This window comes from Verrucomicrobiia bacterium, assembly GCA_035946615.1.
GTDB lineage: Bacteria > Verrucomicrobiota > Verrucomicrobiia > Limisphaerales > UBA8199 > DASYZB01.
The window spans coordinates 1-57,671 of record DASYZB010000154.1 but is presented as its reverse complement, the minus strand read 5'-3'; the positions used below and the strand labels follow the sequence as shown (position 1 = coordinate 57,671).

At 58.1% G+C, this 57,671-nt stretch carries 51 protein-coding genes (1 of these 51 running past the window's edge); 22 read left to right on the top strand and 29 right to left on the bottom strand.

What is annotated here, in order from left to right; genetic code table 11:
• Together VG146_22610 and VG146_22605 are read right to left on the bottom strand one after the other, a co-directional pair.
• Positions 1-430, bottom strand: partial view of a PD-(D/E)XK nuclease family protein gene (locus VG146_22610; GenBank protein HEV2395153.1) — the start only. Its footprint begins 3,035 nt before the window's first position; 430 of the gene's 3,465 nt are visible here — the first part of the coding sequence; its start codon is at positions 428-430; its stop codon lies off the left edge, out of view.
• A gap of 17 nt (positions 431-447) precedes the next feature.
• The gene (locus VG146_22605; GenBank protein ID HEV2395152.1) at positions 448-2,262 is read right to left on the bottom strand and encodes a glucoamylase family protein; all 1,815 of its coding nucleotides are present in this window, start codon (positions 2,260-2,262) and stop codon (positions 448-450) included.
• A 216-nt stretch (positions 2,263-2,478) separates the two neighbouring features.
• Here VG146_22605 and VG146_22600 point away from each other — a divergent pair, with 216 nt between their 5' ends.
• Complete coding sequence (locus tag VG146_22600) at positions 2,479-5,166, top strand: hypothetical protein (GenBank protein ID HEV2395151.1); 2,688 nt, start codon at positions 2,479-2,481, stop codon at positions 5,164-5,166.
• 22 nt (positions 5,167-5,188) lie between these two features.
• Here the strand turns inward: VG146_22600 and VG146_22595 are convergent, their stop codons facing one another.
• From VG146_22595 to VG146_22580, 4 genes are all read right to left on the bottom strand, one after another.
• Positions 5,189-7,534: a glycoside hydrolase family 95 protein gene (locus VG146_22595; protein ID HEV2395150.1), complete on the bottom strand. Its 2,346-nt coding sequence runs from the start codon at positions 7,532-7,534 to the stop codon at positions 5,189-5,191.
• Between the two features lie 36 nt (positions 7,535-7,570).
• Positions 7,571-8,902 carry an MFS transporter gene (locus tag VG146_22590; protein ID HEV2395149.1) on the bottom strand — a complete coding sequence of 444 codons (1,332 nt, stop codon included), beginning with the start codon at positions 8,900-8,902 and terminating at the stop codon, positions 7,571-7,573.
• A 20-nt stretch (positions 8,903-8,922) separates the two neighbouring features.
• Complete coding sequence (locus VG146_22585) at positions 8,923-11,565, bottom strand: DUF4965 domain-containing protein (protein HEV2395148.1); 2,643 nt, start codon at positions 11,563-11,565, stop codon at positions 8,923-8,925.
• Positions 11,566-11,633: 68 nt separating this feature from the next.
• The gene (locus tag VG146_22580; GenBank protein ID HEV2395147.1) at positions 11,634-14,579 is read right to left on the bottom strand and encodes a bifunctional fucokinase/fucose-1-phosphate guanylyltransferase; all 2,946 of its coding nucleotides are present in this window, start codon (positions 14,577-14,579) and stop codon (positions 11,634-11,636) included.
• A 418-nt stretch (positions 14,580-14,997) separates the two neighbouring features.
• Between VG146_22580 and rpmH the strand changes: the two genes are divergently transcribed.
• The 5 genes from rpmH to VG146_22555 are packed head-to-tail and all read left to right on the top strand — an operon-like array spanning position 14,998 to position 18,084.
• Complete coding sequence (gene rpmH / locus VG146_22575; GenBank protein ID HEV2395146.1) at positions 14,998-15,135, top strand: 50S ribosomal protein L34; 138 nt, start codon at positions 14,998-15,000, stop codon at positions 15,133-15,135.
• Positions 15,136-15,144: 9 nt separating this feature from the next.
• Positions 15,145-15,513, top strand: coding sequence for a ribonuclease P protein component (gene rnpA / locus VG146_22570; GenBank protein HEV2395145.1), 369 nt, complete (start codon positions 15,145-15,147; stop codon positions 15,511-15,513).
• An 11-nt stretch (positions 15,514-15,524) separates the two neighbouring features.
• Positions 15,525-15,788, top strand: coding sequence for a membrane protein insertion efficiency factor YidD (gene yidD, locus VG146_22565; GenBank protein ID HEV2395144.1), 264 nt, complete (start codon positions 15,525-15,527; stop codon positions 15,786-15,788).
• A gap of 6 nt (positions 15,789-15,794) precedes the next feature.
• The gene (gene yidC, locus VG146_22560; protein HEV2395143.1) at positions 15,795-17,570 is read left to right on the top strand and encodes a membrane protein insertase YidC; all 1,776 of its coding nucleotides are present in this window, start codon (positions 15,795-15,797) and stop codon (positions 17,568-17,570) included.
• 49 nt (positions 17,571-17,619) lie between these two features.
• Positions 17,620-18,084, top strand: coding sequence for a R3H domain-containing nucleic acid-binding protein (locus VG146_22555; protein ID HEV2395142.1), 465 nt, complete (start codon positions 17,620-17,622; stop codon positions 18,082-18,084).
• A 208-nt stretch (positions 18,085-18,292) separates the two neighbouring features.
• Here the strand turns inward: VG146_22555 and moeB are convergent, their stop codons facing one another.
• On the bottom strand, positions 18,293-19,435 hold the full coding sequence (gene moeB / locus VG146_22550) for a molybdopterin-synthase adenylyltransferase MoeB (protein ID HEV2395141.1): 1,143 nt from the start codon (positions 19,433-19,435) through the stop codon (positions 18,293-18,295).
• Positions 19,436-19,456: 21 nt separating this feature from the next.
• Here moeB and VG146_22545 point away from each other — a divergent pair, with 21 nt between their 5' ends.
• The 6 genes from VG146_22545 (at position 19,457) to VG146_22520 (ending at position 27,654) form a co-directional block, all read left to right on the top strand.
• Entirely contained in the window at positions 19,457-20,446 is a 990-nt protein-coding gene (locus tag VG146_22545; GenBank protein ID HEV2395140.1) for a purine-nucleoside phosphorylase, read from the top strand.
• A 27-nt stretch (positions 20,447-20,473) separates the two neighbouring features.
• Positions 20,474-21,967, top strand: a complete 1,494-nt coding sequence (locus VG146_22540) for an ATP-binding protein (protein ID HEV2395139.1) — start codon at positions 20,474-20,476, stop codon at positions 21,965-21,967.
• Positions 21,968-22,078: 111 nt separating this feature from the next.
• Positions 22,079-22,957 carry a LysR family transcriptional regulator gene (locus VG146_22535; GenBank protein ID HEV2395138.1) on the top strand — a complete coding sequence of 293 codons (879 nt, stop codon included), beginning with the start codon at positions 22,079-22,081 and terminating at the stop codon, positions 22,955-22,957.
• Between the two features lie 17 nt (positions 22,958-22,974).
• A complete protein-coding gene (locus tag VG146_22530) occupies positions 22,975-24,579 on the top strand; it encodes a hypothetical protein (GenBank protein HEV2395137.1) in 1,605 nt (534 codons plus the stop codon).
• 127 nt (positions 24,580-24,706) lie between these two features.
• The gene (locus tag VG146_22525) at positions 24,707-26,140 is read left to right on the top strand and encodes a sugar porter family MFS transporter (protein ID HEV2395136.1); all 1,434 of its coding nucleotides are present in this window, start codon (positions 24,707-24,709) and stop codon (positions 26,138-26,140) included.
• 35 nt (positions 26,141-26,175) lie between these two features.
• Complete coding sequence (locus VG146_22520) at positions 26,176-27,654, top strand: NADH:flavin oxidoreductase (protein ID HEV2395135.1); 1,479 nt, start codon at positions 26,176-26,178, stop codon at positions 27,652-27,654.
• 120 nt (positions 27,655-27,774) lie between these two features.
• Here the strand turns inward: VG146_22520 and VG146_22515 are convergent, their stop codons facing one another.
• On the bottom strand, positions 27,775-29,157 hold the full coding sequence (locus VG146_22515) for an MFS transporter (protein HEV2395134.1): 1,383 nt from the start codon (positions 29,155-29,157) through the stop codon (positions 27,775-27,777).
• A 237-nt stretch (positions 29,158-29,394) separates the two neighbouring features.
• Here VG146_22515 and VG146_22510 point away from each other — a divergent pair, with 237 nt between their 5' ends.
• From VG146_22510 to VG146_22495, 4 genes are all read left to right on the top strand, one after another.
• The gene (locus VG146_22510; protein HEV2395133.1) at positions 29,395-29,808 is read left to right on the top strand and encodes a YciI family protein; all 414 of its coding nucleotides are present in this window, start codon (positions 29,395-29,397) and stop codon (positions 29,806-29,808) included.
• A gap of 183 nt (positions 29,809-29,991) precedes the next feature.
• Positions 29,992-31,155: an exo-alpha-sialidase gene (locus tag VG146_22505; protein ID HEV2395132.1), complete on the top strand. Its 1,164-nt coding sequence runs from the start codon at positions 29,992-29,994 to the stop codon at positions 31,153-31,155.
• Positions 31,152-31,451 carry a MoaD/ThiS family protein gene (locus VG146_22500; protein HEV2395131.1) on the top strand — a complete coding sequence of 100 codons (300 nt, stop codon included), beginning with the start codon at positions 31,152-31,154 and terminating at the stop codon, positions 31,449-31,451. Before VG146_22505 ends, VG146_22500 begins: the two co-directional genes overlap by 4 nt.
• Positions 31,452-31,490: 39 nt before the next feature.
• Positions 31,491-32,855, top strand: a complete 1,365-nt coding sequence (locus tag VG146_22495) for a sigma-70 family RNA polymerase sigma factor (protein ID HEV2395130.1) — start codon at positions 31,491-31,493, stop codon at positions 32,853-32,855.
• Here VG146_22495 and VG146_22490 read toward each other — a convergent pair.
• Positions 32,809-33,504 (bottom strand): pirin family protein, encoded by a 696-nt coding sequence (locus tag VG146_22490; protein HEV2395129.1) that lies wholly within the window; start codon positions 33,502-33,504, stop codon positions 32,809-32,811. The genes VG146_22495 and VG146_22490 overlap by 47 nt on opposite strands.
• A gap of 85 nt (positions 33,505-33,589) precedes the next feature.
• Here VG146_22490 and VG146_22485 point away from each other — a divergent pair, with 85 nt between their 5' ends.
• Positions 33,590-34,516: a LysR substrate-binding domain-containing protein gene (locus VG146_22485; protein HEV2395128.1), complete on the top strand. Its 927-nt coding sequence runs from the start codon at positions 33,590-33,592 to the stop codon at positions 34,514-34,516.
• On the opposite strand, the gene VG146_22480 is transcribed toward VG146_22485, so the two are convergent.
• Complete coding sequence (locus tag VG146_22480; protein ID HEV2395127.1) at positions 34,494-35,603, bottom strand: aminopeptidase; 1,110 nt, start codon at positions 35,601-35,603, stop codon at positions 34,494-34,496. The genes VG146_22485 and VG146_22480 overlap by 23 nt on opposite strands.
• A 213-nt stretch (positions 35,604-35,816) precedes the next feature.
• On the opposite strand from VG146_22480, the gene VG146_22475 reads away from it, so the two are divergent.
• Positions 35,817-36,716: a hypothetical protein gene (locus VG146_22475; protein ID HEV2395126.1), complete on the top strand. Its 900-nt coding sequence runs from the start codon at positions 35,817-35,819 to the stop codon at positions 36,714-36,716.
• Between the two features lie 263 nt (positions 36,717-36,979).
• Positions 36,980-38,296, top strand: coding sequence for a glucose-1-phosphate adenylyltransferase (locus VG146_22470; GenBank protein HEV2395125.1), 1,317 nt, complete (start codon positions 36,980-36,982; stop codon positions 38,294-38,296).
• Here the strand turns inward: VG146_22470 and VG146_22465 are convergent.
• From VG146_22465 to VG146_22450, 4 genes are all read right to left on the bottom strand, one after another.
• Positions 38,293-39,321 (bottom strand): hypothetical protein, encoded by a 1,029-nt coding sequence (locus VG146_22465; GenBank protein HEV2395124.1) that lies wholly within the window; start codon positions 39,319-39,321, stop codon positions 38,293-38,295. The two genes, VG146_22470 and VG146_22465, sit on opposite strands and share 4 nt — an antisense overlap.
• Complete coding sequence (locus tag VG146_22460; GenBank protein ID HEV2395123.1) at positions 39,318-40,634, bottom strand: ATP-binding protein; 1,317 nt, start codon at positions 40,632-40,634, stop codon at positions 39,318-39,320. The genes VG146_22465 and VG146_22460 overlap by 4 nt, the downstream gene beginning before the upstream one ends.
• 42 nt (positions 40,635-40,676) lie before the next feature.
• Positions 40,677-41,360, bottom strand: coding sequence for a response regulator transcription factor (locus VG146_22455; GenBank protein ID HEV2395122.1), 684 nt, complete (start codon positions 41,358-41,360; stop codon positions 40,677-40,679).
• A gap of 90 nt (positions 41,361-41,450) precedes the next feature.
• Positions 41,451-42,794: a Gfo/Idh/MocA family oxidoreductase gene (locus tag VG146_22450; GenBank protein ID HEV2395121.1), complete on the bottom strand. Its 1,344-nt coding sequence runs from the start codon at positions 42,792-42,794 to the stop codon at positions 41,451-41,453.
• Positions 42,795-43,253: 459 nt separating this feature from the next.
• On the opposite strand from VG146_22450, the gene VG146_22445 reads away from it, so the two are divergent.
• On the top strand, positions 43,254-43,568 hold the full coding sequence (locus tag VG146_22445; GenBank protein HEV2395120.1) for a hypothetical protein: 315 nt from the start codon (positions 43,254-43,256) through the stop codon (positions 43,566-43,568).
• Positions 43,569-43,591: 23 nt separating this feature from the next.
• Here VG146_22445 and VG146_22440 read toward each other — a convergent pair whose 3' ends face one another.
• The 14 genes from VG146_22440 to VG146_22375 all read right to left on the bottom strand — a co-directional run bounded on the left by VG146_22440 (position 43,592) and on the right by VG146_22375 (position 54,079).
• Positions 43,592-44,866, bottom strand: a complete 1,275-nt coding sequence (locus tag VG146_22440) for an MFS transporter (protein HEV2395119.1) — start codon at positions 44,864-44,866, stop codon at positions 43,592-43,594.
• Positions 44,867-45,037: 171 nt separating this feature from the next.
• Entirely contained in the window at positions 45,038-45,256 is a 219-nt protein-coding gene (gene infA, locus VG146_22435) for a translation initiation factor IF-1 (GenBank protein ID HEV2395118.1), read from the bottom strand.
• A gap of 55 nt (positions 45,257-45,311) precedes the next feature.
• Complete coding sequence (locus tag VG146_22430; protein ID HEV2395117.1) at positions 45,312-46,610, bottom strand: hypothetical protein; 1,299 nt, start codon at positions 46,608-46,610, stop codon at positions 45,312-45,314.
• 19 nt (positions 46,611-46,629) lie between these two features.
• Positions 46,630-47,556 (bottom strand): lactate/malate dehydrogenase family protein, encoded by a 927-nt coding sequence (locus tag VG146_22425; protein ID HEV2395116.1) that lies wholly within the window; start codon positions 47,554-47,556, stop codon positions 46,630-46,632.
• 13 nt (positions 47,557-47,569) lie between these two features.
• Positions 47,570-48,640, bottom strand: a complete 1,071-nt coding sequence (locus tag VG146_22420; protein ID HEV2395115.1) for a class II aldolase/adducin family protein — start codon at positions 48,638-48,640, stop codon at positions 47,570-47,572.
• On the bottom strand, positions 48,637-48,942 hold the full coding sequence (locus VG146_22415; protein HEV2395114.1) for a EutN/CcmL family microcompartment protein: 306 nt from the start codon (positions 48,940-48,942) through the stop codon (positions 48,637-48,639). The genes VG146_22420 and VG146_22415 overlap by 4 nt, the downstream gene beginning before the upstream one ends.
• Before the next feature lie 6 nt (positions 48,943-48,948).
• Complete coding sequence (locus VG146_22410; protein HEV2395113.1) at positions 48,949-49,218, bottom strand: EutN/CcmL family microcompartment protein; 270 nt, start codon at positions 49,216-49,218, stop codon at positions 48,949-48,951.
• A gap of 2 nt (positions 49,219-49,220) precedes the next feature.
• Positions 49,221-50,717, bottom strand: a complete 1,497-nt coding sequence (locus tag VG146_22405) for an aldehyde dehydrogenase (protein HEV2395112.1) — start codon at positions 50,715-50,717, stop codon at positions 49,221-49,223.
• Entirely contained in the window at positions 50,714-51,025 is a 312-nt protein-coding gene (locus VG146_22400; protein HEV2395111.1) for a EutN/CcmL family microcompartment protein, read from the bottom strand. The genes VG146_22405 and VG146_22400 overlap by 4 nt, the downstream gene beginning before the upstream one ends.
• Before the next feature lie 16 nt (positions 51,026-51,041).
• Complete coding sequence (locus tag VG146_22395) at positions 51,042-51,338, bottom strand: BMC domain-containing protein (GenBank protein ID HEV2395110.1); 297 nt, start codon at positions 51,336-51,338, stop codon at positions 51,042-51,044.
• Between the two features lie 3 nt (positions 51,339-51,341).
• The gene (locus tag VG146_22390; GenBank protein ID HEV2395109.1) at positions 51,342-52,625 is read right to left on the bottom strand and encodes an acetate kinase; all 1,284 of its coding nucleotides are present in this window, start codon (positions 52,623-52,625) and stop codon (positions 51,342-51,344) included.
• Between the two features lie 96 nt (positions 52,626-52,721).
• The gene (locus VG146_22385) at positions 52,722-53,000 is read right to left on the bottom strand and encodes a BMC domain-containing protein (protein ID HEV2395108.1); all 279 of its coding nucleotides are present in this window, start codon (positions 52,998-53,000) and stop codon (positions 52,722-52,724) included.
• A gap of 43 nt (positions 53,001-53,043) precedes the next feature.
• Entirely contained in the window at positions 53,044-53,337 is a 294-nt protein-coding gene (locus tag VG146_22380) for a BMC domain-containing protein (GenBank protein HEV2395107.1), read from the bottom strand.
• A 58-nt stretch (positions 53,338-53,395) separates the two neighbouring features.
• Positions 53,396-54,079: a phosphate propanoyltransferase gene (locus VG146_22375; GenBank protein ID HEV2395106.1), complete on the bottom strand. Its 684-nt coding sequence runs from the start codon at positions 54,077-54,079 to the stop codon at positions 53,396-53,398.
• 82 nt (positions 54,080-54,161) lie between these two features.
• Between VG146_22375 and VG146_22370 the strand changes: the two genes are divergently transcribed.
• Both VG146_22370 and erpA read left to right on the top strand, forming a co-directional pair.
• Positions 54,162-54,959: a DeoR/GlpR family DNA-binding transcription regulator gene (locus tag VG146_22370; protein ID HEV2395105.1), complete on the top strand. Its 798-nt coding sequence runs from the start codon at positions 54,162-54,164 to the stop codon at positions 54,957-54,959.
• Between the two features lie 193 nt (positions 54,960-55,152).
• Positions 55,153-55,500, top strand: a complete 348-nt coding sequence (gene erpA / locus VG146_22365) for an iron-sulfur cluster insertion protein ErpA (GenBank protein HEV2395104.1) — start codon at positions 55,153-55,155, stop codon at positions 55,498-55,500.
• A 152-nt stretch (positions 55,501-55,652) separates the two neighbouring features.
• Here the strand turns inward: erpA and VG146_22360 are convergent, their stop codons facing one another.
• Positions 55,653-57,188 (bottom strand): tetratricopeptide repeat protein, encoded by a 1,536-nt coding sequence (locus VG146_22360; GenBank protein HEV2395103.1) that lies wholly within the window; start codon positions 57,186-57,188, stop codon positions 55,653-55,655.
• Positions 57,189-57,671: the final 483 nt, after the last annotated feature.

Sequence of the window (57,671 nt, the reverse complement as noted above, 5' to 3'; positions counted from 1 at the left end):
CCAACGCGCGCAGGGAATCGGGCGTGAGTTGGTTGCGTTGCAGGTCGCGCAGAACCAGGCTGAGCTGCTGCGCAAAGCCGGTCAGCCGCGCGCTGGCGCGAAACAGCTTTAAATCGTCGCGCTTTCGCGCGAGCAATCCGCGCAAGACCATGAGCCGGCCTTCCTCATCGAGCATGTTGGGCGAAGGCTGCTCGAGCCAATCGAAGGTGAACCAGGCGAGCCGCTCAAAGGAGAGAATTTGTAAACGGGTATAGCCTTCCAGCGTCGGCTCACTCAGGAGCCGGCGCTCCAGTTGGTAGGTGGTATGCTTTGGGGCCACCAGCAACAACGGCGCTCCGGCAGGCGCGCCCAATAGCGCCTCACGAATCTCCGCCAGGCATCGATAGGTCTTTCCACTCCCCGCCGGCCCCAATAAGAAACGGATGCGCACGCGTGATGTTCTTAAAGCTACGGTGTGCCGAACTGGACCACCCGATAGAACCTTTGGGTGGCGTTGGTCGGCGCCAGGGACGTGCCGGGCGGCCCGTTATCGGTCCAGGTTGCTGTTGTATTCGTCGCGAGCTGTTCGCCCAGGGGCGAGGTAAACCAGCCCTCCAGGTCGGGTGACCATTCCACCTGATACGCGCGTCCGGTCAAGGCGGCCCAACTCAGGTTCACTGCGTCCTGGCTCCAGATGGGCTGGAGTGTGGGATTCATGAACGAGAGCGGGACGAATCCAGCCCGTTGCATCCCGCGTTGGACTTCGGGATTGCGCATAATGAGCCGCCAGACATTTTGCGTGCGATAGTTCTCGATCATAATCACGATCGGCCCCTGGTCGATGCCCAGCTCATCCGACCCATACCATTGAGCGCCTAGATTGAAAGCGTCCCGGAATCCGTATGCAGTCCAAATCCGCGGGCGAAAATGGCTGTAGAAATACCGCAAAGTTGGCAGAGAAAGCTCCGGCGTGAAAGCCATCGAGCCTCCTGCCGCGGTGGGAGCGACGGTGCCGTCGTCAAGCCCTGCCGGGGCGCCGCGAGCGTTATACCCGCTGGGCCCGTCACAAGCCGTCAATCCCCACACGTTGCTGCTGTAGCCCACTTCCGCCTTCGGATTTGCAATGCAGTACTGCTGCTGGACCAGGCTGGCACGACGCGAGTTCTCGAAATAGGTGGTGTTGTGGCTGTTCATGAAGGCGTCGGCGACATGCCGGAAATCAATCCAGCAATGGGAATATTGGTGCACGAACAATGGCGGCAGGGGCACATAGGAATACCCGTAATAAGTGGCCCAGGTATAACCGCTGGTCCAACGGCTCCACGCCGAAGCCGGCAGGGGATTGGTCGCGGTCCCCAGGCCCAGGATATAGATGAGCATCGCCTCGTCATAACCCACCCAGTTGCCGTAACCTTGGAAACCGGAGCCGGGCGCCCAACCCATTGCCACCGCGTCGGTGCCTTGTGCCATCCAGGCCCAGTTGACTCGATTGAAAATTGCGTCAGCGGCGGTTCGAATGGCCGTTTCATCGGCGTTGGCGCCGTTGAAATACTGCTTGGAATAAAGAATGCCGGCCAGCAACAGAGCCGTGTCGATGGAAGACAACTCACTGGAGCCAGACCGCAGGGCGGTATTCATATCGAGGAAGTGATAAAACCAGCCGTTGTAACCGATGACTCCTGTGCTGCCGGCTCCCTGCGACCCTAGAAGAAAGGTGTTCAACGTGGTCAAAACGCGCGCCACGCCTTGAGTGCGTGAAATCCAACCGTGATCGATGCCGATGCCAATCGCCGTCAGCCCGAACCCCACGGCCGCGATGCTGCAGGCCGACCCCGCTGCGCTCCGGTCGGGCACCAGGCCATTATTCGGATTTGCCAGATACCAGAAATAATCGAAATTGGCCGCCTGCACGTAATCGAGGAAATCGTCATCGCTGGCGAAGGGATGGGGTGCTGCGGTAATTATTGCCGAGGGCGGGCTTTCCTGTGAAGAGGTATCCACCGCAGTAGCGTAATAAACGTTTGTCTGGCCATCGCTGACGCTTAAATCGCAATAACCAGGTGAGGTCAGCAAAGTCGAGGTGAGCAGTGTGAAACTTGCTCCGCTATTCTGTGAACGATAGACCCGATAGCCTGCAAGGGTGGGATCGATCACTTTGTCCCAGTGCAAGACCAGGCTCAGGTCGCCTGTGCGGACAATCAGGCCTGCAGGGGCTTGGATGGCAGAGGCGATGGGCGCAGCGGCGGCCAGGAAAAGAAAGCACAAAAACAGCGGTCGTTTCATTTGCATGCGGCCCGAATTGTATGCCAGCATATCACCCCCGGAGCGCCAACTTCAAATGAAAAGGGCATCGACCGCCAGGAGCAGACGTTTCTTTAATTCTTGAGATTTGAGGGTTCCCCGGGTCCGCCCATAAAGATTGACAGATGACGGTCTGCTTGGCATGGTACAGCCGCTCCTTCGCGTTAAGCGCGTGTTGGAAGCGAACCAATGCTGTGTATGAAAACAAAATCCCCATCCTGCAGCGATCGCCCCGCTCAGCAAAGGGGGGCCTTGAATTTGAAGCGGCCCATCTTTTTGGCTTTAATTGCGATGATGTTCCTGGCCCGCCATACGGAGGCGGCCAATCTGCTTATCAACCCGAGTTTTGAGCAAAATAGCGGCCATGTCCTGCCGATTGGGTGGACCCGTTTTGCGCCACCCAATGCCCAGACATTCGGCAACTATTGGGTCGAGCCGCCGGCTCAGAGTGGGCTGGTTGGGTGGAAGCAGTGGGGGGCTTCTTACCTGCCCGCTCCAACCAACAACGTGGCGGGCATTTACCAGGACTTCAGCAGCGCCCCAGGCTCCACCTACCAAGCCGGCGGTTGGTTTTATACCAAGAGCACAGATACATTGGGCCCTGATTGTTATGTTTGGATGGAAGTTTCCTTTCGCGATGCCGGCGGCAACCTTCTGGCGTTGTATAAATCAGATAGTTTCTCAGCGAGTGTTGGAACGGATGCTTGGTTCCAATATCAGGTCACGAATGCCTGCGACGTATCGTCGCCGGTGCCTACGGGCGATCCCTACTTCACCACCTACGCCGTGACTGGCACGGTGAGCCAATTGGTGGCGCCGATAGGCGCCAAAACAGTCCGCTACACCTACGCCTACCTCCAGGCCGGAAGCGAGAGCGGCTCTTGCTATTTTGACAGTGCCGTTCTGGACCAGGTTAGCGGCGCCGTTCCCCCCAGCATCGGCAGCCTCTTCCCGCAAAACATGATTTTTGTCAATCCCAGTGACGGCCTGACGTTCAACGTAAGTTCACCCAGCGGCTTTACGATCCCGAGCAGCGGGATCGATGTTACCCTCAATGGCATGGATATCTCTTCAAACCTGGTCATCAGCGGGTCCACCTCCAACAAAAACGTCGCCTACTACGGCCTGCAATCCAATTCCACCTACACCGCCTCCATTACGGCGACCGACAGTTTTGGTTTAACCGCCTCTGCCAATACTTATTTCGAGACCGCCTGGGTCGGCATCCCGCCCATTTTGTATTTGTGGGAAGCCGAAGATTTCGATTTCACCAACGGGATGTACATCGATTTCCCACAACTCTGCGACGCGCCTGGCAATCCGAACTGTTACTTTGGGACGGTCGGGGTCGAAGGTGTGGACGAGCATAACCTGCACATCGGTCCGACGCACCTCTACCGGCCTGATGACCCGATGGGCACCGTGATTTCCGGCGATTACTTGCGCAAAGACCACGTCCTTGCCGGGGTCCAGGATTACAGGCTCGACCCGTTCAACAGCGGCGAGTGGGTCAATTATACGCGGGACTGGTCCAACGCCACCTATTGGGTCATTGGCCGCCTTTCAACCGACGTGAGTTTGTCTGGTTCGCTTACGTTGAGCACTGTCAATCCCGATTCCTCGACGACAGACCTCGGCACGTTTACCATTGCCAATGGCAAAGGTTGGACGAGCTTCGAGAACATCTTTCTCAGGGACACCAACGGCAACATCGCCAATGTGACGCTGAATGGCAAAACCACCCTGCGCGTCACCAGCGGGGGCAATCTCCTGCCCAATTTCTTCGCGCTTGTGGCAGGCGAGATCGATCTGCCCATCCTCAACAACCTCTATCCGACCGGCGCGCATCCTTTCGAATACACCAATGCGCTGAGTTTCAATGTGACAACAATCGGGGCCACTTTCCCGGCCGGGTCGATCAAAGTTGTCGTGGATGGCAGCGACGTTTCCTCTGACCTGGTGATTGCCGGGTCCAGTTCAAGCAACAGCGTCGCCTTTCCGGGCCTCCTGCCGAACGCCGTACACACCGCCATTATCACTATCACCAACTCTCTCGGTCACGGCATCGCCGTCACCAATGCTTTCGACACTTTCAGCCAGGATAATTTCATGTTCGAAGCGGAGGATTTCGACTATGGCGCCGGCCAGTTTGTCACCAACTGGATACCCGATGCCTATGACGACAGCATCTATCCGAGAGCCCAGGCTGTAACCAATATCGATTTCCAACATTCCCCAATCAGCGGCGAGCAGTTCCAATACCGTTCCGACGGCATCCCGCAGGAGCAGGCGCAGGATTATCTCCGCGATGTCTTCGTCAATTTTGGCGCATTTGATTATCACCTGGCTTGGTTCGGCATCGGCGACTGGGCTAACTACACACGGGATTATCCGGCCGGCACTTTCTATATCTATGCGCGCTCAGCCGGTCTCGGGCCATACTCGATGGATTTGGCCCAGGTGCTCCGAGGAGCAGGGACGACCAACCAGGTCACCAGTCATTTAGGCCGTTGGGGCGCTGTCGGGCAGGGGAACCAGACGCATACGTGGGTGATGTTGACCGATGATGGCCTGGCGGCCCCGGCCCTCGTGAGCCTGAATGGCGCCACCACCCTGCGGCTCTCGACCTCGACCGGCCTTTGTTACCCGAATTATTTCATGCTCGTGCCGGCCTCCGGCGTCAGCCTGTCCGCCAAGGTTTCCGGCAGCAGCGTGCTGGTCTCGGTGCCGACCCTGGCCGGCGTGACGTACCGCGTTTTTTACCGCAACGACTTGTCGAGCGGCAACTGGACTCTTCTGACCACGCTGCTCGGCGATGGCACAGTTAAATCCATCACCGACTCATCCACTGCCGCGCAACGGTTCTATAAAGTGGTCACGCCGTAAGAGCCGATCGAAAAAGGCAGAATCAGAGTCTGCGTAATTCGCCGTCAAAGGAATACGACCTTCCACGGCGGGTTGATAACTCGACCATCTTTTCTCCGAGCCGCAGCCTGCAGGGATTGCCCAGCAGGGAACGGACGGTGGCGCGGGTCAGCTTCCCATCGCGCCAGGTTAAATCCATCTCGAACCCGCCGCGCGCTCTTAAGCCTTTGACCGACCCGCTCGGCCAGGCGCTAGGCAGGGCCGGTAGCAACTCGACATCCCGCTCTCCCTCTATTCTCGATGTGCCTCGGCTGCCGTCGTCTTGCGCAGTTTTGGACTGGACCTCATGACTCTGGAGAAGCATTTCGGCTATGCCGGCTGTGCCGCCGAAATTGCCGTCAATCTGGAAGGGCGGATGCGCGTCGAACAGATTGGGAAAAGTGTTCCCCGAAAGCGCCTCGGCCAGCATCTTGTGCGCGTGGTCCCCGTCTTGGAACCTGGCCCAGAAATTGATTTTCCAGGCCTTGCTCCAGCCGGTTCCGCCGTCGCCACGGAAAATGAGCGATTGCTTTGCCGCCGCGCACAGTTCGGGCGTTCCGCGCGGGGTGATCTCCCAGCCGGGATACACCGCCCATAAATGGGAGCAATGCCGGTGTTGGTTATTTGGATCATCCTTGTCTTCGAGCCATTCCTGGAGTTGGTGATATTTGCCGATTTGGTTCGGAGCGATTTGGCGGCGCATCGTGGTGAGCTTGGCGGCGAGGTCCGCGTCCACGCCCAGCAAGGTCGCTGCCTGGGCTGTGTTGGCGAACAGGTCGCGAATGATCTGATGGTCCATCGTCGGGCCCATAACCAAACCGCCTTCCTCAGGGGAGTTGGACGGCCCGCTTATGAGCCAGCCGGTTTTGGGGTCGCGCACGAGGAAATCGGTGAAAAACAGGGCAGCCTCTTTCATGATGGGATAGGCGCGGGTCTTCAGGAATTCGGTGTCGCCCGTGAACAGGTAGTGGTCCCAGAGATGATGGCAAAGCCAGGCCCCGCCGGTGACCCAGATGCCGTGATTTGAGGCGTTGATGGGCGCCGTGCCGCGCCAGATGTCCGTGTTGTGGTGCAGGACCCAGCCACGCGCATTATAATGAGCTTTAGCCGTCTTTTCACCCGTCACAGCGCAATCAGCAATCAAATCAAACAACGGCTCGGCGCATTCGGACAAATTGCAGACCTCCGCCGGCCAGTAGTTCATTTCGGTATTGATGTTGACGGTCCACTTACTGTCCCAGGGCGGTTCCAGTTTATCGTTCCAAAGGCCCTGGAGATTGGCCGGCTCTCCCCCGGGCCGGCTGCTGGCGATCAGCAGATAGCGGCCAAACTGAAAATAAAGGGTCGCAAGCTGCGGGTCAGATTCTGTAGCCGCCTGCTTGAGGCGCTGATTGGTCGGAAGCTGGCAGGCCTCGGAGGAACCGAGATCAAGCGCCACTCGACGGAATAGCTTCTGGTAATCGGCCTCGTGTCTCCTTAGCAGGGTGGCGAGGCTCTTTCCCGCAATCGCCTTCATAACGGCCTCGCACCGTTCCGCCGGGTCGGCGCTGATATCGTGGTAATTCCTGAAACTTGTGGCGGCTGAAAGCCAAATCAGGGCCGAGTCGGCCCCTTGAACGCTAATGACATCGTCGTTTACGGTTATCTTGCCGCCACGCGCGATAACCCGGACACGTGATTCGAAGCGGATGCCGCCCGATTGGACTTCGCCAACTAATGCAAGTTGATCGCCACCGCGCCTCAAAATCCGAGCCGCTGCATGCGGGCTGTCGAGCTTGGCGATGAAACCAACCTTGCCCCGCTTGTCTGCCTCGATCGAACAGACAATCACCCGGTCCGGATAACTCGCAAAAAAGCGCCGCTCAAATCGCACACCGCCGGCTTCATAGCTGACCTTGGCGACGGCGGTTTCCAGATTGAGCTCGCGCCGGTAATTAATGGCATTGGTGTGGCCGGGGAAGAATAGGCGCAGGTCGCCGAAAGGCTGGTAGGCTTTTTGGTGAAGCGGCACGCTCATGAACTGGTTCTCGGCGAGGTCCTCGGCTTCCTTCTGTTTGCCCTCAAACAGCAGTTGCCTGATCGTTGGCAGGTACTTGGCCGCACCCTCGTGCTGGTATTCATGCGGCTGCCCGGTCCAGAGAGTGTCCTCGTTAAGCTGGAGGCGCTCGGTTGTGACGCCACCAAAGACCATGGCCCCAAGCTGTCCATTGCCAATAGGAATGGCCTCGACCCACTTTTCGGCGGGTTTGGTGTACCAGAGAGTCAAGGAAGACGAGGCGGTGACCGAGCAAAGAGAGGATGCCAGCAAAAGCGCAGCGCGGAAAGAAGTGGCTCGAAATAAAAAGTTCATAATTGCGACTGCAGCGTGCGGGATAAGCGCCCTTTTTTACAACTCGATTGGTTCGTAACGCGGCGCCAGGAGGTGATTCAGGACGAAGGCCACCACGTACGCGCACGCGCAAATGCCGAACAGGATGGCATAGCCCGCCCGAATATTCTGGACTGCTTTGAAATGGTCCAGCATCCCCCCGGCAACGATTGGAAAGATAAAACCACCGACCGACCCAGCCATTCCGCCGATGCCAACCACGGAAGCGACAGCCTGGCTGGGAAACATATCCGATACCGTCGTAAAGAGGTTGGCAGACCAGGCCTGGTGCGCCGAGGCCGCCACGCCAATGAGCAACACCGCCGCCCAATCACCTACCCGGCTGACGGCCAGGACCGGCACCACGCAGAGGGCGAAGATGAGCATCCCGGTTTTGCGAGCGCGGGTGACGCTCCAGCCCTTTTGGGTGAGATAGCCGGTTATCCACCCGCCAAAAATACTCAGCACGGTGACGATCCCATAAATCGTCACGAGATGAATCCAGCTCTTGCGGATGTCCAGGCCGCGCGTCTGCCTGAAAAAATCCGGCAACCAAATCAGGAAAAACCACCAAACAGGGTCCGTGAGAAACTTGGCCAAAATGAACGACCAGGTTTGGCGGTATCTCAGCAGGCCCAGCCAAGAGACCTTTTGATGAACCTCTTGCCTGGCATCCGCTATCATATCGAGCTCCGCTTGAGTTACATACCGGCTTTTATCGGGCGCATCATAAAAGGGAATCCAAAGAAAGAGCCAAAGCAGCCCGGCTGCGCCGGCGGCCAGGAAGGTGGATTGCCAGCCCCACGCAAAAGCCATTGCCGGAATAAGCAGCGGCGCAATCAATGGTCCGACATTGGTGCCGGCGTTGAAGATGCTGGTTGCAAACGCCCGCTCGCGTTTGGGGAACCACAGCGCCACGGCCTTCACCGCAGAAGGGAAGTTACCCGACTCGCCCAAACCGAGGGCGGCGCGGGCGGCGAGGAACCCGCTGACACTGCCCACCAGGGCATGGGAAGCCGCCGCGACGCTCCAGGCGGCGATGGACACTGCGTAACCGAGCTTGGTGCCGAACCGGTCCACAAACCATCCGAAGCCCAGCAGGCCCAGGCCGTAGGAGAATTGGAAAGCCGAGTTTACAAACCCGAATTGCTCGTTCGTCCAGCCGATTTTTTGGTCGAGGATTTCTTTGAGCAGGGCGAGTATTTGCCGATCGATGTAATTGATAGTGGTGGCGAAAAATAACAGCGCGCAAATGACCCAGCGATAATTGGCAATGCCCCGCCTGGCGATTGAACCACCGGCGGCCCTGAGTCTTTGGCTGTCGGCGGTCCTGATCGCGGGGTCGTTCATGGTACGCCGGGTGTGGCGTCTCAGTTATTGCTCGATTGCACCTCGACCAGGCCGGCATCGATATACTGGCCGCCTGTCGTTTGATGGCAATGCACGGCCAGCACATTCTTGCCGGGTTTGAGGGCCCTCTGGGCCTTGGGCTTCATCGGGACGGTTTCATATTCTGTGATAAACCCTGGAAGCCTGGCGGCCTGCACGCCATTCAAATAAATCTCGGCGTCTTCATCGTGATGCACCCGCAACTCGATGTCAGTCCACTTGCCCGCTGGCAGCGTAAACTCGCGGCGCAGCCAGATGTCCGCCGTGTTCCACTCGGTGCGCACCACGGCGCCGGGAGTCCCCTCGGTGCCAAAACCCCCAGGGGCTTCTTTCCATGACGAGTCGTCAAAGTCGGGTTGGAACCAACCCACGGCCTGCGGTTGAGTCGTGTAGCGCCAGCCCATGGGCCGCTCTTCCGACGTGGGAATGACCACCACGATCTTGGGCGGCTTCGGAAACGGCGCCCAGTTTGCCGCTTTGGTCCTGTCGCGTTCGGCCCATTGTTTCCACCCAGCGGTATCATAGAGCATTTGAAGAAAAACTCCGCCCACGACCGAGCGTGCTTGAAAGCCGGTTTGCCGGGCGTTCTGTGTCCAAAACCAATCGGTCATTGGAACGCGGTTTGGGGTTTCATTTAAAAAACGCCAGATGGGCGCGACCAGGGCTTCAAAATCAGGGCGCTCCTGGGTCAGGGTCGCCGTCCAGAGTGTCCAGTCGAGCTTCGTATATTGTTTGCGATTATCGAGCGGCAGGCCGAACTCGTTTTGTTTGGTTTTGTAGAAGTCCATTTCTTTGCGGCGGACCGAATCGGCAAAGAGATTCAGGCCCAGGATGCGGTCCCAAACCAGATTATATTTCTGGCTCCAGGTGCCGGGCTTATCGAACGCGAGCCGGAAATGATCGCCATCATCGGCTTCCTTCACCCAACGCGCGGAAAAACTCTTGGCCAGGTTCATCAACTCGCCAGCCTCGCCTTGCTCGCCGCGCATGGCGCAAAGCTTCGCGAACGCCCCCAGGCCGCAGATGGCCTTGGCAGAGAGATTGACGTTGTGGGCCAAATGGCCGGCAAAGTCGTCGGTGCAAAGCTGGTTCTCCGGATCAAAACCTTTGGCTTTGAGGTAATCGGCCCATTTCTTGAGGACCGGCCAGTACTTCGAGCAGAAATCGGCGTTGCCTTCGACTTGGGCCAGGCCACCCAGCATCAACAGCATGTTACCAGTCTCCTCGACCGGCATCTGATCGCGCTCGGTGCGTTCGCCCCCGCCATAGACCTGTCCATTGGCCAACGGATAGGTGCCGAGATCATGCGGGGCAAAGGGCCAACGCCAGCGCGGCGAGGCAGCGTAGTCCAGGATGGGCGCCAGCATCGCCTTGGCCAATGACGGACTGAACAAAAGGAACTGCGGCGACATCGGATAAATGACATCGACTGTCCCGATGCAGCCGTTGCTGAAATTCTCCTTGGGAAACATGAGCGGCTGGCCATTGGCATCGGCCACGACTTTGTTTGCGGCGTAGCATTGGCGATAAGCCAGCGCGCAAAGCCGCGCGTATTTTTCACCACCGGCCTTTGTGAGCCCAGCCATGAAGTCCGCGTCAAACTTCTCGCATCGGCTTTTGAGTGATTCGTATTCTGCAGCGGCCTTCTTCAGGAGAGCGGCGGCGTCATCACCGTTGCGGCGCCAGTAAGGGCGGAGGTTGTGTTTAAAATACTGGATCGAATACTCGTCGTCGTAGGCAAGCATCAGCCAGCGGGAAACGGGGGCGGAGGTAATTTTGCCCAGGTTGAAATAAAATGCGAGGCGTTGAGGACCGTCGCCAGAGCCTGCCTGTTGACCGGCGGACGCCGGGAAAGGGAGTGCCCCTTGATTGGCCCAGGTTTCCGGCTGCGCCTCAGCCCAAATCCAGGCCCTCTGTCCCGAGCCACCCGATTCTGATTTGATTGGTGCGCCCTTCGCAGCCACATAAAAATGTCCCCAATCAATCCGCAAATTATCGCCCTTCTTCTCCAGCACCGGCTGGTCGAGGGAGCCGACACCCAGCACCTCCAGACCCTCGATCTGTGGCTTCACGGTTACGACCTGCTGCGATTTTGGATCGTTGACGGCGATCTCCGGGGCCGCATCGAAATAAACCTGGACCTGGTGCTCGTGCCCGTCAGTCGCCGAAGCCGCCCAGCTCAGATAAGCCAGTGGCCTCGAGTAAATCATGAGGTCATCGGGCAGTGCGGCGGTCATGAACGTGCAGGTCAACTGCACGCCTTGACCCTCAAAAGTGTAGATGGTGCGTGTGGGGAGCACCTGCAGTCCGGTTTGAGGCAGCGGGGGAACGGCGGCCGGTTCCTTGCCCAGGATGCGAAATCCCTTCCCATCAATCCGCACCAGGCTGGTGAGCCGATTCGGTTTGCCCGTCCAATGAACCGTATCGGCATCGGTCAATTTATCCGCCGGCGACCAGATGCTGAAATAAGGGTCGCAGGCGACAAGCGGCACCGAGGGGGGACGCAATGCGGAGTCGCTTTGAGCCGCAGGGGTTCGCGCTACGGCCAGCATCAGGCCTAAGGCCGCCGCCGTTGCATGGAGTATGAAGAGGGCCTTGGTTTTTGCCCGGAAGTCGAGTTTCATCCCGCACATCCTTTGCCATCAGCCCGGAAATTTCAAGTTTTACAATCTCAGTCACCAAGTCCCGGCCCTCAGCTTCGTGTCAGTTCGAGTCCGGTTTCCGAGACTGCAAAATCGACAAAGCGGGCGCGCGCATTTGGCGGGTGCCGGATCAGCTTCTGTTTGATCCGCGCAGCGGCGGTTTCGTCCTCGGCAAACAACAGCAGGTAGCCTCCCCCGCCCGCCCCCAACAATTTGGCTGCGGCGACCTCATCCTGGACCCTGCCCAGGATTTCCCGCACCGGCGGCGGGTTTGTGCCTGGGTCAAGCCGTTGATTGAGCGCCCAACTCCGGCGCACCGCATCCACGAGCATCGCGTAATTGCACTTTTGAATGGCGGCCCCGGCAAATTCCGCGTTCTGCCCAATTTCCTGGATGATCTCCAGGTGCGCCGGTGAATTTAGAAAAAGCCCACGAACAATTTCCCCCAGAACATTGCGGGCGAGGCGTGTCAGGCCAGTGTAATAGAGAAGGATGGAGCGGTTGGCGTACTCGTGGCCGAACAAGTGGTCCGGGAGCCAGCGCAAGGTCGGTTGCTGGGCCAGGCCCGGCGCGGTCTCAATCAACTTAATCCCGCGGAACAGCGCCCCGGCCTGGTCCTGCCAACCGCCACCGGTGGTGAGCATCTGTTCCAGCGCCAAGGTGCGCGTAAACAGGACGTGTCGGTCCCACCCCAACCCGCACAGATCGCTCAGGGCTGCGAGCACGGTTGCCGCCAGAACGCTGCTGGTGCCCAGCCCCGACCCTTTCGGAATCGCCGAGAGCAAGGACAACTCGATCCCCCCGCCAAAACCCTCAAGCTGCTTCTCCAGACTCGAGAAACGCGCTGAGGCGTTGAACCGAGGCAGAAATCCCGCCAGCGCCAGCGCTGCTTTGGGCAAAGCAAACGGGTTCTGCGGTGTGCCAAAAGTGTCCAGCTCCGCGTATGTCCGCACACGTTCTTCGGCGCCCAAATCAATGGAATGGAGGACGATCTCTTGCCGCTGGCAAACCCTGGCAAAGACCTGGACTGGCGGCTGCCCGTTTAGGTTCACGGCAAGGTTTAGCACCTTGCCGCCATACTCGATGCAGTAAGGCGGTGTGTCGGTCCAGCCTCCCGCCAGGTCGAAGCGGACAGGACTGCGAGCCCAGACAATCTGATCCTCTTTAATGGCGCAGCGCGGCGTCGTAGGCGAGAGTTGGGCCTCGTGGATGAGCAACTCCCGCAGTTTCGCAAAAGCCGACTGCTCGAACTCCTGCCAGGAGGGAGCCTGCCGATGCCTCAAAACAGCCGAGCGAAACATTCGGCCGTGGACCGGTTGCATCGGGTCGGCATGGCCGTCCAAGGATAAAGTGGGCACTTCGTTTCCCGTAGCCGCAAAGGCGCGAGCGGTGCCTTCAAGGTCCAGTCTAAAAAAAACGCTCGAACGGAAGTTCTTGAGCATCGGGAGCAGGCAGCCGTTGCGTAAGCGTCCTCGCTGGGCATAAAGCCGAGGCAGATTGACCCGTTGGCAAAGCTCTTGAGCTGAAAAACGTGGCAGGCTGCGCCACAGTGCGCTCAGTTTCTCATTGGGCGCCGGTTCCGAGGTGAAAAGCCATTCGATGAAGGAGCCTTGAAGTTGCTCCTTCGAGAGAACCGGAAAGAGTTGGCATGCCTGGATATCATCTCCCAAATCAATTCCGCAGTCCTCCGGTTTGAGGCCGCGCGCGGTGAGCCAGTGTTGTGGCCGCCGCCCGAGCCAGCGGGTTTCCTCTCCGCCAAATCTCCCGGCAAATCTGTCTTTGAAACTATAGGCCCGGACGCAAAAATCGTCCGTCCCTACCGGCACGAAATCCAGACACACCCCGGGCGGGAGCTCCAGGCTCCAATCGTTCTCCGGGACCCCGGTGATGACATGCTCGGATGCCAGCCGCCAGGAAGACGGCACGACACTGTTTTCAATCCAAAGGGTGTGATTGCCTTCGCGACGCAGCGGCACATCGACCTGCGAATTCTGGGTCACCTGGTCCGGATGCCGGCGCGCGCCTGCCATCCCCAATTTGGTCTGGTCCAGCACAAGGTTTTGCAAGCTCGATACCGATTCGATCATTTGCGCGCTTGTGCCAAAGTGAAAGAATTGGGCTTCGGGTAAAGGCACGACCGCGCAGGTGAGGGCATTGACGGCTGGGTCAGGCGCCACAGGGGACTTGCCCAATGCCAGCCCAAATTGCGCATAAAGTTCATAGGGCGCAGTGGCTGCGCCTGCGAACTCCTGGCGTCGCTCGTCCCATCCGCACCGCTCCATCAGCACACGAATTGCCCGCTCGCTCAAGAGCCACATCCCGGTGTCCACCAGTGTGAGGTACTCCTCGGCTAACTCCCGGATTCGTGCAGCCGATGGTTTTTGAAGGAAGAATTCCAATTGGCCGGGCTGGTTGCGCGTCGAGAAGAAGACGCCGAAATCCTGCGCCTTCTCGGGTTCCAGCCACATCCCCAACCCCAGCACATCGACTTTTGGGAAAGGCGGAAGCGTGGGAGCAAATCGAAGGAGCACATCGCCGCTGGTGATCAGCGCGGCGGCTTCCGGCGCGTGGGCCAGGACCCGCTCGTAATAGGGCAATTGCAGGTCCAGCAGCGTTTGGTCCAGCCGCTGGCCGCGCGCCCAGCGGAAAACGGGTACGGGCATGAGCAACTTGCCTGCGGGCGCGTAGGCCGGCAAGCGCCTGCTCTGGCCGCCGGCGTGAATGATCAGCTTCTGGCCGTGCAGCAGCCAGGAACCAAACGGTTTACCGGAGGCATTTCGCCGCCAGGCCTCAACCAACAGATGGGCCGTCCCGCCACCCGAACCGAGCGGGCGCCCAACAGGGTCACAAGCCGCTACCCATTGCGGCTGTGATTTGCCTTCTAACTCTCCAAACTGCTCGGCCATTTGCGGCGGCAGCGTCAGGAGGTATTCCATAGAGACCTGGCCAGCCGCCGTTGCCGCTTGCGGAGCGCGCGAAGAAGCTGCGGAAAACACGCGTCGCACGTTAGCGGGAGGTTTTTGGACGAGCAACAGAAAAGGATTGGCACGTGGTTCCGGCCGAGCGCGACTCTCGCCGATTGACCGAGCAATGGAGGCGGCGGGTCGTTAATGTCCGATTGAATCGAAAAGGGCAGTCGAAGCTCACGATTTCCCGCCTCATTCAGGCAGGCCGCAAGTGAGCCTCACTCTGGACGCCAGCGCGGCAGTCGCTTTGCATTTTGCTGTTCTGATTGAATCCTAAAAGCCAGCCGCATTTTTCGGCCTGCTTGACACGAAGTCCTTCGCTGCTATGCTCTCGCGTCCGTTTCCGGGGTATTTCCTGGCCAGAGGTCAATTGAAGCCGTCGCTCAGTCGAGTGGGAAGTGCACGGTCAGTTGCTGTTAATTTAGCCCCCAGGGGAATAGAGTGATTTATGAAGCGACAATACCAACCGTCAAAAATTAGACGCAAACGACAGCACGGTTTTCTGAACCGTAACTCGAGTAAGAGTGGGCGGGCCATCTTGCGTAATCGCCGGCGCACAGGCCGAAAGCGGTTGACGCCGGTCTAATGCTGGCTCATGGCCGTGCAGAAATCACAACCGCTGCGGTTAGGCCCCCAATCCCGTATCAAAGAAGGCAGGGATTTCATGCGCATCAAACAAAAAGGCGGCCGGCTGGCCGGCGGTTGTTTGATAGCCAACTGGCAACGGCTTGCCCCGGGCGGCCAGTCGCGTTTAGGGGTCATCACAGCCTCTAAAGTAGGGGGGGCGGTAACGCGGAACCGTGCCCGGCGCCTTTTGCGCGAGAGCTTCCGGTTGCACCAGCATGAACTGACTGCGCCGGTGGAGTTAGTGCTCGTGGCCCGGCCCTCCATCGTCTCGAAAGGCTTTAGCGGCGTTGAAAAGGATTTTTTGACAACCCTGCGGAAAGCAGGATTGTTGGGATGACCAACTGGGCCGTGAATCCTGCTCAATACATTTTGATCCTCGGGGTGAGAGTCTATCGCTGGGTGATTTCTCCGGCCAAGACCTTCCTTTTCGGGCCTTTGGGTCAATGCCGGTTTCACCCGAGCTGCTCCGCCTTTGCCGCCGAGGCCATCGCCCGGCACGGAGCCCTCGCTGGAAGCTGGCTGGCGCTCAAGCGCATCGCCCGTTGTCATCCCTGGGGCGGATGCGGAGAAGACCCAGTCCCAGCCTCAAAACCTGCGACCGCTCCGAACTAAGACTTCATGGACCGTACTTCAATCATCGTCGTCGTTATTTGTGTCCTCCTGCTGTTCGCCTGGAAACCAATCCTGGATAAATTCTTTCCTCCACGCCTCCTTCCAGCGGGCGTTACCAACGCCCTCAACGCCTCGTTGAACGCCTCGAACCAGGCCCCGTCCTCGCCGGTTGCCCCAGCCTCGGTTGAAGCCCCCCCCACCCCCATGCTCCTCGCCGACACGAATGTCCCGGAGCAACTCGTCGAAATCACCAATCCCAACGCCCATTACACGTTCGCCTCGATTGGCGGCGGCTTGAAACTTATCGAGCTGCTCAAATATCCGGAAACCGTCGCCCGGCGAAGGAGCCAGAGCGCCCGGGGCGTGGCCACTCTCGACTCGTTCACGCCGGCCCCGACTCTGGCGCTGCTCGACGGGGCCGAGGTGCAAGGTGACAGCCTGTATGCTCTCACACAGACTACCAATGGCGTGCGCGCCGAGAAGACGCTGACCAACGGCCTCACCATCGTGAAGGATTTCGGCGTGAGCACCAATTATTTGGTGACTGTAACCGTGCGGTTGGAGAACCGCTCGGACCACCCGCTGAACCTCCCGGCCCAGCACTGGTTCGCCGGAACCGCCACGCCCCTCAATGCCCAGGATAACGGCTCGGCCGTGGGGGTGCTGTGGTATAACGGCGCAAAGTCGCAGGAAATCGGCGCCAGCTATTTTTCTTCGAGCGGTTTCGCGTGCATCCCGCGCACGCCTCCCGCCGAATTCCGCGGCGGGAGCAACAACGTCGAGTGGGTCGCTGTCCACAACCAGTACTTCGCCCTGGTGGTTATGCCGCACCAGGACGCCGCGCAAGTTGTGGTGCGCAAGATTAATTTGCCGCAACCGGCCCAGGAAGAAGTGGTGTACCGGACGGTTCGCCAACCGGTGGGCTATGAAGCAGAGTTGGTTTATCCACCCTTAACTCTGGCTTCTCACTCGACTCTCCAGCGGCAGGTCACCCTGTACACCGGCCCCAAGGAGTACCGCACCCTGGCGACTATCGCCTCCTCGTTCAACAACAACGTGGACGCCGTCATGGGCTTCGGCTTTTTCGGCTTTGTTTCCAAGGGGCTGTTGTTGTGGATGAATTGGCTCCATAGCACATTGGCGCTCTCCTATGGCTGGGCCATTGTCACCATCACCGTCGTCATCAAAGTGGTCTTCTGGCCCCTGACCCAGGCCAGCACACGCTCGGCCAAGCGCATGCAGGCCCTTCAGCCCAAGATCAAGGAGCTCCAGGCAAAATACAAAGATGACCCCGCCAAACAGCAGCGCAAGATGATGGAGTTTTGGAAGGAAAATAAAATCAATCCCATGAGCGGTTGTTTGCCTACGCTCATCCAGATGCCGGTCTTTTTTGGGTTCTTCTTTATGATCCGCACCGCCATCGAGTTGCGCGGCGCGCCTTTTCTTTGGGTAGCTGACCTGTCCGAACCCGATACGCTCTTTTTCATTCCCGGCCTTAATTTTCCCTTTAATCTCCTGCCGCTGATCATGGGAGGCACCATGCTCTGGCAGGCCCACCTGACGCCCCCATCAGCCGGCATGGACCCTAGCCAGGCCAAAATCATGCGCTATATGCCTCTGATGTTCATGGTCTTTCTCTATAATTACTCGGCGGGCCTGACTCTTTACTGGACGGTCCAGAATCTCTTGAGCATCGTCCAAACCAAGCTGATTCGCATGAACCCGGACACCGCCCCAATGGCCGCTCCGGTATTGACGCCGCCGCCGAAAAAGAGGAAATAAAGGCCAGGAAAACCGCAGCCATCGTGCTTTACTCAACTATTAACGCGCAATGACCGACTCCGTTATGCCTGCTGAACCCAAAGTCACGCTGCAAAAAATGCTCGACCTCCTCGGTTTCGCTGCCACCGTCGAGGAGCACCACATGGAAGACGGCATCCTGCTCGATGTCAAAACCGAGGATTCGGGGCGCTTGATTGGCCGCCAGGGCCAAACCCTCTCGGACCTGCAGTATATCACCAACCGGTTGCTATTCCAGCAAGACGCCTCGGCTCCCAAGGTCATGGTCGATGTGAGCGGCTACCGCGCTCAAGCCCGGGAGGCGCTGGTTAAAAAAGCTATGGAAGCCGCCGAAAAAGTCCGGCGTTGGGGAGATGTTGTGGAACTCGAGCCGTTGAGCGCTTTCGACCGGCGGATCATCCACCAGGCCCTCAAAGACGACCCCAACATCGAGACCCACAGCGTTGAGGTCGAAGGCACGGATAAAAAAGCGATTCTGCTCCGGCCCAAGCACTGAAGCGCGTTTTCCTTGGCCGTGACCAGTCAGTTTGAACGGGAGATAACAGAGAAAACAGAGGTGTGAACACGAAGCCAAAACTATGGCTTGCACCCGTGTGGCTGCCCATTAAATGGAGAGGCGCTGTTTGTGCCTCCATTGCTCACAAAGTGTTTCAAAAATCTCTGTTCTCTCCTTTTCCTCCTGTTTCTTTCTCCATGTTTCAGGCTTAGTACCTCGGCACCGCCGGATCGATTTCATTGGACCACGCCGTGATGCCACCCTGGACGCTCTTGAGATGTTTGAACCCGTGCTGGCGCAGGAATTCCAAGGCCTGCAGCGAGCGCATCCCGCTTTTGCAGTGAATATAATATTGCTGGGCTGGGTCTAATTCGTTGAACCGGTGGGCCAATTGGCTTAGGGGCAGCAGCGGCACCCCTTCAATGCGCGCGATGCGCTGCTCATCGGGTTCGCGCACATCAATGATTTTGATGCCCAGCTTGGGGTTCTGCAGGGCCTTCTGGAGTTCCTGGACAGTGACTTCGTCGGGATGCATCGGTTTTGTTTGAGAATTTAAGCCGCAAAACTGCTCGTAATCGATTAACCGGGTGATGGTGGGACGTTCGCCGCACACGGGACACTCCGGGTCGCGCCTCAGCTTTAGTTCGCGGAATTTCATGTCGAGGGCATTGAACAGCAACAAGCGATTGGTCAACGGCGCCCCGATTCCTGCGGCAAGTTTCAGGACCTCAGTCGCCTGAATCAAACCAATAATCCCGGGCAGCACTCCCAGAACTCCGCCTTCCACACAACTGGGCACCAGGCCCGGCGGCGGCGGTTCCGGGTACAGGCAACGGTAACACGGCGCGCCCAGGTGCGGCGCGAACACACTCGCCTGCCCTTCGAACCGGAAGATGGAGCCGTAAATGTTTGGTTTGCCCAACAAAACACAAGCATCATTGGACAAATAGCGCGTGGGGAAATTGTCTGTGCCGTCCACCACCAGGTCATAGGCCCCGAGAAGCTCGAACGCGTTCTGGCTGGTCAGGCGCACAGCATGCAGTTCGACTTCCACATGCGGATTGATGCGTTGGATTGTCTCGCGGGCTGAAGCCGTTTTCGGGCGGCCAATGTCGGGTGTCCCGTGCAGGACCTGCCGCTGAAGATTCGATACATCTACTACGTCAAAGTCCACAATGCCGAGTTTGCCAATCCCGGCGGCAGCGAGGTACAGGGCCACCGGCGACCCCAGCCCTCCTGCCCCAATGCACAATACCCGCGTCGAGCCAATTTTTTTTTGGCCCGCCGCTCCAACTTCAGGCAAAATCACCTGCCGCGCATAGCGGCGGAACTCATCGGCGCCAGCGTCCATTGCGTCAATAACCTAACACCTGTGCCAATATTAATTGAGAAACTCACCGGGAGCAAACGGCGAAATCCGGACTCGTTACCTGCCACCGTAGCGCAGGCGTCTCGCCCGATTCTCGGGCCGCACACCACCACCAAAAGCCGCCGGCCTGCACGCCTTCGCCGCCCCGCCCTTGGCGCAGACCCCTCGAAGACAGCCGTGCGTCTAAAGAAACTCTCCCGCTTGCGTCCGACCCTGGCAATTGTTTTGGGGAGCGGCTTCCAGAGCGCAGTTAAGGAACTGGAAATCGACGCGCAAATCCCTTACTCGCGCCTCCCGGGCTTTGCGCCTCCCGCCGTTCGCGGCCATGAAGGGAGCCTGCTGCTGGGACGATTAGGCGGCACACCAGTCCTGGTGCTCAGTGGCCGGGCCCATTTTTACGAAGGGCATCCAATGTCCGTGGTCACTTTTCCAATCCGCGTCCTGGCAGCCTTCGGGATAGAAGCCCTGTTGCTCACCAATGCTGCCGGGGGCATCAACGCGGCATTCCGCCCAGGCCACTTCATGATACTGACCGATCACATCAACCTGATGGGAGTCAACCCGTTGCGGGGAACGCCTTCTGAACCCGCCAACTTTACAGATTTAACGCGCCTATATGAGCCCGGATTGCGTCAAATCCTGCGCCGGGCAGCCCGCATCTGTTGTTTGGCCATTCGCGAAGGTGTCTATGTCGCTGTTAGCGGTCCGAGTTATGAAACCCCGGCTGAAATCAGGGCTTTCGCCGCTCTGGGCGCCGATGCCGTCGGGATGAGCACTGTTCCCGAGGCGATTGTGGCCCGCCGTTGCGGCCTGCGCGTCGCCGCCCTCTCTTGTATCACGAACTTGGCTGCCAGTTCAGGGGCAAACCCACTTTCACACCCTGACGTGCTCGAATCGGGCCGGCGCGTGGGCGTTTTGGCAGCGCAATTGCTGAAGAATTTTGCCAGACTCTATGGTCGCGAAGATTCGCATTGTGAAAGGCCAACCGCTTAGTAACCTGCCATCCGCAAAATTCTGCCGATGAAGCACGATATCACTTTTGCCCTCGAGAATGCCGGCTGGCCGGCCCTCCTGGTGGACGGAGCCAGCATTATCTGCCGCGCCAACTCCGCCGCCGTGAGGCTCTTTGGCCCTGCTTTGGAAGGCGATTTGCCTCACCTCTCCGCCGTCTGGTCGCCGGAGAACACCAGCAGCGCGGAGCAATTTCTGGCCCAATGGGAAAGGGCGCCTGCCCCTACCGTTACCCTTAAACTTCGCGGGAAAGGCGGGGCCACCTTGTCCCAACTGGCCTCCATCTGTTCGCTCAATCGGGATGGCCAAAAGGTGTTTGTCATTCAATTGTTGCCCGAGATAACACTCCCGGCGCGTGAACTCAAAGGGGCCAATGGTGATGCGGGCCTGGCGCACAAGCAGAAGCTCGATTGCGCCTTGCAATTGGCTCGGACCGTTTCGCTGGATTTTAACAATGCATTGACCAGCATCCTGGGCCATACCTCACTCATTCTGGGACAGATGGAGCCAGATCATCCCTGGCGCCGCTCGCTGCTGGAAGTCGAGAAGTCGGCTGCGCATGGGGCCGAAATTGCTAACGATCTGGGAGCCTTCAGCCGCCAGGAAAAGGATTCTCACGGCCAGACCAGCGGCAACCTCAATCTCCTGCTCCAGCACTCCGTCGATTTCTTCAAGGAACATCCACCGGCCGATCCCCTGGAATGGAATCTCGTTCTGGAACGCAAGCTCTTCGCCGCCAAATTCGATGAAGCCAAGATGCAGCAGGCATTCATGAAAATCCTCGAAAACGCCCTCGAAGCCGTGACCGGCTATGGACGCATCACCGTCCAAAGCCGCAACGTGGAATTGGCCGGACGCGCCCAGGACCGCAACGTGCAACTGGCCCCCGGGGCGTATGTCTGCATCGAGATTAGCGACAATGGCGCCGGGATTTCCGCCGAGGTTTTGCCCCGCATTTTCGAGCCGTTCTTTACCACAAAGGGCGGCAAACATCGCGGCTTGGGGCTGGCGTGGGTTTATGGAATTGTCACAAATCACGGCGGCGGTGTTGCGGTTTCCAGCCAGCCAGCCAGCGGCACATCCGTCCGCGTTTATCTCCCCGCAGAAAAACATATCGTTGGCGACAGCGAGATGGCGGCAAGCGACCTCCGCGGAGATCAAACTATCCTCTTCGTCGATGACGAAGAACCGGTGCTGACCTTGGGCCAGATGATCCTCTCGGCCTATGGTTACCAGGTCCTCACCGCGAGCACCGGACAAAAGGCCCTGGAGCTGATTGCGGGCAAGAAACCGGTGGATTTGGTTGTTACGGACCTGGTCATGCCCAGCATGAGTGGTCGCGAACTCATCGAACGAATTCGCCAGAGTGCGCCTGATTTGCGCATCCTCTCCACCAGCGGCTGTATTTGGCCAGCTGGCCAGGAACAGGAGGGCGCTTACCTCCAAAAGCCCTTCACCAGCCAGGAACTGCTCCTGAAAGTCAAACAGGTCCTGGAGCGCTAAGAATCCCTCAGGTTTGAACCGGCTGGCAGGGCGGAAAACCCTCTCTGGTTTTTTAATAATGCTCGAACTGATTCTGTTGACTCTTTCCATTATTTTCAGTTCAATCACTGCATGCAATTCGAGAGCCTTAAAGTATTTTGCGACCTGGCTGACACCGAGAGCTTCACAAAAGCGGCGCAGGTCAACGGGGTCACCCAGTCTGCCGTCAGCCAGACCATCAGCGCCCTGGAGCGCCAATTCAAGTCGCTCCTCATCGAGCGCAGCAAGAAGAACTTCCGGCTAACGTCTGAAGGAGAGGTCCTTTATGAGTACAGCAAACGCCTCCTGCAGGGTTACGAGAGCATTCACAGCAAACTCCAGGAACTCAAGAACGAGATTTCCGGCACGGTGCGCGTGTCCGCCGTGTACAGCATCGGGCTTCACGATCTGCCGCCTTACATCAAGGCCTTCCTGAAGGAGCACCCCACGGTGAACCTGCACGTCGAGTACCGCCGCGAGAACAATGTTTATGAGGATGTGCTGGGCAACATTGTGGACCTGGGCCTTGTCTCCTATCCGAATCACGATTCCAAACTGGAAGTCGTCCCCTTGCGCAAGGACCCGCTGGTCCTGATTTGCCCGCCACAACATGCCCTGGCCAAGGCCAAAACCGCCCGGTTCAAAGCGCTGGAAGGGCAGAAATATGTCGGTTTTGATTCTGACATGCCAACCCGCAAGGCCATCGATAGAATCTTCAAGGAACAGGGCGTCTCGGTCGAATACGCGATGGAGTTTGATAATATCGAGACGATTAAACGCGCGGTCGAAATCGGCTCTGGCATCGCCGTTGTTCCCGAGAGCACAATCCGCCAGGAAGTAGCCGATCAAAGCCTGGCAGCCGTGCGGCTGGAAGGCAATCATATGCGGCTGATGGGCGCCATTTACAAAAAATCCAAGGTGCTCTCCCCGGCGATGAAGCAGTTTTTGGAATTGCTGAAAAAGCCGATTTGAACGGCGCCAGTTCGGGCATGAAGGCAACCCTCTTGCTCTGCTTTCTGCCTGTTGTTTCGCTGGCTTCTTCGCCAGGCGAGGCTGGCGCAAAGGCCCTGCTGCCTGGCCGGGTTATCGCCGCGCAAACCGGCAAACTGCACGATGAATGGCCGGGTATTGCCGCCGCCACCAATGACTGGGCTCTCGCTCTGCGGCACAGGCCCGAGTGGAATGCAGTGTTGAGGGCCTCGCCGGATGCTGCGCGGGACCTCGCCGCGAAAGGCGCCGCCCTCGCGCAATTGCGTCTTGGTTACTCCTATTTCGCCGGGGACGGTTTGACCCAGGATTACGCGGAGGCTCTTCCCTGGCTGCAAAAGGCCGCCCAAGCCAATCTGCCTCCCGCCCAATTCCTGCTCGGTTTGGGCCGCCTGTTCGGCCTCGGCGGACCGGAGGACTTTTCAGCCGCTGTTGATTGGTTCGAGCGAGCCGCAACCAACGGCTTCGCCGATGCCCAATTCCAGCTCGGCGTCTGCTATCTCAATGGCGGCCCTGGTGTCAATCGCGCCCCGGCGCGAGGAGTCAAATGGGTCCAGCGCGCGGCTGAGCAAGGAAAGGCGCCGGCGCAACTCTTCCTGGCCCTATGCTACTCGAGCGGCCAGGGCATCGATTCGGACCCCGCCGCTGCCGCGAGCTGGGCGCGGCAGGCTGCCGAACAAGGACCGGCCGAAGCGCAGGATTTTTTCGGCACCTGCTGTTCAACCGGCTTCGGCGTAAAGAAGAACCCCGTTGCAGCCGCCGGTTGGTTCCGCAAAGCGGCGGAGCAGGGGCTAGCCGCCGCCCAAATGAAGCTCGCCGGGTGCTGTAGCAAAGGTTTAGGTCTCTCAACAAATTTGGCTGAAGCAGTCAAATGGTGGCGTCAGGCTGCTGACGGCGGCACTCGTGGGGCGTTCTTCAAACTCGGCCTTTGCTATTTCAATGCGCAGGGACTCCCACGAAACCTCCCCGCCGCTGCCGACTGTTTCAAACAGGACGCCATAAAGGGTCATCCCGGCGCCCAGCTTTACCTTGGCCTCTGTTATTGGAAAGGTATTGGAGTGGATAAAGACCCCGATGAGGCGCAGAAATGGTGGCGAGAGGCCGCCCTCAAAGGGATTGTTCCGAACCTCAACGAAGCGGCCCTGGGGGGCTCTAATCCTTACGCCGAATCCGAAGGGTACTGGCGCGAGGTTGCGGCCCAGGCAAACCCCGAAATCCAATGCTGCATGGCCGAGTTCTATCATCAAGGCCAGGGGGTCGCCAAAAACGATTTGGAAGCCCTCAACTGGTATAAGAAAGCCGCTGCACAAGGCGATGCCGTGGCGCTCCAGACGGCTGCCTGGCTGCTGGCTACCTCACCTGACCCTCACCTGCGTGATGGCCAAACCGCGCTGAAATTCGCGCAACAAGCCGCCCAGGGAAGCCGCAGGCGCAGCCCCAAAATCCTCGATACTCTGGCCGCAGCCTATGCCGAAGCCGGCCAGTTCAAACAAGCGGTCAGCACAGAAAAGCAGGCCATCTCCCTTTCCACTCAGGATGACGAGAGGGAGGAATTCCAGGGCCGCCTCATGTTTTACCAAACCAACGCGCCGTATCGTTCTTTTTAGAGTTCGTTGACCACCCTTTTAAGTTTGTTCCGGCGCCCTTTTTGCGCTATTGGGTTCCACCACGCACTTTATGAAACTGTCCAGCCCGCGCTTTCCCACTCTGAAATCAGAAATCTGAAAATCTCCAATGACCACCTCGCCCTCTCAAATCTCGAGCCCTGCCCAAAGCGCTGACCGCTTGACCGCGGTCCTGCTGCGCAGCACCGTCATCGCCGCGCTCGGCGGGTTACTGTTCGGCTTCGACACGGCCGTAATCTCAGGCACCACGGATTGGCTCAAAGCGGGTTTTGTGACCGGCATTACGGAGCGGCTGCAAGCCATGCTGCCCTCGATAGGCCCGGAGAGCCTGCTCGAATTCATGCTCGGCTTCACCGTAGCCAGCGCGCTGATTGGCACCGTCATCGGCTCTATAGCCGTGGGGCGCCCCGCTGATTCGTTTGGCCGGCGCGGCGTCCTGTCCCTGCTGGCCATTCTCTATTTCGTTTCTGGCGTCGGTTGCGCCCTAGCTTGGAACTGGTGGTCGTTTGTAGCTTTCCGGTTCGTGGGCGGCCTGGCGGTCGGGGGGGCTTCTGTTGTCTCGCCGATGTATATCGCCGAAATCTCTCCCGCTAAACTCCGAGGTCGCCTGGTCGCCATCACCCAATTCAACATCGTATTGGGCATTCTCCTGGCTTACCTTTCCAATTACATCATCGGCGCCGTCATTCCTGGGGCCACCCAATACCGCTGGATGTTCGGCGTCATGGCCATTCCCGCCGCCGCCTTCTTCTTCTTTCTGTTTTTCGTCCCTCAAAGCCCGCGCTGGCTTATCGCTCGTGGCCGCCTCGACGAGGCGCGCGAAGTCCTCGTCTCCTGCGGGGCCTCTCCAGCAAATCTCGATGGTGAACTGCGCGAAATCCAGGCATCGCTCGACCTCGAACACCACACCCTCGCCGAACCTTTCTTTTGCAAAAAATACCGGCGTCCCATCCTGCTGGCGGTTGCGATTGCCGCTTTCAACCAGTTATCCGGCATCAACGCCCTCATTTATTATACCCCTTATATCTTCAAAATCGCCGGCGCCGGCACTCAATCTGCCCTGTTCCAATCGGTCATTATCGGCTTCACCAACCTGGTGTTTACCATGGCCGCCCTGGCCATTATTGACCATTTTGGCCGCAGAAAACTCATGTTCGTGGGCTCGTTCGGCTACATCGTGAGCCTGAGTGCTGCGGCGTATGCCTTCTATACCCACACCGAAGGCAAACTCCTTCTCATGAGCCTCCTGGTTTTCATTGCCTCCCACGCCTTCGGTCAGGGGGCGGTCATCTGGGTCTTTATCAGCGAAATCTTCCCCAACCGCGTCCGTGCCCGCGGCCAAGCCCTGGGCACCTCGACCCATTGGATCATGGCCGCGCTTATCTCTTGGACATTCCCCGTCATCGCCTCTAAATCCGGCGGAAATACCTTCGCCTTTTACGCCCTCTGCATGGTCGGCCAGCTCATTTGGGTCTGGCTGGTCATGCCGGAAACCAAGGGTATTTCGCTCGAAAGAATCCAAAAGCAGCTTGGGATTGAATAGATACGCCGGACTAACCCGATCAGAATCCCTCCATGCTGAAGCTCACTCGCGTCCCTTCACTCAAGACGGTGGCCGATTTCCGCGCGCACGTTGCCTCGCTCGGAATCGATTTGCCATGTGAGGAGAGCATTCTCACCGCATCGGATTCGCCTCTGTCGCAAGCGGTCGAACAGGCGTTAATCAATGGGAAGCGCATTGGCAACCGTTACGCCGTGCAGCCGATGGAAGGGTGGGACGGCTCAGCCAGTGGCGGGATGACGGAGGAAGTTTTGCGCAGGTGGCAGCGCTTCGGCGAAAGCGGCGCCAAACTCATCTGGGGCGGTGAAGCCATGGCCGTGCGCCCAGATGGGCGGGCCAATCCGCATCAGCTTGTCATCAATCAAACCAACAAGGCGGACCTGGCCCGGTTGCGCCAGGAATTGGTCCAGGCGCATCGAAAGCTTTATGGGACTGCGGACGACCTGTTGATAGGATTTCAATTGACTCACTCTGGCCGGTTCTGCAAACCCCATGACAAGTTCCGCCTCGAACCGCGCGTGGCCTATCGCCACCCCATCCTGGACGCCAAATTCAAGGTCACCAGCGATGAACAGGTCTGGACCGATGCGGAGCTCGAGGCTCTGGTTCTGGATTTTGTTCGCGCTGCCAGGATTGCCTGGGAAGCCGGCGCGGACTTCGTCGATATCAAACATTGCCACGGCTACCTTTTGCACGAACTGCTCAGCGGCTTTACCCGGCCAGGGAGATATGGCGGTTCCTTCGAAAACCGCACGAGGTTGTTGCGCGAGATAGTTTCAGGGATTCGCGCCGAGGGCAATCCAATCGAAATCGGCGTGCGCCTTAGCGCCTTCGACCTCGTGCCATTCAAACCCGACCCCGCCCTCTCGCTGCCGGGCAAGCCCGGCCCGGGAATTCCGGAAGCAGTTTCCCACTTGCTCCCGTATCGCTTTGGGTTCGGGATTAACCAGGCAAACCCGCACGAATATGACCTGAACGAACCTGTTCGGTTCCTTGAACTCTGCGCGGAAGTGGGAGTCAAGCTCGTCAACTTGAGCGCTGGGTCGCCCTACTACAATCCGCATATTCAGCGCCCAGCCGCGTATCCGCCTTCAGATGGCTACCAACCCCCAGAGGACCCCCTGGCGGGCGTGGCCCGCCAAATCCAGGCCGTGCGCCAACTCAAGCAGCGCGCCCCAAAAGGCATGGTCGTTGTTGGGTCCGGCTATAGTTACCTGCAGGAGTACCTGCCGCACGTGGCGCAATACGTCGTGCGCCATCAATGGGCCGACCTCATCGGTTTGGGTCGGATGGTGCTCGCTTATCCGACAATGCTGGCCGATGCCCTGCAAAAGGGGGTGCTCTCAGTCAAATCAATCTGCCGCACCTTCAGCGATTGCACCACCGCCCCGCGCAACGGCCTTATCAGCGGCTGCTATCCTCTGGATAAGCACTACTCGACAAAACCCGAGTTCCAGAAGCTCAAGGCCATCAAGGCTGCTGACGGAAAGAATTGAGTTGCCGCAAAAGAACGCAGAGATCGCAAAGAATATGAATTGTTTCCTTCATCTTTGTGTCCTTTGCATGCTTTTGCGGCAGCTTTGCTTCGCCTCTTTCAAGTTTTGGCTTTTCCAATCTTACGCCGTGACCGCTTCCGGCTCAGCGGGTGTGGGCTGAGGTTTCTTGGGTGGATGGAAGAACAGTGCCAGTGCCAGTGCTGCCAGCAGAGCGGCGCCCAGCGGCACGAGGAAAAGGCCACGGAAGTTCACCACCCCGTCATGGGTGAACTTGCTCTGCATCAAGTAAGGGCAGACCGTATTAGCCACCAGCGCGCCAATCCCCAGGATCATCACGTTGAATAAACCCTGCGCGCTGGCGCGCACGTCTTTGGGGAAATATTCGTCGGCAAAGATATAGACGGTGGCAAAGAAGAACGCGTAACAAATGCCGTGGAGCAGTTGCACGATAATCACCGGGACCGCCTGAGGCCAGAAGGCGTAAATGGTGAAGCGGGCGGCGTGCCCGAGAATTCCGATGACCATCGTCCAGCGCCACCCGAGCCGTTTGAGCGTTGCGCCAAGGATAAACATCGTCAGCATCTCGGCAATCTGCCCCAGGCTCATGACCGGCATAATCCAGTTGCCGGCAATGCCGACCCCGCCCGCCTCAGGCTTAGCGGCCAGAAATGAGCCCGTCCAATTGAAATAGCTGTAGAGGACGAACGCGTCGATAAAAGTCACCAGCCACAGGACCAACACAAAGGGCTGGCGAAGCAGCTTGAGGCTCTCGAGCCACGCAAATCGATTGGCGCCCGCCTCGACCTTTTTAGGGGGCGTGTGGGGCAAGGTCAGGCTGTAGGCGGCCAGCAGCAGCGAAGAGATGCCGGCGACGATGAACGTCCAGCGCGTGCCCTTCTGGAGGGCCTCACCGCTCAGGCCCGAGCTCAGCACTGTGCCGAGCCAGTTGATCGGACCGTGCGGATTAGCCGCGCGCACCTTGTCCCAGTCCACCAGGATAAACGTAAAAGGCCAGGCGGCCAGAATCCATCCAATCGTGCCGCCCACCCGCACGAGCCCGAATTCCTTTTGGGCGTCTTTCATGGTGGATAAGGCAATTGAATTGGCGATGGAATTGGTCGGCACATAAAGGAGGCAATGCACCAGCATCAGCAGGAAAAAGGGCCAAAACGAGCGCGTGTAAGCCAGCAATAGAATCGCTATGCCGGCAATAAAATGACTGAATGCCAGAAAACGTTCTGCCGAAAAATGCCGGTCCGCGTATTGATTGCTAAAGAACATCCCCACCACGGCGGCAAGGGGAAAGGCGTTGAGGATGAGACTTTGTTGTGAGAAAAGCACCCAGAGATTGTGAGGAATAAACCCGGCCAGTTCCTGCGGCGGCCGCGACGCGGAAAAGCCCAGACTGGGCAGATAATTATAAATCAACGGCAGCCAGCATCCCCAGATGAAGAATTCCAGGATCATCATGAGGAAAAGTCTGAAGCGGATCGACGTGTTCATAGCTCAGTGCGGCCAGCCTAAAAAACCAACCCATCCCAGGCAAGCTTATCCGCAGCGGGCAGATGCGGAGAAAAAATTCCAACCCTCAACGCCCAACGCGCAAGGGAAACTCAGACTTCAAGGCACGACCGAGGTTGTTGTGAATTTTTTAAAATTCCTGTCCTGGCCGCTCCGGCTGGTTCGTCGTATTGTTGACGGAATACGACAATTAATAGTTAATAAAAGAAAGGCAAATATATGCAAACACAGAGCAAGACACCTCAATACATGCTGCTGTTCCGCGGTAATGATTGGCACAAGGGACTCTCTCCCGAGCAGATGCAACAGGTCGCCAGCCAATGGATGGCCTGGTTCGAACGCCTGACGGCGCAGGGCAAGGCGGTGGCGGGCAATCCGCTGGGGTTTGAAGGCAAAGTGGTTTCAGGCAAAAACGGGCGGATGGTGGCCGATGGCCCGTTTGCCGAATCGAAGGAAGCCATTGGCGGCTATTTCCTGTTGCAGGTCCAGAGCCTCGATGAGGCCGTGGCTATCGCCCAGGAATGTCCCGGGCTGGCCCACGGCGTGAAAATCGAGGTGAGGCCGGTGGCCGAACAATGCCCGCTGACGGGGGAAGCAGTGCCCGACGCGCAACTCGCCGAGGCAAACGCTTAAGCTCATTCAGCCCAAGTTCGGGCCCGGGGCGGTTTGAGCCTTCATTGGCTCAACCGTCCTCAGGCCCCTGTTTGGGACTTCAGGAAGGCCAAGAACGACGCAGAAAGGCTGGTCCGGGACTTTGGACCGGCTTGACGAGTATTTGAAAACGTTGTAGGCAGAATAAACACCACGAATTGTCCTATGGGAACCAAACCAAAACGGAAAGTAGCGGTAAAAAGGAAGCGCCCAGCCACCGGCGTGCGCCTGTTGGTCGGCACCAGGAAAGGGGCCTTTATCCTTACGGCGGACGGCAAACGCAAACAATGGAAGATCAGCGGGCCCCACTTTGCGGGTTGGGAGGTGTATCACCTCAAGGGTTCGCCTGTCGATCCAAACCGGCTCTATGCATCGCAGACCAGCGGCTGGTTTGGCCAAAAAATTCAGCGCTCGAAGGACGGCGGCAAGACCTGGGAGCCGGTGGGGGATAAGTTCGTGTACGAAGGCACCCCTGGCACGCATCAATGGTATGACGGCACGCAGCACCCGTGGGAATTCAAGCGTGTCTGGCACCTGGAACCCTCGCTAACCGATCCCGAAACCGTCTATGCCGGCGCCGAAGACGCCGCCCTGTTCCGCACAACCGACGGCGGCCAGAGCTGGCATGAACTCTCCGGGCTACGCAGTGCCAAGGGCCACCTCTGGCAACCGGGCGCCGGCGGCATGTGCGTTCATACCATTATCCTGGACCCCAGCCGGCCCGGGCGGCTTTTCGTCGCCATCTCGGCAGCGGGCGCTTTTCGCACAGATGATGGGGGCAAAACCTGGCGCCCGGTAAATTCGGGGCTCAAATCCGCCTTTCAACTTCCCGACCCGGACGCCGAGGTCGGCCATTGTGTCCACCGCATTGCCATGCATCCGTCGCGTCCGGATGTGCTGTTCATGCAGAAGCACTGGGATGTGATGCGCAGCGACAATGCCGCCGAGTCGTGGCACGAAGTCAGCGGCAATCTCCCGACGGATTTCGGGTTCCCGATTGACGTGCATGCGCACGAGCCCAACACGATTTACGTCGTCCCAATCAAGAGCGATTCGGAGCATTTCCCGCCGGATGGCAAGCTGCGCGTGTACCGCAGCCGGACCGGGGGGAACGAATGGGAGGCCCTTACTAAAGGATTGCCGCAGCGCGACTGCTACGTGAATGTGTTGCGCGATGCCATGGCTGTTGATGCTCTCGACCCGTGCGGCATTTACTTCGGCACCACGGGCGGACAGGTTTATGCGTCGGCCAACAACGGCAACAATTGGAACCCCATCGCGCGGGACTTACCTGCAGTCCTCTCGGTTGAAGTCCAGACCTTGCAATGAACATCCGGGTGCTATTGCCGGCGCATTTACGGACGCTGGCGCGCGTGGACGGGGAGGTCCAGGTTGAGCTTGCCGGCCCGGTCACCCTGGGCGCCGTTCTCGATGCCATTGAGGCCCGCTTTCCTGTGTTGCGCGGCACAATCCGTGATCATGTTACCTTGCGCCGCAGACCATTCGTGCGGTTTTTTGCTTGCGAGCAGGACCTGTCACACGAGCGGGTCGAGAGCGTCTTGCCGGACTTGGTTGCCAGCGGGGCCGAGCCCTTCCTGATTATTGGCGCACTGGCTGGTGGTTAATTCGAATTAGACGAACAAACTAAAGGACGGAGCTGAATCATGGGCGAAGACCAAAATCCTGATGGAAGTGAGGTGTCTGAAGTGGTCGAGCATCTCTTCCGTCATGAGTCCGGCAAAATGGTGGCCACCCTGGCCGGAATCTTTGGTATCGAGCACCTGACGCTCGCAGAAGACGTCGTCCAGGAAGCCCTCATTAGGGCTTTACAGACATGGCCCTTTTATGGTGTGCCCCAAAATCCATCAGCCTGGATCATGCGCGCGGCGCGTAATCTGGCGCTGGATTTCATCCGCCGCCAGAAGGTCTTCCGCGATAAAGAAGCCGAAATCGTTCATTTGATGGACCGGCCAGCACAGGCGGCTGATGCTGCCATTTTCGCCGACCAGGAAATCGCCGACGACAGGTTGCGGATGATTTTCGTCTGTTGTCACCCCTCAATCCCAGCCGACGCCCAGGTGGCATTGGCATTAAAAACCCTTTGCGGCTTCAGTGTGACTGAAATCAGCCGCGCCTTCCTGACCACCGATGCCGCCATTGCCAAACGGCTGACCCGGGCGAAACAAAAGATTCGCGACGCGCGGATTCCTTTTGAAATCCCCGCAGGCGACCAATTGGCGGCGCGGCTGGACGGCGTTCTCCAAGCACTGTATTTGCTGTTCAACGAAGGCTACAAGGCATCGAGCGGCAAAAAGCTCGTACGCGAGGAAATCTGCCAGGAAGCCATTCGCCTGACGGCGTTGCTGGCTGACCATGCCGCCGGAAGCGCGCCTAAAACCCATGCACTTTTGGCGTTGATGCTCCTGAATGCCGCCCGCCTTCCCGCCCGCAGCGATGGAGATGGCAACCTGCTCCGGCTCGCCGAACAGGACCGCTCCCGCTGGGATCAATCGCTCCTGGCCCGAGGCATGTTCCACTTCGCCCGCTCGGCTGCAGGAGAGGAGCTTACCCAATACCACCTTCAGGCCGGCATTGCCGCCTGCCATTGCGCCGCCAAAGATTTTCAATCCACCGATTGGCGGCAAATCCTGGCCCTCTACGACCGCCTCCTGGACTTTGATGATTCAGCCGTCGTCGCCCTGAATCGCGCCGTTGCACTGGCCTACGTTCATGGCCCCGAAGCTGGAATCGGCGCCGTCGGGGCGATCCCGAATCAAATGGAATTGAACTCGTACTATCTTTTCTACGCTGTCCTGGGAGATTTCGAAAGCCGCCGAGGCAACTTTTCGGCCGCGGCAGATTACTTCCGCCGCGCCCTCAAGCTCACCGGCCTGAAATCCGAGCAGCTCTTCCTATCCCGGCGCATCGAGACCTGCCAGGAGCATACTCTTATCAGACCAGCGCCTGAGAGCGCGCGGCGCATTAATTCAGATCAAACAGCAGCACCTGCGACGGCTTCAGGGCGGTGAGTTGCACTTGCGACTCATCCGAAAACGCCACCGCATCGCCGCTCTTGAGCGTGTCGCCGCCAAGCCTCACCTCCCCTTCGGCCACATGCAGCCATGCATGACGCGATGGTTTCAGCGCATGCGAGGCCTCATTGCCAGGTTCCAATTTAGCCAGGTAGAGCTCGGCGTCCTGATTGATGGACAGTGAACCCTCGCGACCTGACTTCGAGACCACGAGGTTGAACCGGCCTTTTGGCGCGTCCACCAAGGACTTCTCGCCGTAGCGCGGCTTCACCCCTTTGCGCTCGGGCACAATCCAGATTTGCAACAGGTGCACCGCTTCATCCTTCGAGGGGTTAAACTCACTGTGCTGAACCCCGGTTCCCGCGGCCATATATTGGACTTCCCCTGGGCGGATGACGCGGCCATTGCCCATGGAATCCTTGTGCTCGAGCGCGCCGCTCAGGACATAGGTGATGATCTCCATATCCCGGTGCGGATGCGTTCCAAACCCCATCGCCGGCATCACCAGGTCGTCGTTGATGACACGCAAGGACCGGAAGCCCATCCAATCCGGATCGTAGTAATCCGCGAAGCTGAAAGTGTGGTAAGAATCCAGCCAGCCGTGCTCGGCGTGCCCCCGTTCATTTGCTTTTCGAATCATTCTCATGCCCCTACACTGCCACAGATCAAAGGGGCTTGAGAAAGATCATGTTTCTTGACTGAGCATAACCAAAGGGCATAGTCGTTTTCCTATGGAACTGCGTCATCTCCGCTATTTTATTGCCGCTGCCGAGGCGGAGAACGTCTCGCGGGCGGCGCTGAAGCTGCGTGTGTCCCAGCCGGCCCTGAGCCGGCAGATTCGCGATTTGGAAGAGGAGCTTGGGTTTTCCCTGTTTGAACGGAGCGCGAAATCGGTGCGCTTGACCGAAGCCGGAAGGGCCTTTCTCACCGAAGGGCGCGCGGTTGTGCAGCGAGCCGAAGCGGCTGTGAAGGCTGCGCGGGCGATTGCCACTGCGGGCCGTGTGGAACTTCATGTTGGGTACGCCCCCTCGCCAACGGTCCGGATAATGCCCGCAAGCTTGCGAGCATTTCAGACGCGGTTTCCAAAGGTCCGAGTCAGGTTGCACGACGTGTCCACCGAGGAAATGCTGGCTGGGGTTCGGGAGGGCAAACTCGATGTGGCGTTCCTGGTGCGCCCCAGCAGCAGGATGCTGCGGGGACTGCACTTTGAGGAACTGGCGCAGGACACGTTGTGCCTGGCGGCGCCACCCGGCCACCCGCTGGCCCGGCTGCGTTCCATCCCTCTGGCGCAAGCCGCCCGGGAAGCGCTGGTGGTCTTTAGCAGCAAGGATTACCCGGAATATCATGATTACCTCGACGCGTTGTTTGCGCCGATCAAAGCCAAACCCAGGATTGCCCAGGAACAAGATAGCTCCGCCAGCTTGATCGCCGCCGTTGAGTCTGGCGCCGGGCTGGCCATAGTGCCTGAAAGCTTCTCCTGCTCGGCCGGCCCCCGCCTGAAACTCATCCCGCTGTCGCCCGCGCCCGAGCCTTTTGTAATCGGGGCTGTGTGGACCAAAAAGGGGCTGACACCCCTGGCTGAAAGTTTTTGCAAATCGGCGAAGGAAGCTGTTGCGGGCAACCGCGGGATGAGCCTCACTTCAAGTGTTGCGGATTGAGGGGCCTGAGGTCTTTGGGAAGAAATATACCGTCCTTTCGAATCAGTTCGCCGTCCAGCCAAATTTCACCTCCACCCCATTCGGGGCGCTGGATCAGCACCATATCCCAATGGACGGCTGAGCGGTTGCCATTGTCGCATTCTTCATAGGCCTGGCCGGGTGTTAGGTGGAGGGACCCGGCGATTTTTTCATCAAAGAGAATGTCGCACATCGGGTTAAGGATATACGGGTTGAACCCAAGCGAGAACTCGCCGGTATAACGGGCCCCGGGGTCGGTATCCAAAATCTCGTTGAGCCGCCGGGTGTTATTGGAGGTCGCGTTGACCACCTTGCCGTCTTTGAATTCGAGACACACATTCTCGAACTTGGTCCCGGAATATAGCGTGGGGGTATTGAATTGAATTCGGCCCTGAATCGAGTCCTTTACTGGACAAGAGAAGACTTCGCCATCGGGAATGTTCCGGTCGCCTTTGCACATTTTAGCGCCGATGCCCTTGATGCTGAAGTTCAGGTCGGTGCCGGGCGCTTTGAGATGAACCTGGTCGGCCTTGCTGAGGCGCCTCTCCAGGGGGGCCATCGCGCGGGCCATCTTGCGGTAATCCATCGTGCAGACGTTAAAAAAGAGGTCCTCGAATGCCTCCGTGCTCATTCCAGCGCCCTGGGCCATGCTGGGAGAGGGCCAGCGCAAGACGCACCAACGGGTCTTGCTCACCCGGTGATTCAGCACCGGGCGGGTTGTGCGCGAATAGAGCGCCATGCGTTCGCTGGGAATGTCGGCGTTTTCATTGGCGTTAGAGCTGCCGCGCACCGCGATGTAGGCCTGCATCTTCTTCATGCGGAACAACTCCAGATCGCGTTCGAGCGCGGCGTGCTGTTCGTCGGTCTCGCGCAGCAATTCGCGGTTCAATCGTGTATGGCGCACAGCGACTATCGGCACCGCTTTCACTGCCCGGGCGGCGCGAATCAATTCAATCGAGAATTCATCCGGCACATCAATCAGGTCCAACAGAACGCGATCGCCTTTTTCGAGTGCCGTCGAATATTCAACCAGGAGTTTAGCCAGCTTGGTGTAGCGCGGGTCAGTCATAGCTCTTTAGCGGGCAAGCTAGACGACCCAACCGGTTCTGTCGAGGGCGTCTCAGGGGCTCTGAAGACCGCTGGTCATTCGTTTCGCACGGGTGTTTGAAAAACAGAGACAATAGGGAAACACCCCAAAGCGGCTTGATTACTATCAGGAGTACTTTACCGATGCAGAAAACTCAGGAGTGAATCGAAAAGGATTGGAGAGCGATGCCGTTGTATGAAAGAAGAAGTCTATATTGAGCAGCCTTCAGGTCTGGCGCCTTCACATGTCAAGAGGGTTTCCTGGGGAGCAATTTTTGGCGGGATGTTTGTCACCATTGTGATGCAGGTGATGTTTACTTTGCTGGGTGTGGCGGTGGGCATTGCGAAGCTGAATGCAAGCCAGCCGCAGGTTTCGGGCGCCCAAATCATCACCGGCTCAGGCATCTGGCTCCTAGTGACCGGCCTGGTTTCGATTTGGATAGGTTCGTGCATCGCCGGGCGACTTTGCGGCGGGCCACAGCGAGCTGACGGAATGCTGCACGGGATTGTTTCCTGGAGCGTGGCGATGGTAGCGATGTTTCTGCTGCTGGCCACCACGGTGGGCTCGGTCCTGGGCGGTACGGGCACATTCATCGGCAATGCTATCTCTTCTCAATTGAACCCCGCCAATGAACCCGGCCCGCTTGCGGATGCACCTGAGGTCAAAGGGGCCTTGCCCAATTCCGGGGCGTTGCTTCCACCGACAGGCCGGACCGAGGGCCAACAGCCACCCGGCCAATTGAGCGCGCTGGCCCAGCAGGACACGGATTTGGCGAGTGCTCTGGCGCGTATGGAATCTCAAGGCGGCCCGTCCAAAGCGCCCCAGGCTCGCGACCAGGCCATCAATCTGCTAACCACCAAACACAACCTCAGCCAGCAGGACGCCGCGTCTCTGCTGAGCCGATGGGACCAGGAATTTCAACAGGCTCACGTCCAAAACGAACAAGGAACCCGGCCACAACTCGAGTGGGTTCCATTGTGGGGGTTTATTGCGTTGTTTTTAGGCCTGCTGGTGGCTGCCTGGGGTGGGTGGGCGGGAACCTCGTCCGTTCCTGTGCCGGTTCAGGCGCCCACAGTAGCCGCTGCGAAGACCTGATCTGAGATCTCACTGATTCTTTCGATGTCGGAGACGACGTAAGAAGTTTTTGATCAGCAACTTCCGGGTGAACCAAAGGCCGCTGGCTGACAATCTTGATCTGAGGCTTCTTACGTCGTCTACTACATAGATTTGGGACTGACCTCATTGGCCTTGGATTTTCTGGCGAGGATTTCGTGGATTTCGAGGATTTCGCGGATTTCGTGACAAAGCTTGCGCATCGTTCCGTAAAGACCCTATACTCCCATGGCGCTTGACAATTCATGGATTTCATCTCACAAACGGGCCGCCAAACGATTAACACCAGCCGCGTGTTGTCGGTTATTATGGGCGGTGGCCAAGGCACCCGCTTGTTTCCTTTGACCAAGGAGCGGGCCAAACCGGCTGTCCCTTTGGCGGGCAAATATCGCCTGGTCGATGTGCCCATTTCCAACTGCATCAATTCCGGTCTGAGGCGAATTTACCTGCTGACGCAGTTCAATTCGGCCTCGCTCCACCGCCACATCGCGCAGTCGTACCGCTTTGACTATTTCTCAGGCGGTTTCGTCGAAATCCTGGCAGCCGAGCAAACTTACACGGATGATTCTTGGTACCAGGGCACTGCGGATGCCGTTCGCAAGAACATGATTCATTTCCGCAACCATGATTGGGACCGCTTGCTGATTCTAAGCGGGGACCAATTGTATCGGATGGATTTTCGTCCGATCATTCACCAGCACGCTGAGAGCGGGGCGGATATCACTATCGCCACGATCCCCGTGCGCCGCAGCGAAACACCCGCCTTGGGCATAATGCAAATCGATGCGGACCGGCGCATCACCCGGTTCGTCGAGAAACCGTCCGACCCGCAGGTGCAGGATTCGTTGCGAGTCGATCCCGCCTGGTACCAATCGCTGGGCATCCGCGGCGAAGGGGAGTTCTTTCTAGCCTCGATGGGCATTTACGTGTTCAACCGGGAAGTCATTTTTCAAAGCCTGGAGAATACTCTGACAGATTTCGGCAAACACATTATTCCCCAAGCCATCCAAAATCGGCGTGTGTCTTCCTTTGTCTTTCAGGGGTACTGGGAAGATATCGGCACTATCCGCGCCTTCTTCGATGCCAACCTGGACCTCACCAGCGAACTCCCCCGGTTCAACTTCTTCGATATGGCCTCGCCGATCTTCACCCGCCCGCGCTTTTTGCCTGGCTCAAAAATCAACGGGGCTGAAATCGATCACGCGGTGATTTCTGATGGTTGTATTATCAGCCGCGCATCAATTTCCAGCAGCATTGTCGGATTACGTTCCATCGTGGGGCCGGGAACCGTGTTGCGCCGGTCAATTGTCTTAGGAAGCGATTATTATGAATCCTATGAATCCATCCTCCAACACGAAAAGGCCGGCAAACCCCGCATTGGCATTGGGTCCAATTGCCGCATCGAAAACACCATCGTCGATAAAAACGCGCGCATTGGCGATAACGTCGTGATCTCCCCCGCAGGCAAACCCGAAAAAGTGGACCACCCCAGTTATTACATCCGCGACGGGATTGTCATTATTCCAAAAAGCGGCGTGCTCCCGCATGGGACGGTGATTTAAGAGGTCAGGTGCTTCCAATAGCCCAGCCGGCCCGGATTCCACGTGCAGACGGCGATGTCCCCATTTTCGAGCCAGATCGCATCGTGCGGATGGCGGAAGCCGTGTGGTCCGAGTAGTTTGCCAACTTCAATAACCGATACGACCTTGTTGTCGCCGTCTAAAATAATCATTGGCCCGTCCAGGTCAGGAACCAGCACGTAATCCCCCCGAATGTCCGCATTGCAGGGAGCGGTGATTTCCTTCGCCTCGATCGTGCTGTGGTAAGCCCCGCGCAAAGTGAAATACTCAAGCCGCTTGTTGCCGCGGTCGGCTGTGAGCAGCAGCTTGCGCCTCGAATCGTAGGTGATTCCGTGCGGGCAGTTCAGCTCGCCATGGGCTGAACCCAGGCCGCCCCAGGATTTGCCGGCATAGACGCCATCGGCTGTCTTGAGGGCGTGGACCATGCTGCTGCCATAACCGTCAGCAACGAAGACCCGGTCGTTGGCGGGCGAAGCAACCGAATCGGTGGGCTTGTAATTGCCCATTTGAGGGCTCCATTTCTGGGTCCAAAGCACCTGGCCTTCGAGAGTGGTCTTATGGACAGTGGCATCATTGTTGGCGTGATACAGCACGGCCCGGCCATCCGGTTCGACGGCAATATTCAGGCCGTGCGGCACGCCTCGGGCCAGGGCGTTGTCGGCTCCCAGCAACACTGGGTTGGTTCCATCCGGCGCAAAGCGCACCAGTGAGCGGGTCTGGTCCTCAAGGCTTTCCGGTTCGTAGGTGAAATAGATGTTGCCCTGGGCATCCCGGCAGAGGCCATGCCCGTTTTTCATCTTCACATCGGGTGGAAGCATGAGCTTGTCTGGTACGAACTCGAAGCGAAACTCGCCCGAACCGCTGAGGATGGGGTGGCCCAGCGGAGGTGCCTGTGCCCCGCTGGAGTCGAAGGGGGCTTCGGTTGCGGAATGGTGCGGCGCTGCCTGGGATGTAAATGCGATGGCGGCAAGCGAAGCGCCGGTGTGCAGGAATTGGCGTCGGTTCATTGTGTGATAGGCTTAACTTGCCCAACTCCGGCGTTCTGAGCAAGCCCTCGGGCCTCATTTCTCAATTGGGGAAGTTCAGAGCCTTGTGCAACTCTGCCTTCCCGGAGGGACGAGCTTTCCGGGAGTCCGCGTTCCTGTAATCCCTCGCTGTCTGGAAGTGTAAAGTAGAACGAGGCCCCTTGACCAAGCTGGCTCCTTGCCCAGGCTCGCCCGCTATGGCTTTGCACGATATGTTTTACGATGGATAAGCCCAGCCCTGTGCCGCCTTGTTCGCGGGAGCGGGCCTTATCAACTCGATAAAACCGCTCGAACACACGTTCGATGGAGTCAGGGGGGATTCCCGGACCGTCGTCCTGGACACACACCTCGATTTGGGCGTCACCAAGAGCCCGGGCGCTTACGGTGACGGTCCCCGCCGACCGACCGTACTTGATCGCGTTGTCAATCAAGTTACACAAGACCTGTTCGAGCCGGTCCGCATCGGCCCGAATCTGCATGTCTGGAACATTGTCCACCAGGCTGGTCTGCCTGGCCTGGGCACGGGATTTGAAATCGCTCAGGACCTTGGCAACCAGGGGCTTTAAGGGGATGGTCTGGAGATTGAGCTGGATGCGGCCCGATTCCAATTCCGAGATGGTGAGCAAATCCTCGATCAAGAGCTTTAATCGCTCCGCGTTGCGATCGATAGTCTGCAGGAATTTATTGGCCACCACCGGGTTGTCCTTGGCCCCATCCAGCAGGGTTTCAACGTAACCCTTAATGAGGGAGAGCGGGGTGCGCAATTCATGGCTGACGTTTGCAACGAAGTCCTGGCGCGAACTTTCCAGGCGCTTGAGGCGGGTCAAATCGTGGAAAACAAGAATAGTGCCTTGTCTTTTTCCGGCCCCGTTAAAGATAGCTGCCCCATTGACCTGCAGCCAGCGCTCGGTAGGGCGCGCCAGCTTCAGCTCAAAACCCAGCACTTGCCTTCGCGGCCCCAGAAACTCGACCAACTCGGCCAGTTCGTGCAGGCGCAGCGCCTCCATAATCGTGCGAGAGCGGATGTCATTGGTGATCCCAAATAAGGCCGTAACGGCGCGGTTTGCCAGTTGCACACGACCGCCCTGATCCAGGAGCAGGAGTCCTTCGGCCATGCTGTTGAAGAGAGCTTCCTGGCGGGTCTGGACCTCGAGAGTGGACTGGGCCTGAGAGCGGCGGAGCCGTTCGAGTTCCTTTGCGGCGGTTCGTTGGGCGCGTTCAAAGCGCGCCCGCCACCAGCCGTTCAGGACCAGCAGCGCCAGCGCCAGGACCATGGTCACAATAGGCCATAGCATAGAAAGTCCGAGGTCCACAGCCCGAAATGCGCCCTTCGGCTGCTAGGCCTCAAGGAAACGATAGCCTACACCGCGCACGGTATCGAGGAATTTTGCCGCAGGCCCAAGCTTTTCACGCAACCGGCGCATATGAGTATCCACCGTGCGAGTATCAATAAGGTTGTTATATTCCCAGACATCGCGCAGCAGTTGCTCGCGAGACTGCACCCGGCCGCGTCTTTGGGCCAGGAGCAAAAGCAGCTTGAATTCCGTGGCTGTTAACTCGATCTGCTTGCCCCGCCAACTGACCAGGTGCCGGGGGGGATCAATCACCAGTTCGCCAAATCTGTGCAGGTCCGGTTCTGCGGTTGCGGCCTGGGTGCGTTGCAGCAGCTTTTTAACGCGCAAGACCAATTCGCGGGGGCTGAACGGTTTGCAGATATATTCGTCGGCGCCCAGTTCCAACCCCAAGATACGATCAATTTCGGCAGCCTTGGCGGTCACCATCACAATCGGAATAGCAGCGGTTGCCGTATCGCGCCGGAGGATTTTGCATACCTCCAATCCATCGATTTCAGGCAGCATCAAATCCAAAATGATCAAGCTCGGAATCATGGCGTGGGCCTTTTTGAGGGCCTCGGCGCCATCGGTTGCCTTGAGGACATCAAAGCCTGCCTGGGCGAGATTAAACTCGACCAACTCGACCGCCTCAGGCTCGTCATCGATCACGAGGATTTTGGATCTCACCACCGGATGCAATAACATGGGGCTGCGGCGCGAACAATCACGGGAATGTGACATCGGGGTGACAGCGGTGTAACGATTTGAGTTCAAGGCTTACACACTCCAACTCAAGCCTTTAACGCCCCAGCCAGGCCGGTACTCACGCCGGATGAACCGGTTGGCTGCGGTCAAGTCGAATTCTAGCCGGGTGGGGTTCCAGCGCAACGTGGTGTTCGGGAATCGAGAAGCCACACCTCCTAGCAGCACTGACTCAGTCAATGGTCCGGCGTAACCAAAATTTGCCAGCGTCCGGTCGCGCCCCAAACAGGCCTTAACGAACTCGCCCCAATGATCACGCGACTCGACTTCAGGAAATTTCAGGTCTTTGAACTTTTTATCAGGATAGAGCAATGGGCGTGAGACGTGCGGCAAGACCAGCGTGCCCTGGGTTCCAACGAAGATCGAGCCGGTATTCGGTCGTTCGTCTCCCTCCAACAGAGCCAGGATTTCGGCAGGTGGTTTGGCTCCCCCGTCATACCAAGTCAGTATCACCTGGGGTTCGGCCGTGAAGGATGTGCCCGGGAAAATATATTCGATGTGCGAATCCATGGCCCAGTTCCATTGGTTGGGGGCTACTCCGCTCGAACGCACCGAGAGCGGCGCCGAGAGTTGCAGGGCATCGAATACCGGGTCAAAGATGTGACAGCCCATGTCCCCGAACGTCCCGGTGCCGAAGTCGAGACGTTTTCGCCAGTTGGCCGGGTGATAATAGGCCTCGCCGAGGAAGGGCCGCTCGGTGCATACCCCCAGCCACAGTTTCCAGTCGAAGCCTTGGGGCACCGGGTCCGAGCGGTCCGGGCGGGGCGTGGGGTCGCCCCAGGATTTGGGGCACCAGGAGTGGACTTCCTTGATTTTGCCGATGGCCCCGGATTGAACCAGTATCGTAGCGAGTTGGTAATCGCTGGTCGCATGGATTTGGATTCCCATTTGCGTGACCACTTTCTTGCGGGCAGCCGCCTCAGTGAGCTTGCGGACCTCATGCAAATCGTGGGCGAGGGGTTTTTGGCCATAAACGTGCTTGCCCAGTTGAATGGCGCTCATGCCCATGACGGCGTGCATGTGGTCTGGGGTGGACACGTTGACCGAATCAATGCCGTGGCCTTCGGTGTCAAGCAACTCCCGCCAATCTTGATAAATCCTGGTCTGGGGGAATTTTTTCTTCAGCTCCTCGGTTCGGTTCAGGTCCACTTCGGCGACGGCGACTAGTTCTAGCGCCTTGAACTTGGTCAGCTCATTGAGGTCAGCCCAAGCCATACCGCTGGCGCCGAAGCTGGCGTGGCGCAACACGCTGTTCGGTGAGCGGGCTGCCCAACCCGTGGTGACGAACGGTGCGGCCGCAGCGGCCATGCCAAGAGTTTTGAGAAAAGAACGGCGCGAGAGTGTTCGGTGAGAGCTCATAAGATTAAATAGCGTCAAGGACAACAGAGGCTCGATGCATACGGAAAGAAAAGCCTAAGGCATCGGAAGGGTCAATGAAATTAGGGGCGGGCACATCACCTCAGCCCAAAAGCGCCAGCGGCGGCGCGCCAGGGCTTCGTCCCAGCGCTGCATGAGTTAAATGCCCGGTCCGGCCTTGTTGCGCCAGTGTCCGCTCCGCCTCTATGTCATACTCATACTCATACTCTTGCTCTTGCTCCTCCTCGCCTTGGTGGCCTAGGTACGGGTAGGCATTAGAGCAGGACTGGCTCAGTCCACGACGCTTCGCGCGGGATGGCGCAAGCGGGAGCCAGCGTTTTGGTGACAAACAAACAAATCGCTCTGGTTGACATCTCCGCGCTCTCCACCCTACTCTGACAGTCCAAAGCAGCCCCCGACGCGGCGAAAGGCCATCGGTCGGCCAAGCTGCGGAACCGCCTTATGCCAGAAGAGATTTTCAAGGCCAGCCGTTGGACGAGAGGCAATTTCCTCTTCCCCACTGTTATTGAGGTGACCGATAAGGCCGTTACAAGGCGCAAGCGCTCCTGGTTCAACCAGGACGAGATGACGATCAGCATTAGCAAAGTGGCGTCTGTCCATATCAAGACCGGCATCATCTGGTCGGATATTTTAGTCGAGTCCTCCGGCGGAAGCGATCCGCTGGCGAGCCATGGACATCGAAAAGCTGACGCCCAGCGGATCAAGGAATTGGTCGAAAATGCCCAGGGCGGAACAGACGCGAACAGGGATTCCTGAATCACCCGGTTAAGGGTCGTTTGCTACCCGGCGTCCAATCGCCCGTAGGCGCGGATTTGCGGCCAGAGCACGGCTACGGCGATAACCACCAACACCGTCCCGATCCCTCCCGAGACCACCGAGAAGACCGGTCCCAACCAGTAGGCAACGGTGCCCGACTCGAAACCGCCTAACTCATTGGAGGTCCCGATGAACAGGCTATTGACGGCCGAGACGCGCCCGCGCTTTTCATCAGGAGTAAGCAGTTGCACCAGGGTGTGCCGGACAACGACGCTGATGTTATCCACAGCCCCGCAGACAAAGAGCATCAGCATCGACAACCAGAACCAGCGCGAAAAGCCAAATACGATTGTGGTCAGCCCGAAGATAGCAACCGCCCAGAGCATGGTCCTGCCGGCTTTCTGAAGCGGACGCCTGTGAGCCAGGAATAGCGCGCAGACCAGAGAACCCAAAGGCAAAGCCGCTTGCAAAAAGCCAAGCCCCCTCGGGCCGGCGCGCAGGATGTCCTTGGCATAAACCGGCAATAGTGCCGTGGCGCCGCCCAGGAGCACGGCAAAAAGGTCCAGCGTAATTGTTCCCAGGATGATCGGGTTGGAAAAGACAAAGTTGAAGCCAACGATCAGGTTTTTGAGGGTCATTTTCTCTTTGATGGCCACCACATGGCTTCGGCTGACGAGGCTAATGAGAGTCAGGCATAATAGTGAGGCGGCGGCATTGGCGGCGTAAACCGGGGCTGCACTGTGAGTGGCTGCGATGAGGGCGCCGCCCGCCGCAGGACCCACCACGGATGAAAGCTGGAAGCTGCCGCTGCTCCAAGTGACGGCTTTTGAGAACTGCTGGCGGGAAACCAGATGAGGCAGGAAAGCGGAACTGGCCGGCCATAAAAAGGTGCGGGCCGTGCCGGCAACAAAGAGGCAGAAATAAATCCAAAAAACGTCAGCGTGCCGGCTCGAAATCCAGGTCAGCCCCAGGCTGGCGAGGCCAATGAGAAAGGTCATTAGAACGATGATGCGTTTGCGATCATGATTGTCGGCCACATGACCAGCCGGTAACGTGAACAGGATCATCGGAACCATTTGAGTCAACCCCACCAAACCCAGAGCCAATGCGGAATTGGTGCGCTCGTAAAGTTCCCAGCCCACCGCAACAGTCAGCATCTGCTGGCCCAATGAGGACATGAACCGGCCAACCAGGTACAGCAGCAGGTCGCGGTTGCGCAGCACCGCATACGGATCACGCGAGGGCGCAGCGGAGCCCGCAGTCAACGATTCGGGTGATGTCCCGGCAGGATTTATCACGGCTGCGCCACTATAAACGCGAAAGTATGAAGGAAGAAGGATGAATTATGATCAAAGCGGCGACACCTCGAAGATGCCGCCGCTTTTCCAACAACAACTCGCAATTCCCCCCTTGGCGAAACGCTATCTTTCAATTTTAGGACCTTTTACGGATATGGGGACCTCACCCCATCAACGGAGGCGATAAGTAATGCGGGCCTTGCTCAGGTCGTAAGGGGACATTTCGAGCCGGACACGATCACCAACGGTCAGACGGACGAAGTGCTTGCGCATCTTACCCGAGAGATGAGCCAGCACCTCGTGCGCATTGTCCAGCTTGACCCGAAACATCGTTCCCGGCAAGACAGTGGCGATGGTGCCTTCGAGTTCTATCGGTTGCTCGCTACTCATCGAAGTCAGAGAAATGTCCCATCTTTTAGCCTGAACGCAAGCTTTTGGAAACGGTTCAGCCAAATTTGCGGGTTAAACGGTGGTGATCGTAAGCGCGGCGCTGGTGCGTATCCATTTTATCGAAGTCGGGAGAGCCGTCGGTTTTTTTTGGCCAGGAGTTGTCGGCCATTTTGGCTCGATTGGCCGCGCCGGTCGCGCGCAGGTTGCTGCGCTCTGTCGTATTCGATGCCGCGGCCGGTAAGCGGTTCGTAGAAAGGCTGACGAGGGTTCGGGCGTTTCGATTGGCGCGATAACTCATGGCCGCATCGGTCAATTCGAGGTCCTGTTCCAGCGGCAACTTGGGTTTGATGTTTTTGGCTTCCAACACGCCGTGATAAGCCCGCACCGCCTCTTCAGGAGAAAGTTTGCCGTCGGTGATCAGGCGCAGCATCTCGATAAAAGCCAGTTGATGTTCGGCATTGTTGATCTTGCGCCCAAACAGGGCGACCCGCGCCCCGTATTTCTGCGCCTCATGAATTAGCTTAAAGGCGTCGTAAGTCGTGCCGGCGCTTCCGCCCAGAATGCCGACAATGAGATTGGGGTCGTACTGGGCCAACTCCTCCATCGCCCGCGGGCCGTGATAGACAATCTTCAGAAACAGTGGCCGCCCGGACTCCGGCACGCCGGCCAGGCTGCGCAGGATATTGTCATTAATGAACTCGCCCAGTTTTTCCGCAGGAATCCCACTGGCGATATTCGGGTCAAAGACTTCCAGGAAATAACGGAAGTTTTTCCGCTCGGCTTCTTCGCGGAATTCTTTGAAAGCAAGGAGGGTTTCCCGGTCTTGTTCGAGGTTGTTGACGAACGTGACCGAGTAGAGACCGAGATTGGCGCCTGGAAAACTCTCGGCGGAACGGTCGCACTCGATTTTGCCGCATTGAATGTGATCAATGGTGGCGGTGCGAAAAGGTTGCGCCGGTTCAGCGGTATAGCAGCCGTGGCGCACAGCCCAGACATCGGTGGCGTCGTTGGCGCGGGCGGCGGGAGTGACATGGGAACTGCGAAAGAGACCTTCCTTGATTGTGAGTTGCTCGTTGACGTATGCCGACATGAGCAGGATGTCGATCACCCCCTGGTGAACCACCTCACGGATGATGTCCAAAAACTCCGGCAGGTTTCGGTAGCCGTAATCCGCTCGGCTCCAGATTTCCGGCGAGAAGCGCGCTGGCCGCTCTCCGCGTTTGGAGAGATAAGCGCGCGGGCCCGGAGCCCGGGTTCCGAATGCCATGTCGGCATCTTTGGCATCGGCGATGATGAAGGCCGTCGTTGCCGGGTTGGCTCTTATTTGCGCCAATTTGGCATCGAGGGATTTCATGGGCCGGCAAACCAGCGGATCAGGCGCCGGCCTTTGCGAGCGTCTCTTTCAAGGCGCGGGCGGATTGCTGCAATGCCATTTGTTCCTTGGGCCACAGCTTGAGTTCGACCTGTCGTTCAATGCCCTTGCGGCCCAACACAGAGGGCAAGCTCAAGCAAATCTTATCAATCCCATACACCCCTTGCGCCAGGCTTGAAACCGGAAGAAGGGATTTTTTGTTCAATAGGACCGTGTGAACCACTTCGCGAATGGCAACTCCGACCGCCCAACCGGCGCCCCCCTTTTTCTTAATCACCTCCGCCCCGCTGCCTTTGGTCCGCTCGAAGACGGCATTCTGAAAGCCGGGGGTGCACTCGGGCAAGCCGGACAAGGGCAAGCCATTGACGGTTGCGCTGGACCAAATGGGCACCATGGAATCGCCGTGCTCGCCCAGGATGAGGGCTTTGACCTGGGTAGGAGCCAGCTTGAGTTCGTCGGCGATAAACGAGCTGAAGCGGCAGGTATCGAGCATGGTGCCCAGGCCATAGACCTGCTGCCAAGGCAACCCCAGCTTTCGTACAGCCAAGTGGGTAAGGATATCCACTGGGTTTGACACAACCAGGACGTGGGCATCGGGCCGCATCCCTGCGGATTTGATGCTGTCGAGAATCTGCAGGAAAAGGGTTACATTGCGGTTGATGAGGTCCAGCCGCGATTCATCCGGTTTACGGCGCAGGCCAGCGGTGATCAGGAACAAGTCACTATCCGCAGCGCGCGCGTAATCGCCGGGGTAGATTTTTTGATCGCCGGCAAATGCCGAGCCATGAAGCAAATCAAGGGCCTCGCCTTCCATGAGGTCTTTATTGGCGTCAAGAATTTGCAGCTCGGCCATCAGTCCTTCGCACTGCAGGGCATAGGCTGCGCACGAGCCAACCCGGCCTCCGCCGCCGATAATGGTGATTTTCATAAAAAATTCGCGGTTACTTGTGACCGGGCGTGAGGCCGGACATGATCTGATCGGTAATGGTTTGGATAAGGGCCTCGGCGGCAGGGTCAGGCGGCGTGACCGCAGTGTCTTGCCCGCCGTTGTGGGCCTGCAGTGCGCAGGTCACGCCGGGACGCCAGCCCTCGTTGTCGCACAGTTCGCATTCTTTCAGGCCAAACCGTGGGTCGGGTATGCCGAGGCTTTGTTTGATTTTAAGCAGGTCCTGCAATTGGGCAGGAGTCATGGTGTTGACGGGTTTCCCTAATTGGGAGGCAACAACGACTGTGCGGCAGTAGGCCTCGAGAATCTCCATTTTAAAGTAGGCGTCCTCGAGGTTGTTGTGGCTCCAGGTGACCACCCCGTGGTTGGCCATGAGGATGGTGTTATGTTTATCGACAAGGTCGGCAACCAGCTTGCCCATCTCCGGTGTGCCGGGCGTGCGATACGGGGCAATGGCCACCGAGGCGAACACCTCGAATTCCGGAATCATGCAGGTGGGCGGTTGAATACCCGCCACCGCAAAGCCGGTGCTATAGGGCGGGTGGCAATGAACCGTGGCTACCGCGCGCGGCTGCCGCTTCATTATTTGCAGGTGCATGAGAATTTCGCTCGTGCGCTTTTTCTCACCACAGAGTTGGTTGCCTTCGAGGTCCACCAAGCACATGTCTTCCGGTTTCATGAAACCTTTGGAGACCAGCGTGGGGGTGCAAAGCGCGATGTCATCGCTTACTCGGATCGCGATGTTACCGCCATTGCCATCCACGTACGCACGCTGCCAGAGGCGGCGGCCAATATCGCAAATCTGGAGCTTCAGGTCGTTAATTTGCGGAGACTTGAAGAAGGCCTCGATCTCGGCTTTTGAGCTTTTCGAGGAAGGAGCGATGACTGGATTGCGCGGCGTGGCCGTCTCAGGCTTTCTTGCGTCAAAACCCCCGTTGTCCTTGGCAAGGTCCAGCAGGAAGTCACGCGCTGAGGGCGTCAACAATGCATCCTGCGGCAGCGCATGGACATCTTTGCCGGCGCGCAGCATCTCTTCCAAATCACGGACACTGAAAACCTGCTTCATGGGTTGAGTGGTTTGTAAAAGAGCTCGTCGATTAAGGCGACGTTGATTGCATCAATGGGCGTGGGGCCATCAAATGGGCAAGCCGCTTCACGGCCTTCCTCAAAGCCGATTGGCTGGCCGACTCCGCCGCCCAGGTTATCATAGACAATCAGGCTGGGTTCTTTGCTGAGGGTGGCGGATGTGGCCAAGCCCTTCGAGAATTGCTCGCGAGCAAATGGAGAGACGACCAACCAGCGGGCTCCGGTGAGAGAGGGGAGGGTGGCGCTCAGTGTTACGCGGCCAATGACGTTGCCAAGTCTCATCGAACTTCATCCGGGTTGCTGCTCATCGACGATGGCAATGACCGACCAGCGGGCGGGGCTTTTGTCGTCGCCAACCAGGACGCGGGCGGCTGCGCCATCGGAGGAAATAATCACACGCTGGTGCAGCCCGGCGCCGTGGGGGTCGATAGAGACCTGCGGCGCGCCCTCGGCAACCCCTGCCTGGTTGATGGGCTGACAAATCACCAGCCGCCACCCTTCGAAGCCGGGATGCTTGCGGGTGGCCACAACATTGCCTTCAACGCGAGCGAGGACCATACTCAGTAAATGCGCAGGTTATCGACCATCACACAGCGGCGCACCCGGCAAAAGGTCTTTGGGTTGGTCACTCCTTCGCCAGTCGGTGTCGCGATGGAATAACTCAGATAGCCCTCACCGCCGAGGCCGAGGCCCGCCATGCACGGGCCGTTTTTGATAAACAGAGTCGTGTCCAGAGCCCGGGCCATCGCGGTCATGTGTTCCACATTGTGTGAGTGAATGATCGAGGTGTGTTTGTAATTGTGCTCGGCTGCCACAGCCGCCTGGATTCCCTCTTCGACTGAGCTGACCCGCACAATCGGGATGAAGGGCATCATCTGTTCCTCTCTGACAAAGAGGTGGTCCCTGTCCGTTTCGCCAAACAACAGCTCGCTTTTATCTGGCACGGTTGCGCCGGCGGCTTTGGCCAGCACTCGGGCATCTTTGCCGATGAGGGCTTTGTTGACCATCGGTTCAGGGCACCCTGCGCCCTGGCCTTCCTTAAAAGCGAACGCTTCCTTTGTGAGGCGTTCGACCTGGCCGGCGTTAAGCCGAACGGCGCCCGCTTTTTCCATTTCCTCCATCAACTCGTCCGCCACGCTACCCAGCACAAAGACCTCCTTCTCCCCGATGCAGAGCAGGTTGTTATCATAGGCGGCGCCGGCGATAATCGACTTGGCGGCGCGTTTCATGCAAGCGGTGTCATCGACCACGACAGGCGGGTTGCCTGGCCCGGCGCAGATGGCGCGTTTGCCGGTTTGCATCGCGGCCTTGACCACCCCCGGCCCGCCGGTCACACAGAGAAGCCGGACGGCGTCGTGACTGCAGATAGCTTTGAACGATTCGATGGTGGGATGCTCGATTATTGTGACCAAATTCTCGATGCCGACCTCGCGTTCGAAAGCCTTGTTGAATTCAGCGACTGCGACGGCGGCGCATCGGGCTGCGGATGGGTGAGGGTTGAACACGACGCTATTACCCGCAGCAACAATATTGACGATATTGCCGCTCAAAGTGGGGACCGAATGAGTCGAGGGCGTAATGGCCGCCACCACGCCGAAGGGCGTGTATTCTTCCAGCGTGATGCCGTGATCGCCGCTGCGTCCGTCCGGGTGCAGCCACTCGACGCCAGGCACTAATTTGATAATCTTCAGCTTTTCGATCTTGTGATCCAGCCGCCCGATTTTCGTCTCATCCAATTCAAGTTTTCCCCACTCGACGGCATTGGACTCCGCCAGTGTTTTGACTATTTCAACAACTTTCGCCCGGGCAGCGACCCCCTTTTGTTTCAACTGCACAAAGGCCTGCTGAGCGGCGGCGCAGGCGGCTTCTGCATTTTGAAATACCCCATGCCGGCCCCCGCCCGAACTGGCGGCGCTGGGTTGCGCAGGATGAGAGCAACCGCAAGGCTCGCTGGGTGGGACGGGAGCAGAGGTTCCATTTTTGCCGGGGGCCTGGCCCAGGCGCCCCAGCACTTCGGCTACCACATCCCGAATCAAAGCTTCGTTCACGGCGCTCATGTCTTTGCGTTATAGATTTGCTTTCCCAGGACATCGACGGTATCGACAATGCCGATAATGACCGCATCGACGGGGGCATCCTTCAGGCTTGACGCCAGGCGGGCAGAGCTGCCCTGGCAAAACATCACCAACTCCCCAATCCCCGCCCCCAGTGTATCCACCGCCACGATGGTATTCATACCGGGACGAAACTGAGTTGGGTCTTTTTCATCGACCAATTGGGGCCGGACCAGGAGCAACTTGCGTCCGCTCATGGAGGGGTCCTTTTTTGTGGCGACCACCGCGCCTTCAACCCGGGCCAGAAACATAGGTCAGGTTGGTGGATTATTGCTTGGCTACCGGCTTTTTGGGCAGCACGGCTTCCACATCCGCGTGAGGCCGGGCGATGACGTGGACGCTGACCAGCTCGCCTTTGATGGCCTTGATGGCCTGGGCGCCGGCATCAGTGGCCGCTTTGACAGCGGCCACGTCGCCCACAACGACGGCGGTGACCAGGGCGTTGCCGACTTGTGTCATGGGCCCCGCCAACTCGACGTTTGCCGCCTTGAGCATTGCGTCGGTGCCTTCCACCAGGGCCACCAACCCGCGGGTTTCAATAAGTCCTATTGCTTGATGTGCCATAAGTTAATGCTTTGTTAGTTTTGTTTTGAGAGTGGTGATTTTGAACTTGTCAGTATAATCGCGAGGCCGCCTGGGCTGGGCGGCGTTCCGCTGCTGCTCGGCCTGCATTTTTTCCAAAAAGCGCTTCACTTCGCGCGCCACAACCAGTTCCTCGTTGGTGGGGATGACCAGGACCTTCACCGGTGAATCCGGGGTGCTAATCAGCGCTTCCTTTGCCCGTGTCGAATCATTTTTTTCCTCATCCAGCAGGACCCCCAACTGATCGAGATTTGAGCAAATCGATTTGCGAAGCTCGGCCCGGTTCTCGCCGATGCCCGCCGTGAAGACCAGGGCATCCGCGCCGTTTAGTTGTGCCAGGAATGAGCCAATCCAGTGGCGGGTCTGCTGTACGAACACTTCCAGGGCCAGTTGAGCGCGGGCATTGCCTCCCGCTGCGGCCTGTAGGATGTCACGTATATCATTCAGACCGCCCGAGAGGGCTTTGAGGCCCGAATTCTGGCAGAGAATGGTTTCGGCGTCGTCGAGCGTCAGCCCGGCGGTGCGCATCAGGAATGGCAGCGCGAATGAATCCAGGTCACCGACCCGGTTATTCTGCGGCAAACCGGATTGGGGGCTCAGGCCCATACTGGTTCCAATGGCCAGGCCATTGAGGATGCCGGTTATGGACGAGCTGCCGCCCAAATGACAAGAGATGATACGCAGGTCAGGCTGGCTCACAGGCGTTGCGGCGACATTGACATACAATTGTCGCACCCGTTTGGCGACATCCTCGCGGCCCAGCAGTTCGGCGGAGCGTTCGGCAATATACTTATGACTGGCCCCGTGAAAGCCCCAGCGCCGAACGCCCAGGTTGTGCCATTCTTCCGGGACCGCATAGCGAACTGCCGCGGGCGGCATCCACTGATAAAAGGCGGTTTCAAACAACCCCACCAGCGGCACAGACGGCATTCTCTGCGCGAACAGCCGGATTCCTGTTATGTAGGGCGGATTATGCGCGGGAGCGATTCCGTTGAAGGCCTCCATCGCCTTGAGGACTCTTTCATCGAGTCGCACACAGCCGTTGACGCCTCGAGCCATTATCGTTTTAAAACCCACGGCCGCAAGGTCGGTGTCGCTCTGGATGGCGTCGGCGTCCTTTAGTTGGACGAGGCAATCGCCGATTGCCTTGGCGTGATCGGCTACCCGTTCGAAGCCGCCTTTGTGCAGAAGCTGTTCCTGGCCGCTTGTGAAATCGAACAGCCGCCACTTCAACGAGGTCGAGCCCAAATTGGCGACAAGTATTTTCATCGGAGGGCGAATGAAAAGGTCAGTTCCAAACCTTTGTAGGAGACGTAAGGCATGGATTTCATGCGCTTGGGTATCCCGAGGGTGTCTGCGGCCTGCCTATTGCAGCCACCGGCCCAGGACGGATAGCCCTTCATGCGGGCGCGGGATGACCTGCACGCTGATGACCTGGCCGACTTGCGCCGCTGCAGCCGCGCCCGCGTCGGTTGCGGCTTTCACGGCAGCGACATCCCCCCGGAAAAAGCCGGTGACGTACCCGCTGCCGATTTTCTCCCAGCCCACGAGGGTGACGTTGGCGGATTTGAGAGCGGCATCGCAGGCCTCCAGCAAAGGGCATAAGCCTTTGCATTCGATCATTCCGATTGCTTGTTGACTCATAAGAATTTTGGTTTGTGAATCGTTGGTTGTGCCCGGTCGAACCTCATTTGGGCTTCGCGTTGGCGGCTTCGCCCAGGAAAGACCTCAGCAAATCCTCGTGTGGCCGCGCCAGGATATGCGAGCTCGCCAGTTCGCCGACTTTCGCTGCCGCTTTGGACCCTGCATCGACGGCAGCTTTGACGCTACCCACATCACCCCGGCACAGCACGGTGATTAAGCCGCCGCCGATTGGTATGGTTTTGATCAGATTCACGTTGGCGGCCTTGACCATCGCGTCACTGGCCTCGACGCTGCCGACGTAGCCTTTGGTTTCTATCATGCCTAATGCTTCGCTCATATAGTTAATTCATTGATAATGGAGTGGATGGGTAAATGTGGAGAAAGCGGATAAAGGGTTATGCTTCCATCAGTTCACAGGGGGTTTCAGGCTGCAGGTTGCAGGCATTGCCTTCATCGGTGTCTATATGGACTTCCAGTTTGAAGCTCTTATCCACGCGGACCAGGAGCTTATCCAAAATTAACCCGCAAGGGCCCCCAATTCTGAGCCGCATTTCAGCGCCGGGTTTGACCTCATAATAGTTCGCGTCTTCCGGCGACATATGCACATGACGCAGCGCCCGGATAACGCCCTCCTGCATCTCAAAAAATCCAGCCGGCCCCATCAGCATGCTGCCCAGCGTCCCTTTGATGTCGCCGGAAATGCGCAACGGCAGCTCGAATCCCAACGCGATGCCATCTGTATATGCCAATTCAACCTGGTTGAAATTCCGGCACGGCCCCAGGATGCGGAGGTTGGAGATGACCCGGCTGCGTGGACCTATCAAAGTGAGCGTTTCTTTCGCCGCAAATTGGCCGTCCTGATAAAGCCACTTGTGCGGAGTCAGTTGGTGGCCCTTTCCAAAAAGAACCTCGACAGCCTCCGGAGTGAGATGGCAATGGCGCGCGCTGACATTCACGACCAACGGATTGGGTGCTGCCGCCCGTGAAGGCAACGGCTTGCCTAGCCGCTGATACACGGCCTGACGGACCATGTGCTCAACCACGGCCCTGTGCAAAGTAGATGGTGCAGAAGCGACCATTTGTGAATGTTTTACGTCGTATTCTGAACTAAGTCAACAAATATATTGCAAAATATTCCATATTCTGCCATGATCCTGTCAGATGCAGTCAGAACAGCGCAAAGAGCGAATTGCGGAATACCTGCAAAAGGTTGAGTTTGCGTCCTTAGAAGAGATTGCAGACCAGGTTCATGCGTCCATTTCCACAGTTCGCCGGGACCTTTCGTCCTTGGAAACGTCAGGGTCATTACGCCGAACGCACGGAGGTGCCCGTTTGGTAGCTCCCCGGTCGGATGAATTCCTGTTTACTGCGCGGGATACGCATCATTTGGCCGAGAAAGAGACGATTGGGCGCGCGTGTGCGGAGCTGATCCAGCCCAACCAGAGCATCATCATAGACGCAGGAACAACGGTTTATCACACCGCACGTTATCTGGAGGCCAAGGCGCCGCAGATAATTACCAATTCGCTTCCAGTGGCGAACCATTTTGCGTCAGCGAACCGTCTGGAGGTGATTGTTTCCGGCGGGGTTATTTACCCCCGGCTCGGCGTTTTGGTGGGGCCGCTGGCGGTAGATGCCTTTTTGCGGATGCACGCCGACGTGGCGATCATGAGCGCGGGCGGTGTATCGCTCGACGGCATTACCAATTCGCACGGCCTGCTCATCGAGATTCAGCGGGCGATGATACAGGCGGCGCAAAAAGTGATTTTTTGTTTTGATCATACGAAGTTTGGCCGCAAATCGGTGCTGCCATTATGTGATTTGGATTCTGTGAACACGATCGTGACGGATGCGCGGGCCCCGATGGACCTCATCGACGGTCTGCGCGCGCGAGGTATCGAAGTGGTCGTTGCGCCGGCAACGCCTGGCCCAGTAGCGGCGGCGCCCCTGAACGCTTAGCGGGAGCTATTCATTTCAAAACCGCTACTGAGGGAGTCCGTAGCATGAACTGCATCTCTAATCTGGCAATGCTTCTCCCTCATCTTCTGATGAATCGCGCCTTCAGCGCTCGGACGCGAACATATGTCCCAAACCACCGCTGCAATTATTGACATCGCTGTGGATGCGGCTTAGGGTTTGTTTCAGAGAGCTTATGAATGAGACCATTGCTTCCGAATCGGCCGTGCAGTTGACGCCTGCGGCCGCTGAGGAAGTGCGTTCGCTGCTTCAAAAGCCAGAGAACAGCGGAAAACTGCTTCGGGTGTACGTCGAGCAGGGGGGGTGCTCCGGAATGCAATACTCGATGACGTTCGATGAGAAACGCGCTGACGATTTCGCTATGGAAATGCACGGCGTGAGCGTTCTGGTGGACCCGTTCAGCGCGCAGTATATCCGCGGGGCGGTGGTGGATTTCAGCGACAGCCTGAGTGCCGGCGGCTTTAAGATTTCCAATCCCAATGCGCGCCAGAGTTGCGGCTGTGGCAAATCCTTTACGGCCTAGCCTGAAAGTTCATGCCTGGCTGAATAATGCCGTTCCGTGCGATGCGGAACGGCTTTTTTGTTTTCCAAGCTGTTTCGTTGCTCGCGTGTGGGCGTTTTGGCCCTGGCCTCACGTTGGGCAAACCTCATTGCGCTGCCCGCTCCAAAACCGCTTTAGGTAACAGGGGCGGGTTCCCAGGCCCTATCTGGATGACTCTCCCTCGGGCAGTGAAATTCAATCGCGCAATTGGAAAGATAACCACACCAATCGTCAACAGCCTCAAACGCCGGTTTCCTCGCTACCCAATTAGTCTTCGCCTTGTTATTCAGCGCCTGGAGCAAGGCGCGGAACTGGGTATTTTCCGGGGCAGCTTGCACCGCGTTTTGCGCCACCACAGCCGCGTCTTGAAACCTCCCCTGTGACAGGAGCAGGTTGATGTAACCGAGGACCGCCTCGGGATTGTAGGGGCAGATTTGAGTGGCCAGTTGGAAGGTTTCCTCCGCTTGCGCAGGGTAGTTGCGGTCTCGGAACAGGTTCGCCTGCGCCGTGGCCATTTTGGAGAAGGTCCTGCTGACGGCACCATCCTCAGAAGTGTCGGGTTGGGAAAGAAGCTCCTGAGCGGTCTGCTGCCAATATTCCAAGGACTGATCGACACGGTTCTGGCTGAGGGCGTCCTGTTGGCCCTGAACTCTCAATTCCATGATGGGACCAAGGGTGCTGGCGCTGGCGTAGGTGGACTTGAATGGAAAGGACTCCTCCAATGCGAAAGAGGCATCGGAGTTCTTTTGTAGCAACGATTGAAACAGGGATTCGTTCACCGCCATCACAGAGAGGGCACCGTATGGCGTGAGGGTTCCATCCGCGCTTCGAATCTCTTCGCCGGGCAGTAGTTGTTTGGGTTCGTCCGGGAACTGTTGGTCATGCGCCTGGCGCTTTTGGAAATCGGCGACATAATTCCGGAATGCCAGGTTGCGGTCATCCTGGGTGAGGGTATTGAGCCGGTCTCCATACATGAAACTCAAGTAATTCAGGTAGGTATCGTCGGCCAGGGCGTTTTGTGTAAGCGTAATGTGGCGCTCGCCGTCGCTGGTGTCGTTGAGGAAAGTGGGGATGAAACAGCCCGGGTCAGTCCCTCCGACGTAAATCATTCCAGGATGAAGCGAGCCAAGGATCGCGTTGCCGTAATCCAGCAGCTTCTGCGCGGGCCACATGTGGCCCTGCTCAGCGGCTCCGTAGGTTTCCAGGATTGCATGCCAGACTACATCGAGGTCGTGCGACCTAGGCACGGCGTCATGGCGCTCAGAGAGTGCCTTGAAGCGTGCCTTAATCTCATCCCAGTTCCCCGCCTCGGCAGCCCCAAAGAAGGCTTCCACATCGGCAGGGATTTGGATTTTGAAATGTCTGGCCATCGCTTTGACAACTCTGTGCCGGTAATGGGCGAACTGGCTGAGTTTGGCGGCGACAACTTCCTCTGCGGTGGAAGGCGACTTGAGCACCGAAGGGCCACCGCCCTCCGCGCCCTCGGCCCGGAAGCCCTCGTGCGGCATTGAATGCGCATTTAAATTGGCAGAATCCGAATGGCCTTCGACAATATGCGAGGCGGGCAAAAGAACTGCAATGAGGACAGTCAGAAGGCACCCAATCACAATGACCCAGACCAAACGCGAGCTTCCACTGAACAATTTGGGGCTTTGATTTCGTAGTTGCATGGATTCTCTATATCTTCGCTTCAATAGACACCGGCCTGAATCGGTTTTGTATGGGCCTGGAGAGAAAAAACGGGATTGTTCCGCAGGTCAGCGGAGCAACGCCCATCAGATTGGCAGCGAGATGAACACATATTCCAGACATCTTTTCTCGCCAACAGCCCCATGACCGCGGCGCAGGCGTGTTCCGCGGCGACCTTGTTGCCCGATGGGAGGGTGCTGCCTTGTGGGGGCGAAGCCTGGACAAACAGGTTTTTCCGGCGTCGGTAAACGAGGGCTAGCTAGAGCCTGTCCCAAAAGCGGGGTTTTTGGCGATGATGGAAATGCAACTAATGAATGTAGTCATAATGATAAGCTACACTAGGCATCAGTGCCAATTCACCTCGTTAGCATGTCGAAATCCGCTGGTCCAGTACACACCGCGCGGGTGATTACTGCGCCGGAAAAATCCTTTCGGCGGGGTTCAGGCCGCCTCTGACTCTGCCT

Bases quoted from the DNA above. Each gene is read 5' to 3' on its own strand.
- VG146_22605 (HEV2395152.1), bottom strand. From the start codon at position 2,262: ATGAAACGACCGCTGTTTTTGTGCTTTCTTTTCCTGGCCGCCGCTGCG.
- VG146_22600 (HEV2395151.1), top strand. From the start codon at position 2,479: ATGAAAACAAAATCCCCATCCTGCAGCGATCGCCCCGCTCAGCAAAGG.
- VG146_22595 (HEV2395150.1), bottom strand. From the start codon at position 7,534: ATGAACTTTTTATTTCGAGCCACTTCTTTCCGCGCTGCGCTTTTGCTG.
- VG146_22590 (HEV2395149.1), bottom strand. From the start codon at position 8,902: ATGAACGACCCCGCGATCAGGACCGCCGACAGCCAAAGACTCAGGGCC.
- VG146_22585 (HEV2395148.1), bottom strand. From the start codon at position 11,565: ATGAAACTCGACTTCCGGGCAAAAACCAAGGCCCTCTTCATACTCCAT.
- rpmH (HEV2395146.1), top strand. From the start codon at position 14,998: ATGAAGCGACAATACCAACCGTCAAAAATTAGACGCAAACGACAGCAC.
- rnpA (HEV2395145.1), top strand. From the start codon at position 15,145: ATGGCCGTGCAGAAATCACAACCGCTGCGGTTAGGCCCCCAATCCCGT.
- yidC (HEV2395143.1), top strand. From the start codon at position 15,795: ATGGACCGTACTTCAATCATCGTCGTCGTTATTTGTGTCCTCCTGCTG.
- VG146_22555 (HEV2395142.1), top strand. From the start codon at position 17,620: ATGACCGACTCCGTTATGCCTGCTGAACCCAAAGTCACGCTGCAAAAA.
- moeB (HEV2395141.1), bottom strand. From the start codon at position 19,435: ATGGACGCTGGCGCCGATGAGTTCCGCCGCTATGCGCGGCAGGTGATT.
- VG146_22540 (HEV2395139.1), top strand. From the start codon at position 20,474: ATGAAGCACGATATCACTTTTGCCCTCGAGAATGCCGGCTGGCCGGCC.
- VG146_22535 (HEV2395138.1), top strand. From the start codon at position 22,079: ATGCAATTCGAGAGCCTTAAAGTATTTTGCGACCTGGCTGACACCGAG.
- VG146_22530 (HEV2395137.1), top strand. From the start codon at position 22,975: ATGAAGGCAACCCTCTTGCTCTGCTTTCTGCCTGTTGTTTCGCTGGCT.
- VG146_22525 (HEV2395136.1), top strand. From the start codon at position 24,707: ATGACCACCTCGCCCTCTCAAATCTCGAGCCCTGCCCAAAGCGCTGAC.
- VG146_22515 (HEV2395134.1), bottom strand. From the start codon at position 29,157: ATGAACACGTCGATCCGCTTCAGACTTTTCCTCATGATGATCCTGGAA.
- VG146_22510 (HEV2395133.1), top strand. From the start codon at position 29,395: ATGCAAACACAGAGCAAGACACCTCAATACATGCTGCTGTTCCGCGGT.
- VG146_22505 (HEV2395132.1), top strand. From the start codon at position 29,992: ATGGGAACCAAACCAAAACGGAAAGTAGCGGTAAAAAGGAAGCGCCCA.
- VG146_22500 (HEV2395131.1), top strand. From the start codon at position 31,152: ATGAACATCCGGGTGCTATTGCCGGCGCATTTACGGACGCTGGCGCGC.
- VG146_22495 (HEV2395130.1), top strand. From the start codon at position 31,491: ATGGGCGAAGACCAAAATCCTGATGGAAGTGAGGTGTCTGAAGTGGTC.
- VG146_22490 (HEV2395129.1), bottom strand. From the start codon at position 33,504: ATGAGAATGATTCGAAAAGCAAATGAACGGGGGCACGCCGAGCACGGC.
- VG146_22485 (HEV2395128.1), top strand. From the start codon at position 33,590: ATGGAACTGCGTCATCTCCGCTATTTTATTGCCGCTGCCGAGGCGGAG.
- VG146_22480 (HEV2395127.1), bottom strand. From the start codon at position 35,603: ATGACTGACCCGCGCTACACCAAGCTGGCTAAACTCCTGGTTGAATAT.
- VG146_22475 (HEV2395126.1), top strand. From the start codon at position 35,817: ATGAAAGAAGAAGTCTATATTGAGCAGCCTTCAGGTCTGGCGCCTTCA.
- VG146_22470 (HEV2395125.1), top strand. From the start codon at position 36,980: ATGGATTTCATCTCACAAACGGGCCGCCAAACGATTAACACCAGCCGC.
- VG146_22465 (HEV2395124.1), bottom strand. From the start codon at position 39,321: ATGAACCGACGCCAATTCCTGCACACCGGCGCTTCGCTTGCCGCCATC.
- VG146_22460 (HEV2395123.1), bottom strand. From the start codon at position 40,634: ATGCTATGGCCTATTGTGACCATGGTCCTGGCGCTGGCGCTGCTGGTC.
- VG146_22450 (HEV2395121.1), bottom strand. From the start codon at position 42,794: ATGAGCTCTCACCGAACACTCTCGCGCCGTTCTTTTCTCAAAACTCTT.
- VG146_22445 (HEV2395120.1), top strand. From the start codon at position 43,254: ATGCCAGAAGAGATTTTCAAGGCCAGCCGTTGGACGAGAGGCAATTTC.
- infA (HEV2395118.1), bottom strand. From the start codon at position 45,256: ATGAGTAGCGAGCAACCGATAGAACTCGAAGGCACCATCGCCACTGTC.
- VG146_22430 (HEV2395117.1), bottom strand. From the start codon at position 46,610: ATGAAATCCCTCGATGCCAAATTGGCGCAAATAAGAGCCAACCCGGCA.
- VG146_22425 (HEV2395116.1), bottom strand. From the start codon at position 47,556: ATGAAAATCACCATTATCGGCGGCGGAGGCCGGGTTGGCTCGTGCGCA.
- VG146_22420 (HEV2395115.1), bottom strand. From the start codon at position 48,640: ATGAAGCAGGTTTTCAGTGTCCGTGATTTGGAAGAGATGCTGCGCGCC.
- VG146_22415 (HEV2395114.1), bottom strand. From the start codon at position 48,942: ATGAGACTTGGCAACGTCATTGGCCGCGTAACACTGAGCGCCACCCTC.
- VG146_22410 (HEV2395113.1), bottom strand. From the start codon at position 49,218: ATGGTCCTCGCTCGCGTTGAAGGCAATGTTGTGGCCACCCGCAAGCAT.
- VG146_22405 (HEV2395112.1), bottom strand. From the start codon at position 50,717: ATGAGCGCCGTGAACGAAGCTTTGATTCGGGATGTGGTAGCCGAAGTG.
- VG146_22400 (HEV2395111.1), bottom strand. From the start codon at position 51,025: ATGTTTCTGGCCCGGGTTGAAGGCGCGGTGGTCGCCACAAAAAAGGAC.
- VG146_22395 (HEV2395110.1), bottom strand. From the start codon at position 51,338: ATGGCACATCAAGCAATAGGACTTATTGAAACCCGCGGGTTGGTGGCC.
- VG146_22390 (HEV2395109.1), bottom strand. From the start codon at position 52,625: ATGAAAATACTTGTCGCCAATTTGGGCTCGACCTCGTTGAAGTGGCGG.
- VG146_22385 (HEV2395108.1), bottom strand. From the start codon at position 53,000: ATGAGTCAACAAGCAATCGGAATGATCGAATGCAAAGGCTTATGCCCT.
- VG146_22380 (HEV2395107.1), bottom strand. From the start codon at position 53,337: ATGAGCGAAGCATTAGGCATGATAGAAACCAAAGGCTACGTCGGCAGC.
- VG146_22375 (HEV2395106.1), bottom strand. From the start codon at position 54,079: ATGGTCGCTTCTGCACCATCTACTTTGCACAGGGCCGTGGTTGAGCAC.
- VG146_22370 (HEV2395105.1), top strand. From the start codon at position 54,162: ATGCAGTCAGAACAGCGCAAAGAGCGAATTGCGGAATACCTGCAAAAG.
- erpA (HEV2395104.1), top strand. From the start codon at position 55,153: ATGAATGAGACCATTGCTTCCGAATCGGCCGTGCAGTTGACGCCTGCG.
- VG146_22360 (HEV2395103.1), bottom strand. From the start codon at position 57,188: ATGCAACTACGAAATCAAAGCCCCAAATTGTTCAGTGGAAGCTCGCGT.